This is a genomic window from Caulobacter sp. GW822-FHT01G02, assembly GCF_058802865.1.
The window spans coordinates 1-55,223 of the sequence record NZ_JBXAON010000003.1 but is presented as its reverse complement, the minus strand read 5'-3'; the positions used below and the strand labels follow the sequence as shown (position 1 = coordinate 55,223).

Below are 55,223 nucleotides of genomic sequence, written 5' to 3'. Positions count from 1 at the left end.
GCCACATGCAGGCGTATGGGCTCGCTCACGGCCAGGGGAAAGCGCGCCGCCGCCCATTCGGCCCCCAGGGCTTCGTGCAGATCGTCGACGCCTTCTTCCGCGGGCGCTTCGCCCAGATCGTGGATCATGTGCCCGACATCGTGCAGCAGGCAGGCGATGACGAGGGATGACGACAAGGCCTGCGCTTCGGCGTGGGCGGCCGACTGAAGGGCGTGCTGCAGCTGATTGATGCCGTAAAGGCCGTAAGGGCGCTGGGCGTTGCCCAGATAGATGTCGCGGATCTCGTTAAGCAGGGCGGGGGCGGGGTTTGTCATAAAAATATCAAATCCATCATGCGATGACATTTGATATTGTTATAGTGCGGTTCCCTTTAGTCCAGCAAGGCGAATGAAGGCTGAAACCGCTGGAATTTCCATGTTTTCACGCAAGGTGACGATGTAAACGCCGCCGGTGCGGGGCATGCCGTGGACGGGCAAGGCCTTCAGTCGGACGTCGTGTCCGATTTCGCCATCCAGAATACAGCCGAACCCGATGCCGTGGGCGGTGGCTTCCTTGACCGCTTCACGGCTTTCGACGATGAAGCCCCTTTCCACGCTGGCGGCGCTTCGACCGAGCGCGATTTCCGTCAGGGCGCGCGTCACCGAGCCCTCCTCCCGCAGGACCAGCGGCAGACCGCCCAGCTCACGGGCTTCGATGTGAGCGCGCTGGGCGAAGGGGTGATCGACGGGCACCATCAGGTTGAGCGACTGCTCGAAAACCAGATGGCAGGCCAGGATCGGATCGGGCTCCAGCAGCGAAATGATCGCCACATCGGCCCGACATTCCATCACATCCTGCGTCAGGGAGCGCGTATTGCCCAGCCGGGTGGAAATCTCGATATCCGGATAGGTGCGCCTGAATTGACTGATCAGCTGCATGGTCGCCGGCGGCGTCGAAAAGCCGATCGACATGCGCCCGCGCTTCAATCCACTGAATAGATTGGCGGTCATCTCGAAATCGTCGACGCGGCTGATGACCAGCCGCGCCCGCGTATAGAGCTCGCGCCCGGCGTCGGTCAGATTCTGGTTCTGGGTGCGCCGGTTCAGCAATCGAACGCCGCAGATCTGTTCCAGCGCGTTGATCTGATTGGAGATGTTTGGCTGGGAAACGCCCAGCACGGCGGCCGCGCGCGAGAAGGAGCCTTGATCGACGACGGTGACGAAGGCCTTCAGCGCCCCGATCGACAGGCTGCCGGCTTCACGGCGGCGGCTACGCTCGGCGCCATCGTCAGGCGAAACGGCCATGATTCTCTCTTCGACAGGTGACTGACCCGGACCATACAAATCGGGACCGGAAACTCAAACAGACCTTGGCTCGGGGGCAGTCACTCGCCTGGAGGCCAAAGAAAAGCCCTTCCGGCGCGAGCCGGAAGGGCAAGGAAAAAGATCAAATCTGATCAGTAGGAATAGGCGACGCGCAGGATAAAGTTCCGGCCCGGCTCCATGTAGTCCTTTTGATAGGTCGGGTTCTTACCCTTGGTCGTATAGTAACGGTGACCATCCAGGATATTCTGAACGTCGAAGTCGACCGTCAGACCCTGGCGAATGGTGTAGCGGGTATGCAGGTCGAGCGACTTGTTCGGCTGCACCCACTTGTCGACCGCGTTGTCGCGCGTGTCTTCGATGTAAGCGCCTTGATACTGATAGCTGAGTTTGGCCTCGATACCGTACTTCTGATAGGTCAGAGAGGTGTTGTAGATCAGGTCCGGCGCCTGCAGGAACGTGATCGGATGGCCGCGACGATAGTCCAGGCCCGTTTCGGCCTCGGACGTCTGCGAGGTGACGTTGGCCTCGACGCCGAAGCCGTCGAACGGCGCCGAAAGACCTTCGAACGACTTGATCAGGTTCAGTTCCACGCCGGTCAGGGTCGCGTCCTCGCCGTTCTGCGGCTGAGTGATGGTGATCGTGCCTTCCTTGGTCGGCGCGTTGACCGAGCGGCCGTTGGTGAAGATGAAGTTCTTGATCTTCTTGTGGAAGACGCCGACGGACACCACGCTGGAGCGATCCGGATACCATTCGGCCGACAGGTCGAAATTGACCGACTCACCGGGCTTCAGGTCCGGATTGCCGCGGCTGATGGCGATGATTTCCTTGGTCGCGGGATCGCGGGTCACGCTTTCGCCGCGCGAGATGTTCGAATATTCCGGACGCGAGAAGCTGGTCCAGATCGCGCCGCGATAGACCAGGGTCTCGCCCTGACGGTAGACAGCGGTGATGCTGGGCAGGAAGTTGGTGTAGTCGCGGTTGGTCTTGCCGAACCCCGACGTCGTGGCGTCGGTGATCCACGCGGTGGTTTCCACCTTGGTGTGTTCGACGCGGGCGCCGCCGACGACTTCGAGATTGCCCGACCTGACATGGGCCAGCGCATAGCCGGCATAGATGGTTTCCGAGCCCTTCTTGTCGTCCTTGCTGAGGTCCGCGGTCGAATAGGACACCGGATTGGCGGCGCGCGCCGCGTTCACCGCGGTGATGACCCGTTCGCGGCTCAGGATGGAGCCATAGTAGTAGCGGTTCTTGAAGAAGCCATCGACCTGACGCTCGACCAGGCCGGACGCCGCCAGCGACTTGCCGTTCAGCGGCGTGCCGGACAAGTCCCCTTCCCAGATCGGGGTGGAGTCATATTCGCGCTCTGACTTGAGATACTTGAAGCCGCCCTTCACATAGTCGATCAGGCCGTCCATCTCATAACGAGCATCGAACTTCAGCGCGGTGCGGGCGTCGGACTGCTTGTCCTTGTTCATCGACGCGCCGTCGAACGGCAGCAGATCGTCGCGGTGATCGACATTGGCCGCATAGGCCGGAAGCTGCGCCAGCGGGAAGCGCGGGTCGGCCGACGACCACAGGATGCCGGTCGAGTTGAACATAGGATCGGTCGAGCACTTATCGCAGTTGTAGCCGATGCCGTAGTACAGCGGCGTGCCCTTCTCGCCGTAGGAGTAGCTGAGGTCGTAGTCGAGCGTCAGACGCTCGAAGCGGCTCTGGCCCCCGGCGTTGATCGTGTAGAGCGAGGACTCCTGGTCCTGGGACTCATGGGTGCGGGCGAACTGGAACGCCTTGGGGTTCCACACGCCCGAACGGCCAAACAGCGACCAGTACGAGTTGCCCGACTTGCGGTCGGCGTCGGTGATCAGGCCGTCCTTGTCCGTGTCGACGATCTGGCCGACGGTGTAGCCGTAGATGTTGCCCTTCACCGCATCGCGGCCGGTGATCATCTGTTCCGGCTGCAGAAGGGTCGTGTCTTCCAGGTTGACCTGCGTCAGGCGCTTGGTGGGACGGCTGCGGAAGTCCGTGTAGTCATTGGTGCCCGTGCGGTTCAGCTTGGCGTACTGGCCGCGGACATAGAAGTTGTGCTGGTCGATCTGATAGTCGGCCGAGAAGTTGCCGCCAAAGCGCTCCTGTTCACCGCGACGGAAGTCCAGGTCGATGCCCGGCAGATACATCGAGCGGCTGTCGATCGGTTCGATCGAGTCCTTGCGCCAGCGGTAAGGCTCCCACTCGCCGTCGTTCTCGGACTCTTCATTGGTGTAGTGGCTCTTGCCGTAATAGACCGATCCGAACAAACCAAAGCGGCCATCGCCGAACTTGCGCGCGCCGTCGATCTGGATCTGGCCGCTGCCGGCTGGCTCGTCCCGCTTCTGGGCGCGGTCATTGAGGCCGTAGGAGGCGAAGACGCGCAGGGTGGGCTTGCGGAAGTCGAAGGCGGTCGGGGTGACGAAGTTGACCGAACCGCCGATGGCGTCACCGTCCAGATCGGGCGTCAGCGTCTTGTTGACCGAGATCGCCTTCAGGCCGTTGGGCGGCAGGACCGTCATCGACATCTTGCGCGAGCTGGCGTCCGTCAGCGCCACGCGCACGCCGTTGATCGAATAGGCGTTGTAGGTGCTGGCCAGGCCGCGGATGGAGACGTATTCGCCTTCGCCGGTCTCCTGATTGACGACGACATTGACGCCGGGGATGCGGGCCAGGGCGTCGGCCACGTTCGCGTCAGGCAGCTTGCCCAGATCGTCGGCGGAAATGACATTGACGACGCCGGTGGCCTTTTTCTGATCCTGGATCGAGTTGGCGGTCGACAGGCGCTGACCGGTGATGACCACCTCGCTGACGGCGTCGTCGGCGGAGGGTTTGGCCTTGGCTTTCGGGGCCTGTGTATTGGCCGTCTGGGCGTGGACGGCCGGAGCGAAGGCGAGCGCGAAGACGCTGACGCCGGTCAGGGCCGCGAGCTTGAGACGCGATGGCGGGTCGAACATGGATAACTCCGTTGATTGTGTCCCGACGCCCGCTCAAGGCGCGCGCCGTCCCCCTCCCGTCGGCGATCACCGACGGGTTAACGCCCTGAAAAGCCCGGCAAGGAGGCGGTTCAGGGAAGAGCTGTGCGAGGCTGGATCCCGTTTGCGATGCGACGTTCGTGAAGCCCCCTTGACGAACGAAGATATAAAAAATGCAAATGAGACGCGTGCATCTATACGATTAAAGTATGACGGCTTGTTGACGCCGAGACGTGCCGACGCTGGCTTTCATCTTGGCTGGATAGGCGTCCGCGAAGGCCAGATGCGGCTGGTGTCGCCGAAGGTTCCCGGGCTCGGTCAGATCCGGCGAGCGGGGTGGAGGCTCGACGGCGCGCGCGGGCGTGCTAGCGTCCTCCGCTCAAGTTGGATGGGGACGGATCGAATGCGTGAGGGGATCAAGGCCGCGGTGCTGGCGGCGGGCGTACTGGCGGCGGGCGCGGCGAACGCGGCGCAGGTCGAGGCGGTCAGCGCCGCGCGGCTGCTGGACGTGGCGAGCGGCAAGTATGTCGACAACCCGTTGGTGATCGTCACCGACGGTCGCATCACCAGCATCGGCAAGAAGGGCGATGCGGTTCCCGCCGGGGCCAAGGTCGTCGACCTGCCAGGCGCGACCCTGCTGCCGGGCCTGATCGACATGCACACCCATATCGACGGCCTGGCCGAGATCGGCGGCTATAACAGCCTGGAATACAGCGATCGCTTCTGGAGCGTGGTGCAGGTCGCCAACGCGAAGAAGACGCTGGAGGCGGGTTTCACCACCATCCGCAATGTCGGCTCGGCCGACTTCGACGACGTCGGCCTGCGCGAGGCGATCGACGGCGGCTATGTAATCGGTCCGCGCATCGTCACGGCGACCTGGGCGATCGGCGCGACCGGCGGCCACTGCGATTCGACCTTCTTCCCGCCGTCGATGGACGAGAAGGGGCCCTACAACATCGACAGTCCGGACGAAGCGCGCAAGGCGGTCCGGACGCTGAAGAAATACGGCGCGCAGGTGATCAAGATCTGCGCCACGGGCGGGGTGTTCTCGCGCGGCGACGAGCCGGGCCAGCAGCAGCTGACCTATGACGAGATGCACGCCGTGGCCGACGAGGCCCACATGGCCGGCATCAAGGTTGCCGCCCACGCCCACGGCGCGGCGGGCATCCGCGAGGCGATCAAGGCCGGCATCGACACCATCGAGCACGCCAGCCTGGTCGACGACGAGGGGATCAAGCTGGCGGTCCAGCACGGAACCTACTTCTCGATGGACATCTACAACACCGACTACACCCAGGCCGAGGGTAAGAAGAACGGCGTCCTGGAGGATAACCTGCGCAAGGACCGCGACATCGGCGAGATCCAGCGCCAGAACTTCAAGAAGGCGCTGAAGGCCGGGGTGAAGATGATCTACGGCACCGACGCTGGGGTCTATCCGCACGGCGACAACGCCAAGCAGTTCGCGGTCATGGTCCGCTACGGCGCCACGCCGCTGCAGGCGATCCAGTCCGCGACCCTGACCGCCGCCGAGGCCCTGGGCCAGACCAAGGACGTCGGCCAGGTCGCCGTCGGCCGCTGGGGCGACATCATCGCGGTGGCGGGTGATCCGCTGGCCGACGTGACGGTGCTGGAAAAGCCGGTGTTCGTGATGAAGGGCGGGGCGGTGGTGAAGCAGCCGTAACCCGGAGCCTCGACTATCGGAGCGCGAGCGCCTAAGTGCAGCGCTCCGAAAATCACAGGATCTTCTCGACGTGATCGCCTTCGAGGCTGTTTCCAAGACCTATGCGGCCTCAAGCAAGGAAGGGGGCGCTCACGCGGCCCTTCGCGAGGTCTCGCTATCGGTGAAGGCCGGCGAGGTGTTCGGCGTGATCGGCGCCTCGGGCGCGGGCAAGTCGACGCTGATCCGGCTGATCAACGGGCTGGAGACGCCGACCGGCGGCAAGGTGATCGTCGACGGCGACGACGTCGCGGCCCTGGGCGTCGAGGGCCTGCGCGCCCTGCGTCGCCGGGTCGGGATGATCTTCCAGCACTTCAACCTGCTGTCGGGCAAGACGGTGGCCCAGAACGTCGCCTTCCCGCTGAAGCTGGCCGGGCGTCCGGCCGCCGAGGTCAAGGCGCGCACGGCCGAGCTGCTGGAGCGGGTGAGCCTCACCACCCACGCCGACAAGTATCCGGCCCAGCTGTCGGGCGGCCAGAAGCAACGGGTCGGCATCGCCCGGGCGCTGGCGACCAATCCCAAGGTGCTGCTGTGCGACGAGGCCACCAGCGCCCTCGACCCGGAGACCACCGAACAGATTCTGGACCTGATCTCGGGCCTGAACCGCGAGCTGGGCCTGACCATCGTGCTGATCACCCACGAGATGGACGTGGTCCGCCGCGTCTGCGACCGCGTCGCCGTGCTGGACGCGGGGCGCTTGGTGGAGGAGGGGCCCGTCGAGGACGTCTTCCTGCATCCCAAGAGCGCCACCGCCCGCCGCTTCGTGCGCGAGGCCGATGGCGAACCCGCCGCCGACGCCGCCCTGTCGGGCCGCGTGGTGCGCCTGACCTTCCGGGGCGAGGCGACCTACAAGCCGGTGCTGGGCGAGGTGGCCCGGACCACCGGCGTCGACTATTCGATCCTGGGCGGGCGCATCCACCGTCTGCGCGAGACGCCTTACGGCCAGTTGACCCTGGCCATGACCGGTGGCGACGTCGCCGCGGCCATCGCTCAGTTCCAGGCCTCCGGCGTGCGTGTCGACGAGCTGTCCGGGGAGACCGCCCGATGAGCGTCTCGAATATCGACTGGAGCGAGATCGGCCAGGCGACCATCGATACACTGTCCATGCTGGGCGGTTCGCTGGTGCTGACCATCGCCCTGGGCCTGCCGCTGGGCGTCATCCTGTTCCTGACCGGCAAGGGCCAGATGCTGGAGAACAAGGTCGCCAACGGCCTGCTGTCGCTGCTGGTCAATGTGCTGCGCTCGGTGCCGTTCGTGATCCTGCTGATCGTGATGATCCCGCTGACCGTGGCGCTGGTGGGCACCTCGCTGGGCGTGGCCGGCGCCATCCCGCCGCTGGTGGTGGGCGCGGCGCCGTTCTTCGCGCGCCTGGTGGAGACCGCCTTGCGCGAGGTCGACAAAGGGGTGATCGAGGCCAGCTTCGCCATGGGCGCCAAGCGGCGTCAGGTGGTGCTGGGCGCGTTGTTGCCCGAGGCGCTGCCGGGCCTGGTGGCCGCCGCGACCGTCACCGCCGTGGCCCTGGTCTCCTACACCGCCATGGCTGGCGTGGTCGGGGCGGGCGGCCTGGGGGACCTGGCGATCCGCTTCGGCTATCAGCGCTTCCAGACCGACGTGATGATCGTCACCGTCGTGCTGATGCTGGTGCTGGTCCAGGTGCTGCAGATGATCGGCGATGCGGTGGTGCGTCGCGTTTCGCACAAATAGAGCTGACGATGACCGACGATATCGACCAAGGCGACCAACCCCTCGACGCTCATTGGGACGCCGCCTTCGCCAAGAGTATGCTGGGCAAGACCCTGCTGATGAACCTGACCTTCCTCGACGAGGACGGCGAGGTGGCCGAGCGCCAGCAGTTCTTCGGCGTGGTGATCGACGCCACCGAGGACGAAGGCATCGTGCTGGACCTGCTGGGCGAGCACGATGGCGACACCTACACCCTGCCGCCCCAGACCTCGGCCATCCACATCGCCGAGGCGGGCGTCACCACCCTGGCCGGCGAGACGCCCGACTTCATCGCCAACTGGGTCATCCACGGTGAGCCGGACGTACCCGAGCCGGCGAACGACGAGGACTAGAGGCCTCGGGGGCGTCCTCGCCCTTCGACAAGCTCTGGGTGAGGACGAATGCTGACGTTCGAGTAGAAACCTCATCCTGAGCTTGTCGAAGGACGAGGTTTCGGCCCCTAGGCCTGGTCGAACGGGTGCGGCAGGCGGCCGGCCTTGAACAGGATGTCGGGGTTCTCGTCGTAGTCGCCCAGTTCGACGTCGGCGCTGGCCGAAAAGGCGACGACGCCTTCGCGCAGCGGCGCCAGCCGCTCGGCCTTGCGGCGCGCCTCTTCCGCCGTCTTGCAGCCGATCTGCTGTTCGGCCTTCAGGCCCTTGCCGCGTCCCGCGACATAGGCTTGCACGATGTGGACGGTTTCCTTGGCCATCCCCCTCCAAGCCGCCTGTTCGGAGGCCGGGTCAAGCGATCGCTCGACAGGCCCTCAGGAAATCTGATTTCCTCAAGAGGCGCTGACGAGGCAAAAGCCTACCCGTCAGATCGCCTTATGGAGCCGTTCATGGTCGCCCGCCGCGCTATTCTCATTCTCGGCCTCGCCGTCATGACGCTCGCTGCGTGCGGCCAGAAGGAACCCAAGGCCAGCGCGCCCGACACCCTGACCGTGGCCGCCACCGCCGTGCCGCACGCCGAGGTGCTGGCGTTCATCAAGCCGAAGCTGGCCGCCGAGGGGCTGAACATCGAGATCAAGGTGTTCAACGACTACGTCCAGCCCAACACCCAGGTGGCCGAGAAGCGCATCGACGTCAGCTATTTCGAGACGTTGCCGTATCTGGAGAGCTTCAACCACGACAAGGGCACGAACCTGATCCCGATCCAGGGCGTCCACGTCGAGCCGATCGGCGCCTATTCGTCGAAGTGGAAGTCGATCGCCGCCTTGCCGGACGGCGCCACGGTGGCCATTCCCAACGACGGCAGCACCGAGGGGCGGTCGCTGATCCTGCTGGCCAAGAACGGCGTTATCACCCTGAAGGACCCCACGAACGCCCTGGCCACGCTCCGCGACATCACCGGCAATCCGAAGAACCTGAAGTTCAAGGAGCTGGAAGCGCCGGCCCTGCCGCGCGTGCTGAACCAGGTCGATCTGGCGGTGATCAACACCAACTACGCGCTGGACGCCAAGCTGAACCCGTCCAAGGACGCTCTGATCATCGAGGACAAGACCAGTCCCTACGTGAACTACCTGGTCGGGCGTCCGGACAACAAGGACGACCCGCGCGTCAAGAAGCTGGCCGCGGCCCTGACGACGCTGGAGGTCAAGGCGTTCATGGAGCAGAAGTACGCAGGGGCGGTGATCCCGGCGTTCTAGTCGCCCTAGCCACCCCTGAAATTTCACATTACCTATCAGCGACCGCCGCTCACGGATCGCCCATGGCCTCGCCCTCACTCAACGCCGCTCGCACCCTGGTGCTGGACGTCGCCAACTCCTCGGGGCTCGAGGACTGGTCGCCGGACCTGCAGAAGACCAAGGTCTATGAGCGGATCCTGCTGGACCTGATCCTGGGCGAGCTGCCGGCCGGCGCGCGTCTGGACGAGCAGTCGCTGGCCGCCCACTACGACACCGGCCTGGCCGGGGTGCGTGACGCGCTGGGCCGCCTGGCGCTGGAGGGTCTGGTGATCCGCCGGGCCCGCTCGGGCACCACGGTCGCGCCGCTGGATCTGGTCGAGCTGCGCCAGGGTTACGACGCCCGGGTGCTGATCGAGCCGCACTGCGCCAGCCTGGCGGCCAAGCACGCCTCCAAGGGCGAGGCCCAGACGATGTACGACGTCTTCGCCGAGGGCGAGGCGGCCGCCAAGATCTGCGACCTGCCGGCCCTGGTGGCCATGGACCTGCGCTTCCACGCCCTGGTCGCCCGCGCCTCCGGCAACCTGGCCCTGGCCCGGATCCTGATCCCGCTGCAGCACAAGGCCGCCCGCTTCTGGGTGTTTTCGTTCAACGGCGCCACGGAGCAGGAACTGCTGGACGAGATCGAGGAGCACCGCCAGGTCGCCCGCGTCATCGCCGGCGGCGACGCCGAGGCCTCGCGCAACGCCATGCTACGGATCCTGAACGTCCAGCCGGAGGCCCAGACCCGGCCGCACGTCGGCGCGGCCTAAACGCCTGGATCCTCCCCCCGCGATGCGGGCGAGCAGCTTCATAAGACCTGCGTCTTTCCGGTCACAGCGTCATCGCAATCTCTTCTGAAATGTCAGAAGGCATTTTGACGAAGATCAAGACATACCCAGATATCGGAGCGTGACCGCCAGGCCTTCCCGCCCGTCGGCGTGAAGGCCTGAACTCCGATGCCGTCCAGAAGCGTTCTCCTGTCCGCCAGCATCCTGGCTCTTTCGAGCGCGACCGCGTTCGCGGCGCATGCGGAAGACCAGGTGGCCGATCAGGTCGATGCGGTGATCATCGTGGCGCGCGACAAGGCGGGCCTGCTGGAGAAGCAGCCGAGCACGAGCGTCTTCGGCCTCGCCAAGCCGCTGGTCGAAACGCCGCGTTCGGCCAGCCTGGTCAGCGACGTGACGCTGGAGCGCTACGGGGTGCTGACCCTGGACGGCGTCACCAAGGTCTCGCCCGGGACCCACACCGCCAGCTTCTACGGCGTGCCCGGGGCGCTCAACATCCGCGGCACCCTGGCCGAGAACTACTTCAGGGGCTTCAAGCGCGTGGAGAACCGCGGGACCTATTCGACTCCGATCGGCGGGGCCTCGCGCATCGAGATCCTGCGCGGCCCTCCGACCCCGGTCTATGGCGCCGGCAAGGTCGGCGGCCTGGTCAATTTCATCCCCAAGTCAGCCCGCGACGAGGGCCGCTTCCTGGCCAAGCCGGAGGGTGAGCTCACCGCCACGGTCGGCGGCTACAACAAGAAGCTGGTCACCGGCCAGTTCGGCGCGCCCGTGAACCTCGGCGGGGCCGAGGGCGGCGTCTATGTCTATGGCGAGGCCGAGGACAGCCACAGCTACTACAAGGGTGTCTATCCGCGTCACCAGACGCTGGAGGTCTCGTCTGACTTCGACCTTGGGAACGGCTGGAGCACGGCTTTCGGCGGCATGGCGTTCCACTCGGACGGCGACGTGCAGACGCCGGGCTGGAACCGCCTGACCCAGGACCTGATCGACAACCGGACCTACATCACCGGCCGCGACACGTCGCTGGTCGACGCCGACCACAACGGCAAGCTGACGCCCAATGAAGTGGGGTTCTACCCCTACGCCAGCGTCCTCTACATCGCGTACTACGGCTTCCCGAGCACCGACGCGGCCCACACCTTGGACACCGGCGTCGGCACGACGAAGCTGGACAGGCGCACGGTCTATATCAGTCCCGCCGACTTCTCGAAGACCAACACCCAGACGCTCTATTTCGACCTCGCCAAGGACCTGGGCGGCGACCGCGCGATCAAGCTGCAGCTGTTCCACGACCGGCTGGAGAACCGCCGCTTCGTCTCCTATGGCTATCCGGCCACGACCGACGCCAAAGTCAGCGAGATCCGCCTGACCTACGCCTTCCCGACCGATGTCGGCGCCGTTCACGCCCGCACCCTGGTCGGCGGCGCGCATCGCTGGTTCGAGGGCCGCCGGCGCGAGAGCTTCAACAGCGGCCTGATCGCGCTCGATCGCCGTGACATCAGCTTCGGCCCCACGCCGACCGACACCATCGACAGCCCGTTCGACACGGAAGCCGGCGACATCGGCCTGCAGTGGGAGAACGACAACCGCTCGACCTGGAAGCAGACCGGCGTCTTCATCACCTCCGACATCGAGGCCGGGCGCTTCAACCTGGTGCTGGGCGGCCGCTGGGACCACTACGACGTCGAGAGCGAAGACACCGGCGTCCTCAGCTACGTCATCGCCGGCAAGCAGGCGGACGATCGGAACAAGGCCACCTACGGCGCCAGCCTGACCTACAAGCTGCCGATCGGCCTGATGCCCTATGTCAGCTACGCCAAGGCCGCCGCGCTGGAGATGAGCCAGGCCGGCGACGTCGCGCCAAACCTGGTGGCCGACGGCTCGTGGCTGTCGAGCTCGGACCTGACCGAGGCGGGCGTGAAGTTCCAGCTGCTGCGCGGGACGCTGATCGGCTCGCTGGCGGCCTATCGCCAGAACCGCACTCAGATCGCCGGCGCCATCGCCCCGCCGGTCGTGCAGGGCACGCGCGCCAAGGGCGTCGAGGTCGAGGTCCGCTGGCTGGCGTCGGAGCGCCTGTCGTTCACCTTCGCCGGCAACAGCCAGCGCACGACGATCAAGGGCCCGGACGCCTCGTTCCAGTACATCCCGGCCTATACGGCGGGCGTCCCTGGGGCCCAGGGCTATGGCGGTTCGTACGTGGTGTGGAGCTTCGCCAGCCTGCCGGGACGGAGTGGCGACTACGCCTACACCCTGATCCCGAAGTCGGTGGTCAGCCTGTACGGGACCTACACCAGCAAGGGCTACGACTGGGGCCAGGCCGGCGCGACGGTCGGCGTCAGCCATGTCAGCCGCACGGCGGGTACGGTGCAGAACGCCGTGCGCTATCCGTCCTATTCCTTGGTCAACGCTTCAGCTTTCGTGAACCACGGGCCGTACACCCTGTCGGTCAATATCGATAACCTGTTCAACAAGTTCTATTTCACCCCCGACGCCGACACCTACGCCAACCTCGGCGCCTTGCCGGGCAAGGGGAGGGAGTGGCGGGCCACCCTGAAGCGGACGTTCTGATCGTGACCAAGCCTGACGACCGCTTCCGCCCGTGGCTGCTGCTGGCGGCGTTCAGCCTGCTGCTGTTCCTGATCACCGCCTCGACCTACGGCTCGCTGGGCGTCGTCCTGCCGGCGATGATCGGCGAGCTGAAGTGGAGCTTCGAGAAGGCGTTCCTGGGCTTTTCGGTGCTGGGAGTCTTTACGGGCGCCTCGTCGTGGCTGCCGGCCATCCTGATCCGCCGGATCGGCGTGCGCGGCACGCTGCTGCTGGGCGCGGCGGTGCTGGCGGCCGGGTTCCTGGGGCTGGCTAATTCCGAGAGCCTGCTCAGCTACTATGTCGGGGCGGCGGCCTGTGGCGTCGGCTTCCAGATGGCGGCCCTGATCCCGGGCACCCACGTCCTGTCGTCGCTGTTCCGTAAGCGCGCCCTGCCGTTCGGCGTCTACTTCACCTTCGGCTCGCTGGGCGGCGCGGCGGGACCCTGGATGACGCTGACCCTGATGGGCATGAGCGGCAACGACTGGCGAGCCTACTGGATCGTCCAGGCCGGGCTGGCCGCCGTCGTCGGCCTGGTCTGCGCCCTGATGGTCGGCGGCTCCAAGTGGCTGAACCAGGCCGCCCATGCGGTCGACCTGGAAGTCGAGCAGGAGGCCCGTCAGGCGCCGGCCAACGCCCGCGTCTACCGCACGGCCTACGAATGGACCGTGCCTCAGGCGCTGCGGACACCGCAGTTCTACATCCTGGTCGCCGCCTATTTCAGCCACCTGCTGGTCGGCGTGACCGTGGCCAGCGTCTCGGTGACTCACCTGACGGAGCTGGGAGTCGCCGCGGGCGTCGCCTCGGTCGCGGCCGCGGCGCTCGCGGCCAAGATGCTGAGCCTGGAATCGCTGATGCAGACCCTGGCCCGACTGGCCGGCGGAGCGCTGGGCGACCGGGTCGATCCGCGCTGGCTGCTGATCTTCGCGCAAGGGATGCTGGTCGTCGGCCTGCTGGCCCTGGCCAGGGCCGCGAGCCCGGCCCTGATGCTGCTCTACGCCATCGGCACGGGTGTGGGCTTTGGCCTGACCGTGCTGGCCGTGACCGTGCTGCTGCTGAACTATTATGGCCGCCAGTCGAATCTGGAGCTGTTCTCCCTGACCTGCCTGGTCGGCGCGGTCTCGGCGGCGGGGCCGTTCATTGCCGGAGCGATGCGCGACCGGCTGGGGAGCTTCTCGCCGACCTTCGAACTGTTCGCGGCGGTGACGGCGGTGGTGTTCGTCGCCGTCCTGGCCATGCGGCCGCCTAAAGCGCCCGCAACCTAGGCCGACAAAGAAAAAGCCGCCCCGGCGAACCGGGGCGGCTTCGTCTTTTGGTCTCTAAACTCAAGTGAGCTTAGAACGCGGCCTTCAGGCTGACGGCCACGCGGCTGTCGTAGATCTTGCCGAGGCTGTGCTCGTCGGTGTCGTGATAGCGAACGTCGACGGTCAGGTTTTCACCGACCAGATAGCCGACGCCGACATTCCAGGTGTTGTAGCTGGTGTAGTTCTCGATTTCCTGGTGACCGACGGCGCCCGAGACGGTGAAGCGCTTGGTCAGCGGCAGGGCGGCGTTACCTTCGACGTAGGTCGCGTCGCCACCCTTGCCCGGCCATTCCGGCGAGTAGTAGACGGCGGCGCCCAGGGTCGCCGGACCGAAGGTGCGCGACACCGCAGCCTTCAATTCGGTGTAGCTGTTGGCGCCCGGCGCGCCGTTCTTGTCCTTGCGGTAGCCGTAGTACAGCACGCCGAAGTCGAACGAGGTGTCGCCCACGGTCGGCTTCACGCCGGCATAGACGTCGACTTCCAGGTCCGGATCCTTGACGCCGAAGTCGACGTTCGAGCCCCACACGCCGGCGTAGAACTTGCCGTAGGTCAGATCCAGGCCGCCTTGGATGGCCGGATCTTCCTGGGTTTGGCTGATGCCGCGGAAGACATAATCACTGGTGAAGGCGATGTTCGGAGCGAGCTTCAATTCTTGGGCCATCGCGGCGCCCGACAGCGCAACGGTGGCGACGGCCGAGGCCAGCGCGATCTTCATGGCTTTCATAGTTCTATCCCCTTTTCTGTGTCGTTCTCCGGGCTGTGGACCCGGAACCCCGACGCGCGCCTGCAAGCGCTTGCGTCCCCCAAGGATTAGTTGAGGGCGTATGCTTTGTTGCAACCGAGGGACTCGAAGCGCCAGCAAGATCGGCGCCCAAAGCTCAAAGTTTGAGCGCAGTGTGACGCTTTTGCTTCAGAATGGACGCAGACAAGTCACAGGTGCTTAAAAAGACGATAGCGCTTGGCCTGTGGCTTTACCGCATTGAAAGACTTGCTCCGCCCAGGTGCAGACCCGCATCGACCAGAAGCGTTTCGCCCGTTACGTGGCGCGATGCTGGTGACGCCAGGAACACTGCGGCTCCCGCGATGTCCTCGGCCGTCGAGGCGACTTTCAGCGGCGTCGCCGCCGCGGCGCCCGCCCGCAGGCGTTCCATCGAGTCGTCGGGCACGTCCTTGAACCATGGCGTGTCGATGAAGCCGGGGCAGACCGCGTTGACGCGGATGCGCGGGCCGAGCGACCGGGCCAGCGACAGGGTCATGGTGGTCATGGCGCCCTTGGAGGCGGCATAGGGCACCGACGAGCCGATCCCCTGGGCCGCCGCGATGGAGCTGGTGTTGACCACGGCGCTCGGCGACGGCGCGGCCTCCAGCAGCGCGCGGGCGGCGCGGACCATCTGGAAGGCGCCGACGACATTGACCGCATAGAGCTTCAGGAAGTCCTCGGCGTTCACCGCGTCGAGGTCGGCGTGGTTGGGCGCGAACTTGGTCACGCCGGCGTTGTTGAACAGGGCGTCGATGCGGCCGGTCGGCGCGGCCGCCGCGACGATCTTCTTGCAGTCCTCGTCATTGGCGACGTCGCCCTGAACCAGGACGGCTTTCGAACCCTCGGCCTCGACCAGGCGCGCGGTTTCCGCGGCCGCGTCGGCGCTGCTGGCGTAGTTGACGACCACCAGCCCCGCGCCGCGCCGGGCGACCTCCACCGCGATCGCGCGGCCCAGGCCCGTGGAGGCCCCCGTGATCACCACCGTGAAGCCGTCGAAGTCCCGTCCCGACATGGTTCTCTCCCAAACAAGTGTTTGCGACGTTGTAGCGGCAGGCGCATGGCTTGTCTCGCGGGGCGCGGGAGCCTAAATCGCGCCGATGACCGATCTCAACGTCACCCAGCTGGGCCGCGTCGTCGACGCGCCCGAGAGCCCCGAAGCCGCCACCCTGGAGCGCGTGCCCAATCCGCAGCACGACGTGTTGTACCTGGCCCGCTTCGTCGCGCCGGAGTTCACCTCGCTGTGTCCCGTCACCGGCCAGCCCGACTTCGCCCACCTGGTGATCGACTATGCGCCGGGCGACTGGCTGATCGAGAGCAAGTCGCTGAAGCTCTATCTGACCAGCTTCCGCAACCACGGCTCGTTTCACGAGGACTGCACCGTCAAGGTCGCCCGCAAGATCGTCGAGGTCGCCCAGCCGCGCTGGCTGCGCATCGGCGGTTACTGGTATCCGCGCGGCGGCATCCCGATCGACGTCTTCTGGCAGACCGGCCCAGCGCCGGAAGGCCTGTGGGTCCCCGACCAGGGCGTTGCCCCGTATCGCGGCCGAGGCTGAAAAGGCGTCGCCGCACCTTTGAGGCGCGGCGACAGGGGGGGGGGGGAGCAACCGCCCCGGACGGGGTTCACCTGTCTGAGGGATTTGGCCAGGGGGCGCCTGGCCGAGGCGGTCGCGCCTTCATCGCCCAGCGGAGAAGCGCTGTCGGGTCTCGTGCGACCGGGCCGCGTGAGCGGGCGGCGGAGCGACGAAAGCGGGCGCCGGTGCGCCGGACGCGGGCTGCGCTTTCTGCGCCTTCGGCTAAACTGGAAGGCATGACCGCTCCGGACGCCGGCTCAAGATCTTCCCCTCTGTCGCGGCAGGCCGCGATCCTGACCCTGGGCGTCTGGGGACTGGACATGCTGTTGTTCGGTTTGCCGTCCCTGGCCGCGGGCAAGCCGCCATTGGCCGGGGTGACGGCTAGCTATGTCCTGTTCGCAGCCCTGGGGCTGCTGCTGTCGATCCTGGTCTATCGGCGCGCGGGACTGACGACGCGCGAGGACGGGGCGATCCGGTTCGCCGCCCTGGTCCCGACCGTGCTCGGCCTCGCCGCGGTCATCGCCGCGTTCGACATGGTCGTCGGCGGTCCCGTGCGCGCCATGCTGGACGGCGCCCATCCGACGGGGCGGGCCATCGCGGCCCGCGCGGCCAGTCAGTTCCTGATGGCCGCCTGGATGTTCGCCTTGCTGGGCGCGCTATACCTGATGATGATCGCCCTGCGCGTCACCCACGAGCGCGAGCGGCAGCTGGCCGACGCCCGCGCCCAGGCCCTGGCCGCCGAGGCCCAGGCTAGCGCCGCGCGGCTGGCGGCCTTGCGCTACCAGCTCAATCCGCATTTCCTGTTCAACACCCTGAACGCCGTCTCGGCCTCGGTGATCACCGGTCGCAACGACGAGGCCGAGTCGATGCTGGCCCGCCTGGCCGAGTTTCTGCGCCTGACCCTGGCGGCCGATCCCCAGGCGATCATCCCGCTCGAGGACGAACTGGCCACCCTGCAGGCCTATCTGGAGATCGAGAGCGTTCGCTTCCGCGACCGGCTGGGCGTCGAGTTTTCGTGCCCCAACGATCTGCGCGGAGCGCTGGTCCCCAGCTTCGTGCTGCAGCCGCTGATCGAGAACGCGGTCAAGCATGGCGTCGCCCCGACCAGCCGGCCCGTGACGATCCGCCTAGAAGCCTCCCGTGACGGCGATGACTTGGTGGTGATCATCGAGGACGACGGGGAGCCGCCAAATCCTGTTGGAGCTCAGGCGGCGGGCGGCATGGGCGTGGGCCTGACCAATGTCCGCCAGCGGCTGGAGGTGCTGTACGGCGCGCGCGGCGTCTTGCAGGCGGCTCCGCGAGAGCGGGGCTTCCTGGTGCTGATCCGCATCCCGCTGACGCTGGAAACCCAGGCGAGGGCGGCCTGATGCGACTGAAGGTCCTGCTGGTCGACGACGAACCCGCCGCCCTGGAACGGCTGACGGCCCTGTTCGACCAGATCCCCGACACAGAGCTTGTCGGCGTGGCCCGCAATGGTCGCGAGGCGGCCCAGGCCATCGCCGACCTGTCGCCCGATCTCATGATGCTCGACATCCAGATGCCCGAACTGAGCGGCCTGGCCCTTGCCTCGGAGCTACCAGCCGAGCACAGGCCCGAGATCGTCTTCGTCACCGCTTTCGAGGTCTATGCCGCCGACGCTTTCGCGGTGGAGGCCGCCGACTATCTGCTCAAGCCCGTGCGGTTCGACCGCCTGCGCCAGGCCGTCGAGCGGGCTCGCCGCCGCCGCACCTTGCAGAAGGTCTTCGAACAGGCCGAGGCGGCGACCGCGCCGGCTCGGGAAAACGACCTCGACGGCATCTGGGTGGCCACCCGCCACGGCCATGTCCGCGTGGCGGTCAGCGAGATCGACTGGATCGAGGCGGCCAAGGACTACGTCCTGCTGCACACCGCCACCCGCAGCCACATCCACCGCATCACCATGAGCGCCCTGGAGCAGGGGCTGGACCCCAACAAGATGATCCGCGTCCACCGCTCGGCCTTCGTAAGCCCCGACCGGGTCGAGGCGGTCAATCGCCTCGGCAAGGGCCTCATCGCGTTGGTGCTGCGGGACGGTGTCGCGGTGCCGGTGGGGCCGACCTATGTGAAGGCGGTCCAGGCGCGGCTGGGGTTGGCGGTGGAAGCCTAACCCTTCGCCAGCCGCCGCCGGTTGGCCCGCACCTTCTTGCGCAGATGGGCCAGAGAACCCGCCGCGATCGCCGGCCCGGAGGCGCCCAGTTGGCCGGTCATGGCCAGCATCGGCAAGGTCATGCCGGTCGCGACCTTCTCGCCGACCATCAGCTGGGCCTCGGCCTGGGCCGCCGCCCCGCCGGCGGCGAGCTTCATCATGCGCAGGCCGATCACGGTCGAGGCTTCCAGCCCCAGAGACCAGGAATCGAAGGCCAGGCTCGTCCAGGGGTCTTTACGCTTGGCCATGGGGTGTCCTCGTTGTGCTGAAGGAACGCGGCGAGCCTAGCTAGGGCTCCATTCCGTGGTGATCGCCGCCACGTCAGGGCGCACGCGCTCCTGCGGCTGCTCCGTCGCCGTGCCCAGGTACAGATAGCCGGCGACCTGCTCGCCCTCGGCCACACCGAGGATCGCCTTGGCGCGCGGGTCGTAGCTGTACCAGTCGGTGATCCAGTTGGCGCCCCAGCCCAGGGCGGATGCAGCCAACAGCAACTGATGACAAACCGCCGAGGCGCTCTGGCGCTGCTCCCACTCGGGAATCTCGCCCGGAATGAAGCGCGAGATCACGGCCACCGCGACGGGCGGGCGGGTCAGCTTGCGCAGAGCCGCGTTGGCCTTGGCCGGATTGGCCTGGCTGTCGGCCAGCTGGGTGATCCGCTCGGCGAAGGCGTCCTTGGCCGCGCCTTTCAGGATCACGAACCGCCAGGGAGCCAGCTTGCCGTGGTCGGGCACGCGGGCGGCGACGCGCAGGAGGTCGGCCAATTGGGCGTCGTCCGGTCCCGGGGCGGCCAGACTCATGGCCGAGGCCGAGCGCCGCTTGGCCAGGAACGCGACGACTTCGGGCGACGCCTCGATCGGCAGCGTCTCGGCGAATTCAGGGGCAGGGGGAACGGAAGCGGCCAAGACGATCTCTCCGAAGCGATATAAGCCGATCAACTATGGCCGCGGCGCGGCCGCCACAAGTCGCGTGAGCCGCCATGTCCGAAAAGCCCGCCTGGCTGAAGCCGCACGGAAAGCCCTGGGGCGTCTCGTCCCGTCAAGTCGTGTACGACAACCCGTGGATCACCCTGACCGAATACCGGGCCATCGCCCCGACGGGCCGGCCGGCGCTGTACGGCAAGGTGGGTTTCAAGAACCGGGCGATCGGCGTCGTGCCGCTGCACGCGGACGGCACGGTGACCCTGGTCGGGCAGAACCGCTTCTCGCTGGCCAATTACAGCTGGGAGCTGCCCGAAGGCGGCGCGCCGCTGGACGAGGATCCGCTGGACGGCGCCAAGCGCGAACTGGCCGAGGAGGTGGGCCTCCAGGCCGCCGACTGGCGCCAGATCCTGCGGATGGAGCTCTCCAACTCGGTCACCGACGAGATCTGCCACGGCTTTCTAGCCATGGACCTGTCGCCCACCGAGACCGCGCCGGACGAGACCGAGGATCTGGCCGTCGCCCGCGTGCCGTTCCGAGAAGCGCTGGACGCGGCGACCGTCGGCCACATGCCCGACGCAATTACGGTGGCGTTACTGCTGCGGACGCACCATATGGCCGTGCGAGGGGAACTGCCGGCCGAGTTGGCGGCTCTCGTCTTGGAATAGCCGGCTTTCACCGGCTGGTTCGAGCATTTTTCAAAAAAATGCTCTATGAGTACTGCCTCTGGGAAGGGAGAGCCCGATGGCCAAGCCTCTGGAAGTCGTGACGCCGGAGACGGAAACCCCCGTCTGGATCGCCCTGCGCAACCAGGCCGAACATGCCGCCAAGGCCGAGCCGGCCCTGGCCTCGCTGCTGAACGCGGTGATCCTCAGCCACGACAATCTGGCCGACGCCCTGACCTTTCAGCTGGCGCGGAAGCTGGGCGACCAGGAGATGCGGGCGATGACGGCGCGCGAGTTCGCCGCCGAGGCGTTCAAGAGCGATCCCTCGATCGTCGAGGCGGCGGAGGCCGACCTGAAGGCGGTGTTCGAGCGCGATCCCGCCTGCAAGGGCTATGTCCAGCCGTTCCTGTTCTTCAAGGGCTTCCTGGCCCTGCAGACTCACCGCGTGTCGCACTGGCTGTGGACCGAGGGCCGCGAGACCCTGGCCTTCTATCTGCAGAGCCGGTCCAGCGAAGTCTTCCAGGTCGACATCAATCCCGCCGCCAGGATCGGCAAGGGCGTGTTCATCGACCACGGCACCGGCATCGTCATCGGCGAGACCGCGGTGGTCGGCGATGATGTCTCGATGCTGCACGGCGTGACCCTGGGCGGCACCGGCGCCGATCGCGGGGATCGTCACCCCAAGATCGGCAACGGCGTCCTGCTGGGCGCGGGGGCCAAGGTGCTGGGCAACATCACCGTCGGCGACTACGCCAAGATCGCCTCGGGCTCGGTGGTGCTGCGGGCCGTGCCCGCTCACTGCACGGCGGCGGGCGTACCCGCGCGCCTGGTCAACTGCCCGACCTGCGAGGAGCCGGCCCGGACCATGGACCACACCCTGGCCGAGACCGTCTACAACGGCTCCGACATCTGATCGCGCGGATGCCCATGGGCGCCTTCCTTCGCGGCCTGAGTGGGCTGATCCTGTCGTCCGTGCTCGTGACCAGCGCCCTGGCCGCGACCGCGCCGGTCGGCGGCTATACCGTCGTGAAGGCCTATCCGCATGACACCGCCGCCTTCACCGAAGGCCTGTTCTATCGCGACGGCTTCATCTTCGAGAGCACGGGCCTGAAGGGCCGATCGTTCATCCGCAAGTGGAACCTGGAGACCGGCGTTTCCGAGCAGGAGCGCATCGTCGACAGCCGCTATTTCGGCGAGGGCGTCGTCGACTGGAAGAACCGGCTCTATGCGCTGACCTGGACCGACGAGATCGGGATCATCTACGACATCGACAGCTTCGAACGGATCGGCGAGTTCAGCTATCCGGGCGAGGGCTGGGCCCTGACCCGCGACGACAAGCGTATCATGATGAGCGACGGCACTTCGTTCATCCGCTTCTTGGATCCCGACACCCTGAAGGAGACCGGCCGTATCGAGATCACCGACCACGGCGTGCCGGTGCGCAATCTCAACGAGCTGGAATGGGTCAAGGGCGAGCTGCTCGCCAATGTCTGGCAGACCACCCGCATCGCCCGCATCGACATCAAGACGGGCAACGTCGTCGGCTGGATCGAGCTGGCGGGCCTGCTGAAGGAAGCCGGCGTCACCGGGACCCAGGACGACGTGCTGAACGGCATCGCCTATGACGCCGTCGGCGACCGCCTGTTCGTCACCGGCAAGTTGTGGCCCAAGCTCTACGAAATAAAACTCGCACCGACGAAGTAGCTGGCGGAACCACGTTCAGGGGCTGGCGTTTATCTCACGTCCGCCCCTCTACGCCCCCCCGACCTAGTGGGCGGACCTGGGCCCCGGCAGCGTAACGCGCCGGGGCCCAACCCTTATCTGGACCCTGATTTCGCGGATCAGCCCTGCCTGGCGCAGGCGATGGGGGCGGGCTTCTTCAGTGAGATTTGCTCTGTGTGCGGCTGCCGCTTGGCTGTGACGCCGTAGATCACGGCGGTCCAGATCGCCATCAGGGCCAGGACCTGAGGCAGGGTGATGTGTTGCGGAGCGGCGGCGGGCATGCGCGCGACTATCCATCGGTTGCGCGGCTTCGAATAACGACTTATCGGTCGGTCTTCTGTGAGGTTTAATCACATGGCTCGCCGACAGCTGCCCTCCCTGAACGCCCTGCGCGCCTTCGAGGCGTTCGGCCGACATGGGCGCATGACCCTGGCCGCCGCCGAGCTATGCGTGACCCATGGCGCGGTCAGTCGCCAGATCCGCCAACTGGAAGAGCATCTGGGCGTCGCCCTGACCGAAGGCCCGCGCACCCGCCTCCGTATGACCGAGGCCGGGCTGAAGCTGGCCCAGGCCCTGTCGCCGGCCTTCGACCAGATCGAGGCGGCCGTGCCGCGCCCGATCCCTGCGGGCCCCAGGCCGCTGGTCGTCTCCTGCCTGCCGACCTTCGCCATGAAGTGGCTCATCCCGCGCCTGCCGGGCTTCCAGGCGGCGCATCCGGACATCCCGGTGCGGGTGGCGGAGTCCAACGGGCCGTTCGACTTCAAGGCCGACGGGATCGACCTGGCCATCCGCATGCGCTCGCCCGACACGGTGGTGACCTACGACTCGGTGGCGACGCCGTTCATGGAGCACTTCCATGGGCCGGTGATGGCCCCTGAACTGGCCAAAACGCCGATGACCCTGGGGCAGGTCTGCGCCCTGCCGCGCCTGTTGACCCGCACCTTCCCGGAAAGCTGGTCGGACTGGGCGCGCAATTTCGAGGTCGTCGACCTGCCGCCGCCCGTTAGCGAGCAGGAGTTCGATCACTATTTCTACATGCTGGAAGCCGCCGCCGCCGGCATGGGCGTGGCCATCGGGCCGTGGGCCTTCGTGCAGCGCGACCTGGCCAGCGGACGCCTCGTGGCGCCGCTCGGTTTCGCGCCCGGCCGGGCCAAGATCGTGGCCGTCACGCCGCCCGACGGAGCCACCGAAGAGGCCGTCCTTTTTCGCGACTGGCTGCTGGCCGAAGGAGCGTCCACACCTCATCCGCCGGAAGCGCTTGCGCGCCACGCCCCGGACGCTAGTTTCGCCCCGACAACGCGCTCCCGGGCGCATAGCTAGAACAAGAGGCCCCCCGTGGACGCCAACGACATCGCCAAGCTCGAAAAGCACCTGAAGCGCACCTTCGGCAACCCGCACATCGCCGTGAAGCCGCGTCCCAAGCAGAAGGACTCGGCCGAGGTCGAAGTCGCTGGCGAATTCATCGGCGTGCTCTTCCAGGACGAGGACGAGGACGGCTCGTTCATGTTCGAAATGGCCATCCTGGCCGAAGACCTGGACTAACCCTCTCTGATCGCTGCGCGCCTCAGGCCAGAGCTGGCTTGGGGACCGCGCGGCGGATCATCAGCGAGGCCACGCCGGCGACGAGGCCCGCCGCGCCGGCGATGATGAAGGCCTCGACATACTGGCCCTGGCTGGCGCGGATCATGCCCGCGCCGATGGCCGCCGTGGCCGCGCCCAACTGGTGGCCCGCCGCGATCCAGCCAAACACGATCGGGCCGTCGCGCTCGCCAAAGGCCTGGGTGGCCAGGCGTACGGTCGGCGGCACGGTGGCGATCCAGTCGAGGCCGTAGAACACCGCGAACGCCGACAGGCTGATCACCGAGAAGTCCGAGAACGGCAGGTAGATCAGCGAGAGGCCGCGCAGCACGTAGTAGACGAACAGCAGCTTGCGGCTGTCATAGCGGTCGGTCAGCCAGCCCGACGCCGTCGTGCCGAAGAGGTCGAACAAGCCCATCAGCGCCAGCAGGCCAGCGGCCTTGACCTCGGGCATGCCCCGGTCGCCGCAGAAGGCGATCATGTGCACGCCGACCAGGCCGTTGGTGGTCAGGCCGCAGATGAAGAAGCCCAGGAACAGCAGCCAGAAAGTCCGGGTCCTGGCCGCGCGGCCGAGGGCCTGGAAGGCGTAGGCCAGGGCGTTGGCGCCGTTCAGCGGGGCGGGGGCCTCGTAGTCGTCCGGCGCGCCATAGGGTTTAAGGCCGACATCGGCGGGGCGCTCGGGGATCAGCAGCCAGACCAGCGGGGCCAGGACCAGGCAGACGATGGCGACGGTGACCACGACCGGCTTCCAGCCCCCGTGGTCGGCGATCAGCGCCATGCCTGGTAGAAAGATCAACGAGCCGGTGGCGGTCGAGGCGGTCAGCAGGCCCAGCATCAGGCCGCGCCGGGCGACGAACCAGCGGTTCACCACCGTCGCCCCCAACACCATGGCCACCGCGCCGCTGCCGAACCCCGCCAGCACGCCCCAGGTCGCCACGTACTGCCATGAGGCGGTCATGAAGGCCGAGAGCCCAGTCGAGGCCGCCATCAGCAGCAAGGCCAGGGTCACGGTCTTGCGCAGGCCGAACGACTGCATCAGCGCCGCCGCGAAGGGGCCCGTGAGGCCGTAGAGGAAGATGCCGACGCCGGCGGCCAGGGAGATGGAGCCGCGATCCCAGCCGAAGGCCTTCTCCAGCGGCAGGATCAGCACGCCCGGCGCGGCGCGCAGGCCGGCGGCGGCCAAAAGGGCCAGGAAGATCGCCCCGGCGACCACGAAGGCGTAGTTCTGGCCGAACGGGCGTTGGCGCGTCAGGCGGCTGGCGGTCGTCATGCGTCGTCTCTATGTAACCGATCGGTACGGGGTTGTTCGGTTACATACGTACCGGTAAGTAACATCGTCAAGCATCATGTCAGATCGAGCACCCGAAGAAATTCTCAAAGGGCCCTATGGTCCTGCGCCGCGCGCCGCCGAACGCATCTTCGACACGGCGCGTGAGCTGTTCTATCGCGAGGGCATCCGCGCGGTCGGGGTCGACGAGATCGTCACCAAGGCGGGCGTGACCAAACCCAGCCTCTATCGCAGCTACAAGTCCAAGGATGAGCTGGTCGCCGCCGTGCTGCGCGAGGTCGAGGCCGGCTTCTGGGCGCGGTTCGAGGCGGCCGAGGCGCTGCATCCGAACGCCCCCAAGGCCCAGATGATCGCCTACTTCCAGGTGCTGGCCGACCGCTCGGGCGGCGACGACTATCGCGGCTGCAACCTGTCCAACGCCGTGGTCGAATACCCCCACCGTGAGCACGCGGGCCGCCAGGTGTCGCAGGTCCACAAGCAGGACCTACGTGATCGTCTCCGGGCCAAGGCGGCCGAGATGGGCGCGTCCGATCCCAAGGCTCTGGGCGACGCCATGATGCTGTTGATCGAGGGCGTCTTCACCTCCAGCCAGATGTTCGATGGGGACGACAAGCCGGCCAAGGCCGTGGTGGGCGCCGTCAAGGCGTTGATCGCCGCCTATTGTCCCGCTTGAATGGACGCATGACCGCTCACGTTCTCGACCGCCCCGCTATCTCCACCCTGACGGGGCGCCAGAGCCATCTGGTGGTCCGGCGTGGCGGCGCCGTACGAATGCATCCGGATTTCGGCCTGTTCGCCGGGACGCTGGACGACAGCCCGCAGAGCGCGGCCGATCTGGGCGCGCTGGTCCGGGAGATGGGGACCGTCGGCCTGATCGAACCGACCACGCCGCCGGCCCCGCCCGGGACACAGATCGTCTCCAGTTCGCCGTGCCTGCAGATGGTCGCCGAGACCGTCGCGCCGGCCTGGGACGTGGCCTTCGACATGCTGCCGCTGGGCGACGCCGACGCCGCCGAGATGCTGGCCCTGGCCACCCTGACCAAGCCCGGCCCGTTCTTCTCGCGCACCCACCAGCTGGGCGACTTCATCGGCGTGCGGGTCGCGGGGCAGCTGGTCGCCATGGCCGGCCAGCGGATGCGGCCTGACGGCTATACCGAGGCCAGCGGCGTCTGCGTCCATCCCGACCATCGCGGCAAGGGCTATGCCGCCCGCCTGCTGCGCGAGGTGACGGCCACGATCCTGGCGACGGGCGAGAAGGCCTTCCTGCACAGCTACGCCGACAACGCCACGGCCATCGGGCTGTATGAGTCGCTGGGCTATCGCGGGCGGGCCGAGGTGATGTTCACGATCCTGGCGGCGGATTAGGCCGCGCTTAGTAGGCCAGCCGGCCCTTCATCTCGCCGAATGGGATCATGACGGCCTCGCGATAGGCGGGGCGATCGCGCAGCCGCGCGTACCAGGCCTCGACGTTCGGCGTCTTCGGCCGTTCGATCTCGAGTTCGCAGTAGCGGTAGAGGTGCGTGCCGGCCGGGATGTCGGCCAGTCCCGGCGCATCGCCGCTCAGAAACGGTCGATCGGCCAGCACCTTGTCCAGCAGTTGGAAGTGGCGGGCGCAGGCGGCGAGAGCGGCTTCGACGGCGCGGTTGTCCCGTTGAGCTTCCGGCGTCCGGTACCAACCCCAGAACACGCCGGTCAGGAAGTCGCGCTGCAGGGCGGTCTGGGTCCAGTCCATCCAGCCGTCGGCCTCGGCGCGGTCGGCGGGGGCCTCGGGCCACCAGGCGGGGCCGCCATGCTGGGCGGCGAGATAGCGGAGGATGGCGTGGGACTCCCAGACGACCACGCCGCCGTCGTCGAGGACCGGGACCCGCCCATGCGGGTTCATCGCCAGAAAGTCGGGGTCGTCGAGTCCTCCGTGGTCGCCGCCGGCGGGAACGTGCTCGTGGGGAAGATCAAGCTCCCCCACGAGCCACAGCACTTTCTGGACGTTGAAGGAGGAACGGCGGCCCCAGACCTTCAACATCTCCGGCCTCAGGCCTCGGCCGTCTTCTTGGCCGCGCCGCGCGCCCAGTTGTAGAGGCCGAACACCACGATCGCCGCGGCGATCAGGGACAGGATCATGCCGACGTGCTCGGACGGCGCGAACGGCACGGCGAGAGGCTCGCCCTTGCCAGTCCCGACGATCAGACCGGCCAGGGCGACGTTGAACAGGCTCTCGCCGACGATGAAGCCCGAGGCGACCAGCACGCCGAGGCGCTTGGCGGCCTCGCCGGTGGCGTCCTTGTCGACCAGCTTGTCGTAGACCCAGCCGACGAGGGCGCCGACCACCACGGGGGCGGTGACCGAGCTCGGCAGGTAGATGGCCAGGCCCACGCCCAGGGCCGGCAGGCTGTAGCGGCCGGCCGAGGTCTTGCGCAGGGTCTCGTCGATAGCGACCAGGGCCAGGCCGATCAGGGCGCCAATGCCCAGCAGGCTCCAGTTCAGATCGCCGCCCAGCACGCCCTTGGCCAGGGTCGAGATCAGGGTGGCCTGGGGCGCGGCCAGAGGGTCGTTGGCGATGGCGTTCAGGTTCGGGGCGCCGGCGAAGCCGTTCGACAGGTTCAGCAGCTCCAGCACGAACGGGATCACTATGGCGCCGGAGATGACGCCGATGATCAGGCCGACCTGCTGCTTCCACGGGGTGGCGTCGACCAGTTGGCCGGTCTTCAGGTCTTGCAGGTTGTCATTGGCGACCACGGCCACGGCCAGGACGACGGTGGTGACATAGAGGGCGAAGGCGACCAGGGCCTTGGTGACGTCCGGGCCGATGAGGCCACGGCCGACCGCGCCGACCATCAGCGAGGCGCCCAGCACCGTCAGGATGGCGATGCCCGAGACGGGGCTGTTGGACGAGCCGATCAGGCCGGCCATGTAGCCGCAGACGGCGGCGGCCAGCAGGCCGGCGATCAGCACGTAGCCGACGCCGATGGCGACCAGCGGGACCGTCAGGTGGGCGATCGGGCCGCCGACCAGGAAGTGGGCCAGGAACCAGCCGGCCGGGGCCAGCAACAGCAACGAGATCAGGCCGACGATGGTGATCGGGATGTCCTGCTCGATCCGGGGAATGACGCCGCCGGCCTTGCGGGCCTTGCCGGCGTCCAACGACGAGACCAGACCGCTCCAGATCGGGGCGGCCAGTTTGCCGAGGGTCCAGATGGCGGCCGCGCCGATCACGCCGGCGCCCATGAAGCGGACCTCGGTCTTCCAGACGGTCAGGGCGTGGGTGGCCGCGTCGGCGCCGGGGATCTGGTGGAGCGTGGTCATGATCGGGACGAGCACGCCCCAGGCGATGGCCAGGCCCGCGAACATGGCGATGCCGACGGTGATGCCCATCAGGTGGCCCGCGCCCATCAGGGCCAGCGAGCTGGAGGCGCCGATGCCCGTCGCGCCGGCCCCGGCCTTGAAGTAGCCGGCCACTTCGGCGGCGAAGATCTTGGCGGCGGCCAGGGCGCCGAAGGCGGCCGAGGCCAGGGTGCCCAGGGCGACGGCGACCAGGCCGGCCTTGCCCTCGGCCGCGCCCTCGCGCGAGCCGGTGCCGACCTTCAGCACCTCGGCGGCGGCGACGCCTTCGGGGTAGGGCAGGTTGGAGTTGGTGACCAGGGCCCGGCGCAGGGGGATCGTGTACATCACGCCCAGGATGCCGCCGACGGCGCAGGCGCCGAAGGTGGGAAGGAACGGAACGTGCGCCCACCAGCCGATCATCAGCAGGCCCGGCAGCACGAAGATCACCGACGACAGCGTGCCCGCCGCCGAAGCGATCGTCTGGACGATGTTGTTTTCCTGGATGGTCGCCGTCTTGAACGCCCGCAGCAGGGCCATCGAAATGACGGCGGCGGGGATCGAGGTGGCGAAGGTCAGGCCGACCTTGAGGCCCAGATAGACCTGGGCGGCGGTAAAGACGAGGGTGATCAGGACGCCGAGGAGGACCCCTCTCAGGGTCAGTTCTGTGCGCGGCGCTACGGGGTCGGCCATGAACGAGTCCGGGAAAAGTTAAGACGGCGGACCTTGCACGTCCGACCGCCCGCAACTCAAGCTCGGATTTGGGGCCATGAAGGCCCAAAGGCCCCCGTTTCGGATCGAAACGAGGGCCCCAGGGGATGGTTGTTCTAACGGAGCGCTAGAGGACGCCCAGCATTTCGGCGACCAGCGGGTGACGGACGATGTCACGGTCGGCCAGATGGACGACGGCGATGTTGGCGACCGCCTCGAACCGCGCCGCGACATCGGCCAGGCCCGAGATCCCGGGCAGCAGGTCCGACTGGTTCGGGTCGCCGGTGACGACCATGGTCGAACTCCAGCCCAGGCGCGTCAGCAGCATCTTCAGCTGCATGTAGGTGCAGTTCTGGGCCTCGTCGATGACCACGAAGGCGTTGTTCAGGGTGCGGCCGCGCATGAAGCCGACCGGGGCGATCTCGATCGCGCCCTCGGCCATCAGCGCCCGCATGCGCTTGACCGACAGGCGATCGGTCAGGGCGTCGTAGAGCGGGCGCAGATAGGGGGCCAGCTTGTCCTCCATGTCGCCCGGCAGGTAGCCGATCGACTCGCCGGCCTCGACGGCGGGGCGCGACAGCACGATGCGGCCGACGCGGCCGGCCTCCAGAGCCTCCACGGCCTTGGAGATGGCGATGTAGGTCTTGCCGGTGCCGGCCGGACCCAGCGCCATGACCAGGTTCTTCTCGTCGATGGCTTCCATCAACTGCGCCTGGCCTGGCGACTTTGGTTTTATGGTTTTCAGGTAGCTCTGATCGCGCTCCGGATTGTTGGGCGCGCCATCATGCCCCAAGGGATTCCAGCTGTTCCCCCGTTCGCGAACATCCACCGGCAGGCGACGCACCTTGGCGTCATCACCGTATTGGCCGGTCTCATACGCGCCTTCGCGCGCCATCCGCTTCAGGGCTCGCTTGGTCATCAAAGCCTCCATGAGGGCAATAAAAAAGGACGAGGCCAAAAGGCGTCGTCCTTGGATGTGAGCTGGAAGATAGAGACGAAGTCGCGTGCGCGGCGAGGCGGCCCGGAGGGGCTTCCGCCAAGAACGGTATTGGGAGGCGGTGCTGTACGCCGGAACGCCAAATGCGACACCTTCTTCGTCAGCGGGTGGGCCGATGGCGGTAGTCGCCCCCGACCCGTACGAGATAAGAATCATCCCCGCGTGAGGAAGGTTCCCTCTCGAATCGCCTGACTACAATGGCGCATTATGGTTTCCGGGGTGTTAACCGGAAGATGGCGCGCAAGAAAACGAGGCATACGGATGACTGTCTATTCCCTGGGCGCCACGACGCCGACGCTTCCCCCGCAAGACGAATACTGGATTGCCCCCACGGCCAGCGTGATGGGCAATGTGATTCTCAAGAAGAACGCCAGTATCTGGTGGGGTTCCGTGGTGCGTGGAGACAACGATCCGATCACGATCGGCGAGAACAGCAATGTCCAGGACGGTTCTGTTCTTCACACGGATGCTGGCGTTCCCCTGACCATCGGCGCCAACGTGACCATCGGTCACATGGTGATGCTTCACGGCTGCACGATCGGCGACGGCTCGTTGATCGGCATCGGGGCGGTGGTGCTGAACGGGGCCAGGATCGGTAAGAACTGCCTGATCGGCGCCGGCGCCCTGATCACCGAGGGCAAGGAGATTCCGGATAACTCGATGGTCATGGGCGCGCCGGGCAAGGTGGTGCGCGAGGTCAGCGAGCACCACACCATGATCCTGCAGGGCTCGGCCCTGCACTATGTCGAGAACTGGAAGCGCTACGTCCGCCACCTGAAGGTGGTGGCGGAGTAAGCTGGAGAGATTCAGGGAGCGCCGCACGCTGCTTGGGGGATGCAATGCGACGCTCCCGCTCCTCGCGCGGGTGAGCGCGAGAAGGGCTCACCACGCAAAGGTCTCTCCGCGTGGGGAGACGGCGCGGGCGAGCCCGCTTCCGTTTCGTCTCAAGGTAGTATTGGCATGGTTCGAGTTGAGTGTGAACGCACAACAGGCGTTTTCCTTCAACGACGTCGTGAGGGAACCTTGCGCGGCGATCGATCCCGGATCACTCTCTGCCTTAACAATGATAACCTTCCAGGGAGGGCGTCGGGGCATGGCCAGCGAACGCTATGATTACGTCATCATCGGCGCCGGCTCGGCCGGCTGCGTGCTCGCGGCGCGTCTGACCGAGGACCCCGGCGTCAAGGTCCTGCTGCTGGAGGCCGGCGGCAAGAACACCTCCGTCCTGGTCAAGATGCCGGCCGGCGTGGGCGAACTGATCAAGGCCAAGGGCGAGCAGAACTGGGGCTTCTGGACCGAGGCCGAGCCCCATCTGGACAACCGCAAGCTTTGGTGGCCGCGCGGCAAGGGCCTGGGCGGCAGCTCGGCCATCAATGGCATGATCTATATCCGCGGCCATGCGCGCGACTACGACCAGTGGCGGCAGATGGGCCTGTCGGGCTGGTCCTATGAAGAGGTGCTGCCCTATTTCAAGCGCTCGGAGACCCACCACGGCGGCGGCGACGCCTATCACGGCGACAAGGGGCCGCTGCACGTGTCGAAGGGCGAGAGCGACAGCCCCTTCTATTCGACCCTGATCGAGGCCGGCCGACAGGCGGGCCACAAGACCACCAAGGACTTCAACGGGTATCAGCAGGAGGGCTTCGGGCCCTACGACCTGACCATCCGCGACGGCAAGCGCTGGAGCGCGGCCATGGCCTATCTGAACCAGGCTCTGGCGCGTCCGAACCTGACCGTCGTGACCGAGGCCCGCACCACCCGGATCATCGTCGAGAAGGGCCGCGCGGTCGGCGTCGACTACGTTGTCGGTAAGGCCGCCGAGAAGAAGACCGCCTATGCCGACGCCGAAGTGCTGCTGAGCGCCGGCGCCGTGCAGTCACCGCACATCCTGCAACTGTCGGGGATCGGCGCGCCGGACGACCTGAAGGCCCACGGCGTCGCGGTGGTCCACGAGTCCAAGGGTGTCGGCGCCAACCTGCAGGACCACCTGGACGTCTGCGTCTCGTGGACGGCCAAGAATCTCAAGACCGCCTATTCGGCCAACAAGGGCCTGAACAAGCTGGGCGTCGGCCTGAACTATATGCTCTTCGGCAAGGGCCTCGGGCGGCAGCAGTTCCTCGAGAGCGGCGCGTTCCTGAAGTCGCGGCCCGACCTCGACCGCCCCGACCTGCAGATCCACGGCGTGCTGGCGATCATGCAGGATCACGGCAAGGTCGTGGTCGAGAAGGACGGCTTCACCCTGCACGTCTGCCAGCTGCGTCCGGAAAGCCGCGGCAAGGTCGGACTGCGCTCGGCCGATCCGTTCGACGATCCCACCATCCTGGCCAACTATCTGGCCACGGACGAGGATCGCCGCGCCATCCGCGAAGGCGTGCGCATCGCCCGCGAGACGGTGGCCCAGGCCGCCTTCGATCCCTATCGCGACGCCGAGTACGCCCCGGGCGCGGATGTGCGCAGCGACGCCGACCTCGACGCCTGGATCCGCGCCAAGGCCGAGACGATCTACCATCCGGTCGGCACCTGCCGCATGGGCGTGGCCGGCGATCCGCTGGCGGTGGTCGACGATCAACTGCGGGTGCAAGGGCTGGCCGGCCTGCGGGTCATCGACGCCTCCGTCATGCCGAACCTGGTGGGCGGCAACACCAACGCCCCGACCATCATGATCGCCGAGCGTGCTTCGGACCTAATCCTGGGCAAGGCGCCTTTGGCCGCGCTGGACGTTCCGGTGTTCGAGGACGGGCGGGCGGTCGCGGCCGAATAGAGGAAATCCGTATGCACCATCGCCCTCTCGGCCGCTCCGGCCTTTCGACCGCGCCGCTCATCTTCGGCGGCAACGTGTTCGGCTGGACGGCGGATGAGGCGACCTCGCACCAGCTGCTGGACGCCTTCGTCGACGGCGGCTTCAACGCCGTCGACACGGCCGACGTCTATTCGGCCTGGATTCCGGGTCACGAGGGCGGCGAGTCCGAGAGCGTGATCGGCCGCTGGCTGCGGGCGAGCGGCAAGCGCGACAAGGTGCTGATCCTGACCAAGGTGGCCATGTGGCCCAAGCAGCCGGGCCTGTCGGCCGCCAATATCGCGGCGGCGGTCGAAGGCTCGCTCAAGCGGCTGCGAACCGACTACATCGACCTCTACCAGTCACACCAGGACGACGCGGCCGCGCCGTTGGACGAGACGCTCGAGGCCTTCGATCGTCTGGTGAAGGCGGGCAAGGTTCGGGCGGTCGGCGCCTCCAACTTCTCGGTCGAGCGCCTGCGGGGCAGTCTCGAGATCTGCAAGGCCAAGGGCCTGGCGCGCTACGAGACCCTCCAGCCGAAATTCAACCTGGTCGACCGCGAACAGGTCGAGGGCGCGATGGCCGAGCTGACCCAGGCGGAGGGCGTGGGCGTCATCCCATACTACGGCCTCGGCGCCGGCTTTCTCAGTGGCAAGTACCGCGCCGAGGCCGACTTCGAAGGCAAGGCGCGGGGGCGGACGATCCTCCGCGACTACTGGAACGACAAGGGGCGGGCGGTGCTGGCGGCGCTGGATGACGCGGCGGCCGAGGTTGGCGCCGCCCAGGCCCAGGTCGCCCTGGCCTGGATCATGGCCCATCCGCTGATCACCGCGCCGATCGCCAGCGCGACCTCGATCGCGCAGCTGGACGAGCTGATGGCCGCCGCCCGGCTGGAATTGCCGGGTGAGGTTTGGAAACGGCTGGATGAGGCAGGGCGTTAGTTACGCCTTCATCCGTTCTTCCCGGCGAAAGCCGGGACCCAGATCTCGGAGCGCCGGGGAAATCGGTTTGGGGGCTTAAGCGATCCGGCGGCCGTCCAAGGTCGCCAGGCGCAGCCGCGGCATGTCCGCGTTGCCGTCGCCCAGCGGCTTGATCTCGCGAAGGCCCAGCTCGTAGGTGGGGCGGCCCATCAAGCGGGCCATCATGGCGATCGGCTGGTAGAGGCCCAGGAACCGGTCGGTCTCGCCCGACGCGCCCTGCAGCGGGGCGAACAGCACTTCCATGCCGACGCTTGGCACGCCGTGGGCGCGGATGTCGGCGGTGACCACCACGGGCGTGCGGCGTTTGCGCGCGACGTCCAGGGCGCTCTTCAGCTCCAGCCTGTGGGCAAGAGCCCACAGCGACAGGGCGTCCTGGCCGCGCAGGTCGCGGGCGTGCAGCTCGGTGACGAAGCCGCCAGCCAGGCGGAACGGCAGCTTGCCGCCGTCGCGACCCAGCACGAACACCTGGGGCAGAAGCTCCAGGAATTCGCCCGGATTGATGTCGGCGCGGCGGGGCAGGGCGGCCTCGCCCTTCTTGTCGCGCCAATAGTCTATCAACCGTTCCGTGCTTGGATGGAACATCGTCGTCCCCTGGCGGGTCACTCACGGCTGTTTTCGGCCGCACGAGGCTTGCTGGGAGAACCGGGCCAAGGGCTCGACCGTCCCATTCTGGCGCAATCCAGGCGGAGCGGCGGGTCCGGCCCGATTCTTGCTTAACCAAGAGCGGAACGACCCGATGTGAAGGGAACCGCCGGATGAAGGCGCCGAAACTGAACCTGCGCGGACTGCTGATCGGCCTGAGCGTGCTGCTCGGCGGCCTGACGATCGGCGGCATCGCGATGGCCTGCACCACGGGTTGCCCGGCCCCGCCGACCTGCTGCTCGCCGCCTCCGGCTCCGCCGAAGCCGCCCGCTCCGCCGACCGGTTGCTGCGGCGGTGGCGGTCACCACGTCAACATTCCCGGCGTCAACGTGAACATCGGCGCGACGGTGATCGTGAACGCCAATTCCAGCGCCTCGGCGGTGGCCAATTCGGGCGCCAGCTCGGGGGCGGGCTCGCTGGCCGGTTCGGCCGCGGGCGTGACCAACTATTACGGCGGCGGCGGTCACGGTGGCTACTATTCCGGCCCGATGGCCAGCGGCTACATCCAGGGCCTGAACGTCGAGGGCGGCGAAGCCCGTCGTCGTCAGTCCTATGAAGCCACCCGCACGCGGACGCGCCGCGTGATCATCCGCGCCGTCTGCCTGGATGACCGCGACATCCCGCACCCGGCCTCGCAGGTCACCCCCGACCGCGACATCGACGACAGCTATAACGGCGAGCTCTATCGCTGCATCGCCGGCTCGCGCATGCAGTACGTGATCGCCGACTATTCGGGGCAGATCGACATCTCGACCGGCGGCGCCGGCCAGACCTTCATCTGCCAGAAGAACGAGGCGCTGTATCACGTCCCGGGCGCGGCCCAGGGGCAGGCCAGCATCTCGTGCCGCCCGCAGGCGCCGGCCCGCGACTGCAACGAACGCTCGCTGCTGCGCCGCTTCGGCGCCGGGGTGAAGATCCTGACGATCATCACCACCGAGACCTACACCGCCTACCGCGAGGAAACGGTGCAGGAGCGCCAGACCCTGACGACCAGTTTCAGCCTGGATGGCGGGGTTGGCGGCGTGGTGTACTAGAAGTCCAACGCCCCACTCCGATCTTCCCGGCGAAAGCCGGGATCCAGATCTCGGACCGCTGGGGATGATGGGAAGAGCGCGGCGCTCATAGAGCCCATCTCAACGCTCTTCCATCTGGGCCCCGGCCTTCGCCGGGGAGACGGATAAGGAAAAGGCCCCGGCTTCCACCGGGGCCTTTTTGCTACTTCGCCGCCGTCGCACCGACTTCCGGCTTCACCAGAAGCAGCCACGACTGGTCGTCGCCGAGATAGGTCCTGGCGGCCTTCTGGACGTCGGCCGGGGTGACGCGCGAGAGGCCCGCCAGCACCGAGCGGGTGGCGTCCAGCAGGCGCGGGTCTTCTTGAGCGCCCGAGAGCGCGCCGACCCAGTATTCGTTGGTCACGCGGGCCTTCTCGATCTGGTCGATGCGCGGCTTCTTGGCCCGCTCCAGCTCGTCGGCGCTGACCGGTTTGTCGCGCAGGTCGGCCGCGATCTTGCGGATCGAGGCCACCACGCTGTCCAGCTTCTCGGGCGGAACCTCCAGGCTGACGGCCAGATAGCCCCAGTTCTTGAAGGTGACATTGGCCGTGGCCGAGGCGTTGGGCGAGTAGGTCGCGCCCTGTTTCTCGCGCAGTTCGTCGATCAGCCGCAGCTGCATGACCTGGCTGAGGATCGAGACGTCGCGCGAGCGCTGCAGGTTCGAAAACAGGTCGTCCGTGCGCCAGACCATGAACAGGGCCGCCTGGTCGGGACGGCCCTTGTGGGTGCGGATCACCGGCTGTGCCGATGGCGTCGGGAAGGGCGCCTTCTCGGCGCCGGCCAGCGGCGGCTCGCCCGGACGCTTGGGCAGGGCGCCGAAGGTGTCGGCGACGGCGGTGATGGCCTTGTCGACCGTGGTGTCGCCGACGATGACGATCTCCAGGTCGCCCTGGGCCAGCGGGTTGGCGACGGTGGTCTTCAACTGCTCCAGCGACGCGCCGGCGATCTGCTCGCGCGAGGGGAAGGTCCAGCGCTGGTCGCCGCCGTGCATCAGCCCGCCCAGGTCGCGGCTGAGGACGCCGCCCGTGGTGCTCTCCAGCTGATCGTGGATCGTGCCGTAGGCGGTCTTGACGCGGTTGAAGGCTTCCGGGCGCCAGCCGGGCTCGGCGGCGTAGGCGGCCAGCACCTGCAGCTCGGTGGCCAGATCCTCGGGCCGCGTGCGGCCGCTCAGCGAGAAGGCGTCGTCCTCGACGCCCAGCGAGGCGTTCCAGATCTTGCCGGTCAGCACGCGCTCCATGTCCGAGGCGCTGATCTGCTTGAGGCCGCCCTCGATGAAGGCGCTGGCCGACCACAGCGGGCTCTGGACGTCGGACGGCATGTCCAGCAGGCCATGGCCGGTGCGGACCTTCACCACGATCTGGTCATCGCGGAACTTGGTCGGCTTCACCGTCAGGCGCACGCCGTTCTCGAAGCGCACGAAGACGGCGTCCAGATCTGTGACGTCCTTCTGCTCGGCGACCTTGCCGCTGGGGCCGAAGCTGGAATAGGGCCAGAGGCTGACGCCCGGCGCGGCCGGCGGCGTGACGGGCTGGTTCTTCAGCTCGTCATAGGCTTTCAGGATCGCCGGCTCGCCGCCGTCGATATTGCCGGGCGCGGCGATGACGATCAGCGGCCCCGAGCCGGCGAAGGCGCTCTTCAAGACCGCATTGACCCGCTCGGCGGTCAGGCCCTTCACCAGGTCGTCGAAGAAGGCCAGGTTCTGGCTGGGCGAGGTGATGACCTCGGCGTCGCCCAGGGTGTTGAGCAACTGGTTGGCCAGGGCGGGCGTGCGCTGGGTGGCCTCGCCGGCCGCGGCGGCGGCCAGGCTGGCGCGCAAGGTGGCGATCTCGCGGTCCAGTTCGTCCTGGCGTACGCCGTACTGCACGGCGCGGCGCTGCTCGGCGTCGAGGGCGCTCATCGCCTCGCGCCAGCGATTGGGTTGGGCGGTGGCGCCGAGGGTCGTCACCCGCACCGCGCCGTACTGGTCGCCCTTGAAGGCGCCGCCGGCGATGAACGGCGGCTCGGCCGAGCGCCCGACGGCCTGCAGGCGTCGATTGATCACCGCGAAGGCCAGGTTCTCGATCATGTCGCGCTCGTCGAGAGCCTTGGTCTCGATCAGGCCGTCGGGCTTGCGCATCCAGGTCATCTGCACCGACCAGGGCGCGCCGGTCTCGACGATCAGCTTGGCGGTCGGGCCGCGCTTGGCCACCGCGCCGATGTCGGGGTTCTTGCCGGGCTGCCCCTTGCCGACCCAGTCGCCGAACTTGGCCTTGATCTTGGCCTCCATGGCGTCGACGTCGAAGTCGCCGACCGCCACCAGCACCGCCCGTTCGGGCCGGTAGTAGGCCTCGTAGAAATCGCGGATGCGCTGGGCGGGCGCGGTCTTCAGGATCTCGGTCTTGCCGATCGGGATCCGCTTGGGCGGCAACTGGCCTTCCATCTGCGCCGACAGGGTGGCGATGGCGACGCGATAGCCGGGCGTATTGCGATTGCGCTGCTCCGACAGCACCACGCCGCGCTCGCGGTCGACGGCGTCGGGGGCGATGGTCAGCTCGCCGGCGGCCTCGCGCAGCAGCATCAGCGAGGTGTCGACCGTTTCGTCGTCGGCCTTGGGCAGGTCCAGCTGGTAGGCGGTCTCGTCGAAGCTGGTCTGGGCGTTGGTGTCGGCGCCGAAGGCCAGGCCGTGGCGCTCCAGGATCTTGACCATGTCGCCTTCGGGCACGTTCTTCGAACCGTTGAACGCCATGTGCTCCAGGAAGTGGGCCAGGCCCTGCTGGTCGTCGGCCTCCATCATCGAGCCGGCGTCGAACCACAGGCGCATGGAAGCCTGCCCGGGCGGGGTGGCGTTCTTGCGGATCGCGTAGCGCATGCCGTTGGACAGCGTCCCGAAGCGCCAGGACGGGTCGGGCGCGACGTCGGACAGGGCCTGGGCCCACTGGCCCGGCTTCAGATCGGTGGTTTTGGGACCGGCCAGCGGCGGGGCCTCGGGGATCTTCGGCGCGGACGCGGCCGGCTTGTCGGCTCCGTCCTTCTTCATGAACGGGATGGAAGGCTTGGGAAGGTGCGAGCAGGCGGCGAGGGAGAGGCCGGCGGCGGCGACGAGCGCCAAGCGCGAAGCGCTGATCATCGAGAATCCAGGGCAGGAGAATAAGAGGGCGGCACCTTGGCCGTCGGACATGGCGCACGCAAGGCGCGCGAGCGGCCGGTTTTCGCCTTAATGCTCTAGGTAGGGGCCTTGGGCGGCAGCCCTAAGCGGCGGCGACGTCGCCCGTGGTGCGGCGCAGGCGCCAGAAGCGGATCGTGCGCAGGGCCGACTCGCGGGGCAGGGCGGCGTAGAGCTCGCCGTACGACTTGGCTTTCAGCATCACGCCGTCGGTCGGCTCGAGGATCAGCAGGGCGAAGGTCAGGAACAGCGAGCGGTCGAAGTCGGCCGCCTTGCAGATCACCGACAGGGCGTCCATCTCGCGCCGCTCCAGGATCTTGCGGGCGGTGTGGAAGTCGACGTCGGCCATGTCCGCCAGGGCCACCAGGAACAGGGTCGTGCGCTTGGCCCGCAGCATGTTGGCCAGGATCTGCGGCGAGATCTGCGCCTTGGCCCGCAGGATGCGGAATTCCTTCTCGGCCTCGGCGAAGTCGGCAGGCAGGGCGCCGTCCTCGACCGCGACGCGCTTGCGGCCGGCGGTCAGAGCGGCCTCCAGCATGGCGGGATCGACGCCGGCGTTCTTTTCCATGATCCGGTCGCGCAGGCGCGCCTCGACCATGAAGTACATCTCGTTCAGCAGGTCGACCGGCAGGCTGTTGCGGTCGATGACCGCCTCGTGCAGCGACGGATTGGCGGCGGCGCGGTCGACGACGGTCTCGTGCGCCTCGCGCGACAGCACCGCGCCCTCGTTGCGCAGCAGGACGCCCAGGGTGGCGTCGTCGCCGCGCGCGACGATGGCGTCCGAGACGACGCTGGACACGCTGGGACGCTGCGAGATGGCCCGCAGGTGGTCCTGGCCCTGGGTGCGGGCCACGTGCAGCAGGTCTTCGTCGGTCAGGGCGCTGGAGTTGCGCAGGATCGGGGCGGCGACGGCGATCGAGTCCGAGGCCAGGGCGCGCGACAGGCCGCGCGGTGGGGCCGGGGCTTCGCCGAGGCGCTGGGCTAGCTCGACCTTGACCGCTTCCTCCATCTCGCCGGCCAACTGGCTCATGACGTCGTCGAACAGGCTCATCTCGACGGCGTTGTGGCCCTCGCCGGCGAAGAACATGTCGGTGACGCCGCGCAGCAGCTCCCGGCGCTTGACGCTCGAGGGCTCGTTGGCGAGCGAGATCAGGTCGTGGAGGCGCGATTGCATCACTGGCCGCTGTCCTTCTCGGGCTTGGCCGACCACTCGCCGGCGCCCTCTTCGCGCGGCTTGTCCTCGTCCAGCGCCGGCGGGGCGGTGATCAGGACCATGCGCGGCGGACCGGCGGCGGGGATGGGGTCCGGGACCATGCCGAACTGGCGGCCGACGGAATAGGTGCGGGCGCCGATCTGGCCGTCGCGGAATTGCGGCGCGGGTTGAGTCTGGCCAGGCGCGGTGGGGGCGGCGTAGGCGACCGGAACCGGCGCGGCGCGCGGCGCTGGGGCGTCGTAGATGTTCTGGGGCAGGGCGGCGCTGGGCGCTTGCGGGGCTTGGGGCGCGTAAGGCGGAACTGGCGGCTGATAGGTGGCGCGCGTCATCGGCGCGGGCTGAGGCTGCGGCGCTTGTGTCGCCTGGCGAGCCCACCAGGGCTGGACCTGGGCGGCGGCCTGGGCTTGCGGCGCGACGATCTCGCGCTTGCCGCTCCAGGCCAGGGCGCGGCCGCCGTAGGTCGAGCCGGTATAGCCAGGCCCACGGCCGTTCACCGGCGTGGGCGCGCGCTCGGGGGCGGGGCCATAGCGGCTTTCCTTGCCGGTCTCCGCATACGCGCCCGCGCCCGCCATGGAGGCGCAGGCGAGGGCGGTGATGAAGAGGGCGGCGCGCATGGACCGGTCCGAGAGACGTCTATCGAACACCTGTCGTAAGTCGCGTCGCTTAATCTTGGGCTAACGTCCTCGCCAAGCGTTCAGAAGTCGACGTTCGATCGCCTCCATAGCCGCGTTCAGGACGACGCCCAGTACAGCCAGAGACGCCAGCGCGGCGAAGACCTTGGCCGTCTGCAGACGATTATAGGCCTCCAGGATCCGCCAGGCGAGGCCCTGAGCGCCGCCGGAACCGGCCACGAACTCGGCCACCACGGCGCCGATGATGGCCAGGCCGGCCGCGACCTTGTGTCCCTCCAGCAGGGCCGGGATGGCCGATGGCAGGCGCAGCCGGATCAGGCGCTGCCAGGGATCGGCGCCATAGAGGTCGAACAGGCGGGCCAGATCCGGATCGACCGCTTTCAGCCCGGTCAAGGCGCCGGAGAAGATCGGGAAGAAAGCCACCACGGCGGCCAGGCCGATCACCGCGCGCTCGGGATGGTCAATGCCGGCCCAGATGGTCACCAGGGGGGCGATGGCCACGAGCGGCGTCACCTGCAGGGTGACCGCGATCGGCCGGACGGCGTCTTCAAGCAGGCTGTTCAGGCTGACCGCCAGCGCCAGGGCGCAGGCGACCAGGCTGGCGATGACCAGGGCCAGCAGGGCGGTCGACAGCGTCGCCCAGGCTGAACCCAGCAGCAGCGGCCAGGACTCGGCGAAGGCGCGGGCGATGGCGCTGGGCGCGGGCAGCAGGTAGGGCGGCACGGCCAGGGCGCGGCAGGCGATCTCCCAGCCGCCCAGCAGGACGGCGATCAGGATCGTGGGGGCGAGGACGCGCTTCACGCCGCGCGCTCCGTCGCTTGCGCCAGCAGGGTCGAGACGGCTTCGGCCGCGGCGCGGAACGCCTCGGTGGTGCGGAAACCGGGCGGACGGACGACAGGGCCGTCGATGGCGATCTCGCCGGCGATGCGGCCGGGGCCGGGGGTCATGACCACGACGCGGCGGGCCATGTAGACGGCCTCCTCGACATTGTGGGTCACGAAGACGACGGCGGGCTTCATTTCGGCCGCCAGGGTCAGGACGTCGTCGGCCAGGGCGCGGCGGGTGATCTCGTCGAGGGCCGCGAAGGGTTCGTCCAGCAGCAGCAGGCGCGGACGGGTCACCAGGGCGCGCGCCAGCGAGGCGCGCATGGCCATGCCGCCGGACAGCTGGGCGGGACGGGCGGCGAGCGCGGCGCCCAGGCCGACCTGATCCAGCGCGCCCTCGGCGGCGGCGCGGGCGGCGGCCTTGTTCATCCCGGCCAATTCCAGCGGCAGGGCGACATTGTCCCGCGCTGACAGCCACGGCGCCAGGGTATGCGACTGGAAGACGACCGAGGTTTCACCCTTGCCGGCGGCGCGGGTCACGGTTCCGCGCGTCGGCGCCTCGAGACCCGCCAGCAGCCGCAGGGCGGTGGATTTTCCGCAGCCGGACGGTCCGACCAGGGCGACGATCTCGCCGGCCGCGAGCGTCAGGTCGAGCGGTCCCAGCGCGCGGCCCCGCGCATAGTCGACCTCGATGGCGGCGAGGCGGGCGACCGGATCGCTCATTGGCCCTTGGGCAGGAACTGCAGGGTGTAGGCCTTCTTGAAGTCCCCATCCTTTGGATAGACGCCCTGCGCGATGGCGTCCTTGAAGAACGTGCTCCACCGTTCGTCGGTCATCAGGCCGATGTCGCCGTCACCATTCTTGGCGCTGATCACGCCGTAGGACCGCATCTTGTCGCGCGCCTGGTCGAGGACGTCCTGGGTCATTTCCGGATTGTCCTTCAGGATGGCCGCGTCGCCCGGCTTGGGATCGCCGTAGAGGTAGGACTTCCAGCCCGCCGCGGTGGCCTCGACGAAGGCCTGCACGGCCGCCGGGTTCCTGGCGATCAGGCTGTCATTGACCAGGGCCATCGAGCCGTAGGCCGGATAGCCGCTGTCGGCCAGCAGGAAGACCTTGGGTTTGACCTTGCCTTCCTTCTCGATGAGGTAGGGTTCGCTGGTCACATAGCCCTGCTGGACCACGCGCTTGTCGGCCAGGAACGGGGCGGTGGAATAGTTGTACTTGCGGACCTGGTCGTCGGTGAAACCGTACCTGGCCTTCAGCCAGGCCCAGTAGCCGGTGATCGAGGCGTCGGACAGCAGGACTGGATGGCCCTTGATGTCGGCGATCGTCTCGACGCCCTGGTCGGGGTGGGCGATCAGCGACCACGGGTCCTTCTGCATGAAGGCCGCCACGGCCTTCACCGGCGCGTTCTCCTTGATCAGGTTCATGACCACGTAGCTGTTGGAGCCCACGCCGACATCGACCGCGCCGGTGGCCAGCAGCTGGGGCACGTTCACCGCCGGGCCGCCCTGGATCAGGGTCACGTCCAGGCCGCGCTTCTTGTATTCGCCGGTCGCCAGGGCCTGGTAGTAGCCGCCCAGCTCCGCCTCGGCCCGCCAGTCGGTAGCCAGCTTCAGCTTGGTCTCGCCGGCCGGAGCGGCCGTCTCCTTGCTGGCTGGCGAACAGGCGGCGAGCAGGGCCATCAGGCCCAGGGCGGCGAAAGCGCGACGCTGCATGGAGTGGGGTCCCCTCGGATTTGAGGAGAAGTTAGAGGCGGTGCGGCTCAGTTCCAAGTCAGAACCCGAACTCCCGTCTCCCCGGCGACAGCCGGGAAGATCGGATTGGCGTTAGGTGTCCAAACCCTGGCGATGGTTCAGCCAGCGCTCGACCTTGGCGTAAAGCACCTCGCGCTGGATCGGCTTGGCGATGTGGTCGACCATGCCGGCGGCGTAGCAGCGCTCGACCTGGCGGGGCAGGGCGTCGGCGCTCATGGCGATGATCGGGGCCTTGCCCGGACGCCCCGGCAGCGCCTTGATCGCCCGCGTCGCCTGCAGTCCGTCCATCTGCGGCATGTGGATGTCCATCAGGATGATGTCGTAGTCGCCGGCCTGGGCGCGCTCGACGGCCTGCTTGCCGTTCTCGGCGACGTCGACCTCGAAGCCGACCATGGTCAGCAGGGCGGCGCCGATCTCCAGATTGATCGGGTGGTCGTCGACGATCAGGATCTTGGCCGCGCCGGGCGTCGAGGTCTTGGGCCGCTCGGGCGCGGCGATCGGCTCGGCGGTTGGGGCCAGGAGCTCGATCCAGAAGCACGAGCCGCGGCCCGGTACGCTGTCGACGCCGATCTTGCCGCCCATCACATCCACGAGCGCCCGGCAGATGGCCAGGCCCAGGCCCGCCCCGCCGTGCAGCCGGCTCATCGAGCTGTCGGCCTGGGAGAAGCGTTGGAACAGCAGCGCCTGCTTGTCCAGGTCGATGCCGACGCCGGTGTCGATGATCTCGAAGCGCAGGCGGTCCTCGAGATCGCCGGGCTCGACGATCAGACGCGCGTCGATGCGGCCTTCGTCGGTGAACTTCACGGCGTTGTTCAGGAGGTTGATCAGCACCTGGCGCAGGCGGTCGGCGTCCAGATCGTGCAGGGCCTTGACCGGATCGATGATCTCCAGGTCCAGGGTCAGGCCCTTGGCGCGGGCCTCGGGGGCCATGATCGCCACGGTGTCGCGCAGCAGGCCGGCGGCCGAGGTCGGCTGGGGCAGGAGCTCGATCTGGCCCGCCTCGACCCGCGAGAAGTCGAGGATGTCATTGACCACGGTGAGCAGGGCCGCGCCGGCGCTGTCGATCAGATTGACTTGCCGGCGGGCGTCGGGCGGCAGGTCGTCGCGCGCGGCCAGCAACTGGGCGAACCCGAGCACGCTGTTCAGCGGCGTGCGGATCTCGTGGCTCATGGTGGCCAGGAACTCGGTCTTGGCCTCGGTGGCGGCCAGCGCGCGGGCTCGGGCGGCGCGGGTTAGCTGCTCGCGGCGCAGCAGCAGCCGCTTGAGCCGGTCCTGCTGGGCCAGGGCCAGACCCGCCGCCAGGCAGGTGTAGAACAGCACCAGGATGAACACCTGGATGGTCCGCGCCTGGGCGATGGGGCCAAGGACGGCGTTGAAGCGCGGGGAGGCGCCGGCCATCGCGATCGGCAGGACAATCACCGCCACGACCAGCGAGGCCATGGCCGCGCCGCGCGCGCCCAGGCGGTAGGCGGCGACGAGGGCGACCGGGAAGATCAGGAACGGCGGCAGGCCCGAAGCCGGATGGGCGCACAGCAGGGTGATCGCGGCGACGCCGAACATCAGGGCCAGATGCTCGCGCCAGGTCCGATGGAACGAGCGACGGTGTTCGGCGTCGATCAGGACCAGGGTCGCCGGCAGGGCGATCGCCAGGCCCAGGGCGCCGCGCAGGAACCCGTCGACCAGGACGCTCCAGAAGGGCTCGCCGAAGGCCAGCGCCAGCAACCCGGCGCACAGAATGGCGAACCCGGCGGCGATCGGGGTGGTGACGGCCGGCAGCATGATCAGCGAGCGCAGGGTGCGGATGCGTGGCGTGCCGCCCCATATCCGCAGGAAGACCGCCTGGACGGCCAGGGCCTCCAGCGTATCGACTCCGGTGTCGAGCGCGGCGCGCGCGAGGCTGTCGCCGACCAGCAGGTCGAAGACAAGGTGGAAGATGACGAAGACCGTGGTCAGGGCCACGCGCCGCGATCCGGCCAGGGTGAGCAAGCCGGCGGCCAGCAGGGCGTTGGCGGGCCAGAAGGCGGCGACGCCCAGGGCGGAGCGGCTCAGATAGTCGCTGAACGCTAGGCTGGCGACGATGGCGACGGAGAGCCCCAGCAACAGCGCCGTCTGCCGTCGTGGTTCCTGCTGGGCCAGCCTGTGCGGCATGCCGTTTCCGTCTCCCCCAATGGACCCCGCGATCGGGCGTCGACGGCCGAACGGGTTCGGAGACAACGCCTGGACGACCGCGCTCCCCGGAAGTGACCGCTAGGCGATCCTGGGGACAACGCCACCATTCAATACGCCCGCCCAGGGGCCGGTTGCCGGCTTATCGCTGGATGTGTCGTTTGGCCGCAGGACGCCTTCGCGACGTCGACACCGTAAGCGATTGTATTCCCAAGATTGAGAGCGAGCGTCGCTGACAATGCATGGGCGCTCCTACAATTCAAGAGGTCGGCGGCGCTCTCGGGGTGGCGCCGCCGTCAGTCCGCGGCGCGACGCGGAACCTGGATCAGCCGGCCAGGTTTTCCTTTTTCTCTTCCAGTTCCAGCCATTCCAGCTCGGCCTGCTCCAGGTCGGCGCGGGCCTTGTCGAGCGCCTTCGTGGCCTTGTCGAAGGCGGCCGGATCACGGCTGTAGAGGTTCGGATCAGCCAGGATCTTCTCGAAGCCGGCGATGATCGCCGGGCTCTTGGCGATCAGGGCTTCGCATTCTTCGAGGCGGCGCTGGTCCTTGAAGGTCAGCTTGCCGGCCTTCTTCGGCGGAGGCGCGGCGGCGACCGCGGCGGCCTTGGTGGTCCGGGCCACCGGCGTGAACGACGAGCCGATGCTGGCCCCACGGGCTCCTTTGAAGAAGTCGGGGCTCTGGTCGATCAGGTCGGTCCAGCCGCCAGGAGTCTCCAGCACCTTGCCGTGACCGTTCATGGCGATGGTCGAGGTGGCCAGGCGATCGATGAAGTCACGGTCGTGGCTGACCAGGATCAACGTTCCGTCGAAGTCGGCCAGCAGGTCCTCCAGCAGGTCCAGCGTGTCCATGTCCAGGTCGTTGGTCGGTTCGTCCAGCACCATCAGGTTGGTGGGATTGGCCAGAGCCCGGGCCAGCAGCAGGCGGTTGCGTTCGCCGCCCGACAGGCTGGTCACCGGCTGGCGCAGCTGGGCCTCGGTGAACAGGAAGTCCTTGGCGTAGCCGGCCACGTGCTTGGGCTGGCCGCGCACCAGGATGGAGTCGCCGCCGCCGGGGGTCAGGAAGTCCCAAAGGGTGATCTTGTCCGACAACGCCATGCGGCCCTGGTCGATGTAGGAAACCTCCAGGTTGGTGCCCAGCTGCACCGTGCCGGCGTCGAGTTCGAGTTCGCCCAGCAGCAGGCGCACCAGGGTGGTCTTGCCGGCGCCGTTGGGACCCACCAGGGCCACGCGGTCACCGCGCATGATACGGGTCGAGAAGTCCTCGACGATCACCCGGTCGCCGAACTTCTTGGTCAGGTGCTTGGCCTCGATCACCCTCTTGCCCGACGTCGCGGCGCTCTCGACGGCCATGTACATCGAGCCGCGCTTATCGCCCTGCAGGTCCTTCTTCTGGGCGCGCAAGTCCATCAGGGCGCGGCGGCGACCTTCGTTGCGGGCCCGGCGCCCCTGGACGCCCCGCGCCAGCCAGGCGTTCTCGCGCTCCAAAACCTTGTTGAGGCGGCGCTCTTCCTCGGCCTCGGCCGCCAGCACCTGCTCGCTCCAGATCTCGAACTCGCCGAAGCCCTTGTCCAGGCGGCGGACCTTGCGGTGCTCCAGCCAGTAGGTGCGCTGGGTGACGCGGTTCAGGAAGGCGCGATCGTGGCTGACGATCAGGGCCGCGCACTTGGAGCTGGCCAGCTCTTCTTCCAGGGTCTGGATCGCGAAGATGTCCAGGTGGTTGGTCGGCTCGTCCAGCAGCAGCACGTCGGGCTGCTCGGCGAACGCCCTGGCCAGCGCGGCGCGGCGCTTCTCGCCGCCCGACAGGCCTTGCGAGCTCTTCTCCGGATCCAGGCCGAAGTCGGCCAGGGCCGCCTGAGCCTCATAGTCCTCGGCGCCGCCGGCGGTGCAGTAGTCCAGCAGGGTGTCGCCGGTGATCTCCGGCTCCTGGCTGACGAAGATGATCTTGGCGCCCGGCTGGACGGAGCGCTCACCGCTGTCGGGTTCGACGCCTTGAGCGGCCAGGATCTTCAGCAGGGTGGACTTGCCCGCGCCGTTACGACCCACCAGGCAGGCGCGCACGCGCGGCTCCAGGGCCAGGTCGACACCGTCGAACAGGGGCTTGGCGCCGTCGGCGAGACGAACGTCCTTGAGGGCGAGAACAGGCGCGCGGGTCGGGGAGGCCATGATCGTTCAATACTAAAGCGGCGGTATGTCGCGGAGGTCTGGGCCCTATAGCAGGCCGCGCGCCGAGGAAACGTCAAAATCGCGGCTCGGTTCGCGTTGATCCAGGCCACGGAACGCGGATCGGCGGGTGCGACAGATTCGCCCGTTAACCGCTCGCCAAGCGGGAGCTTGCTAAGACCTTGGTCCTGAGGAGCGCAAGTACTCGCCTTGACGTGGAACGCGGACAACATTGCTGCTTCTGATGCTCCCGAGCGTCTTGCCCTGGGCGTCGACGGTCTGCGCCGGCCTGTCTGGGTGTTCGACGACGTCCGCAAGCGCAAGGTCTACGCCAACCGCGCCGCGGTCGCGCTGTGGGGCGCGGCCTCGCTGGACGAGCTTCTGGCGCGCGACTTCTCCGACCAGTCCCCCGCCGTGCGCGTGCGCATGGAGAACATCGCCAAGCGCATCGAAGGCGGCGGCGCCGTCGAGGAGCGCTGGACGTTCTATCCGAACGGCCTGCCGGTCACCGTCCAGACCACGATCTCGCGCATCCTCCTGCCGGACGGCTGTAGTGGGCTCCTGTTCGAGGGTTCCAGGGTCGCGCCAGAGGTCGACGAGCATCGCGCCATAGAGGCCCTGCGCCACACCAGCGCTCTGGTCTCGCTGTACGACGCTGACGGCTTTCGTATCTTCGGTAACCCGGCCGCCCAGGCCAGCTATCCACGCGAGAATACCCGTTTCGCCGAGATCTTCGCCAATGGCGACGCCGGCGGCGCGTTGTGGGCCTCGGCCCTGGCCGGCGAGGCGATCGAGGGCGCCTATCGGGTGATCACCGCCCACGGCGAACGTTGGCATGGTCTGGCCGCCCGCCGCACGCCCGATCCGGTCACGGGCGATCCCTGCATCCTGGTCAACGAAACCGATATCACCGAGGAGGTCGAGGCCCAGTCCGCCCTGGCCGAGGCCCGCGAACGGGCCGAGGCCGCCATGGCCGCGCGGCAGGACTTCCTGGCCAATATGAGCCACGAACTGCGCACGCCGCTGACCAGCATCCTGGGCTTTACCGATCTGCTGGACGCCTCAAAGCTGGACGCCGAGCAGCGCCGCCGCCTGGCGCGCATCCGCGACGCGGGGATCGTTCTGCTGGACACCCTGAACGACGTCCTCGACTTCTCGAAGCTGGAGGCCGGCGGGGTCAGTCTGGAACCCCGGCCGTTCGAACTGCGCGCCCTGCTGGGCGCCACGGCGGGCATCTTCGAAGCCCAGGCCGGGACCAAGGGGCTGGACCTCAAGCTCGATGTCGATCCGTCCTGCCCCGCGTGGCTGGAGGGCGACGGTGATCGCCTGCGCCACGTGCTGGTCAACTTCCTGGGCAACGCCGTGAAGTTCACCCGGGTTGGCTCGGTGGTGCTCAGCGCCGCGCGGCGCGAGGGCGCGGCGCCGGGCTTCGCCCGCCTGGAGCTGGCGGTTTCCGACACCGGCGTCGGCGTGCCCGAGGCCATGCTGGACTTCGTTTTCGATCGCTTCGCCCAAGCGGGGCCCGAGGTGTCGCGCAAGTTCGGCGGCACGGGCCTGGGTCTGGCGATCAGCAAGGAGATCGTCGAGCTGATGGGCGGCCAGATTGGCGTCGATAGCGTCGCCGGCCAGGGCGCGCGCTTCTGGTGCGTGCTGGACCTGCCGATCGCCGTCGCACCCGAAAGCCGCGAGCCCGAGGTCCCGGAAGCGCCGTCGCGACCGCTGAACCTATTGGTCGCCGACGACAACGAGGCCAATCGCGAGTTGATCGGCGCGTTGGTCCGCGCCATGGGTCACGCGGTCGACGTCGTCGCCGACGGCTGCGCGGCGGTCGAGGCCGTGGCCTCCGGCGGCTATGACCTCGTGCTGATGGACGTGCAGATGCCGCGCATGGACGGCCTGGCCGCCACCCGGGCGATCCGCGCCATGCCGGGCGAGACGGGCCTGACCCCGATCATCGCCCTGACCGCCAATGTCCTGCCCGAGCAGATCGCCTTCTATCGCGCCAGCGGCATGGACGACCACGTCGGCAAGCCGATCAGCCCCCGCGAGCTGCTGCTGAAGATCGCCCTTTGGGCCGATGGCCGCGGAGAGAAGCCGGCGGATGGGCCGACGCTGGACGGCGCTCGGACCTGACATTGGCCCTCGGACGCGCCGCGATGCGCGCCGGAACCCTCGGCTCGGCGGCGTCGTTCATCGAGCAAGGCGCGGCTAAGGACGTGAAGCGCCCTACCATTCCGAGCAAGGGACTTTGCGCGATGCGATCGATCCTTCTGATGCTGCTGGGGGTTCCGCTCCCCATCATTCTCCTCCTGGCCTTCTGCACCCATCACTTCTGAGCCGGAGGATTGCCGCCATGGCTTACGGAGCCGAACTTTCGACAGCCGATATCGCCGACGAGCACCAGTCGGCCGTCAGCTGGGATGCGATCTTGGCCGGCGCCGCGGCGACGATCGCGCTGCTCTTCGTTCTGGTCTCGTTGGGCGCGGGCCTCGGGCTGAAGATGTCGCCGCGCTGGCCCGCGGGCCTGGAGGCGCGCGATTTCACCCCGGCGATCGGCGCGGTGTTTGTCGCCTGCCAGGTCGCGGCGAGCATGATGGGCGGCTATCTGACCGGGCGTCTGCGCACCAAGTGGCTGCACGTCCATGATCACGAGACCTATTTCCGCGACACGGCCCACGGTCTGCTGGCCTGGGCGGCCAGTATCGTCGGGCTCCTCTTATTGGGCGCGTTGACGGCTCAGGCCCCGGTCGCGCCGGTCGGCGAACTTTCGCCGGTTGAAGTGATCCGGGCCGGGCAGATCGGCGCGCAGATCTCGCTGTTCCTGGGGATCGGCGCCCTGACCAGCGCCTTCGCCGCCAGCGTCGCCGCGACGATCGGCGGCATGCGGCGCGACGACATGCGTAGGCTGCATCGCGCCGCGAAGCCGTAGGGCCTCTGTCGCTGGGCGGGGCGTATGCGCCCTGCTCAAGACGCTCGACCTAGTATCCTGGCGAGGTGACGTTGAAGCTGGCGTTGTTGCCGATGGCGGTCGAGACGCCCGTCACCTGGCGGCCGGAATTGATCGTGGTGCTGGAGCTGGCGCCGATGTCGGCGCTGTTGGTCTGGTTGTTGGTCACCGTCATGCGACCGTTGCACTTCGAGCAGGCGTAGCCGGTCACCGCATTGCCCATCGCCGTGGCGCTGGTCACCGTATCGTAGCCGTCCTGGCCCTCGAAGCTGGCGATCGCCTCGACGCCGCCGCCGGTGTTGGTCTGCAGGTTGTCCAGGATCAGGTCCGCGCCGACATTGTTCACCTGCGAGGAATTGCCGGCGGCGTAGGCGCTCGTCTGGGCCGCGCCGAACAGATACGAGGTCCCCTGCGCCTGGCCGCGCACGTACGAGGTGTTCCATTGATTGGACGTGACGTCCGCCAGAGGGCCCTCGTTCTGGACCGCCAGGTTGTTGCCGGTGGCCGTGGCCGCCGTCGCCGACAGGTAGCTGTTGCCGTAGGCGGTGAACTTGCTGGCCTGGGTGACGTCGGCCGTATTGGCCTGGTCGGTGATGGCGCGGACGGCCGACTGATTGCCGCCGCTGACATTGATGTTGTTGCCGGCGGTGGTCGCGGTGACCGCGCTGGTCCCCGAGACGTAGCCGACCATCGCGCCGCCGTCGGCCAGCACATTGGCCGTTGTCGACTGGCTAATCCGCACCCCGGCCGAGCCGTTGTCCAGATTGACGCCCTGGCTGTTGCCCATGGCCAGGGTCGAGACGGTCAGGTCCTTGGCCGAGGCGTCGGCCGCCTCGACCTGGCCGCGCGCGGTGACCGCGTTGGAATTGACCTGGACGACGCGGGCCGAGACCGTGCCGTTGGACGCGGAGAGGGCGCCGGAATTGCCGACCGCCGTGGTGCGCACCGCCGAGACCGCGCCGGCGTTGGCGCCGACATCCACCACGCCATGGGCGTAGACCTTGCCCTGGTTTTCCTGGGTCGAGTCGGCCGAGGCGTCGGCGTTGGTCACGCCGATCGAGACGCCGTTGGCCTGGGCCGTCGTGCTGGCGGTGACGCCGTCGGACACCGTCTGGACGTTCAGCGTCTGCTCCGAGAACAGCTCGCCGAGATTGATCTGGTTGTTGAGAACCGGGCTCGGCGAGGTCGCCTGGGCGTGGGCGGGTTGGCTAGTAACGACCGCGCTTAGAATCGCGAATATCGGGATCACGCTTAGCGTTCCAGCGAGACGGGTCATCGCGGGTTTGCGCATTGTTCGTTCCCAGGTTGTCATAGGCCGGAGTGAAGGCGCCGGTCTGCCCGACCGTGGCGTCGCCGAACGGGTCGTAGCGCAGGCAGCTTTGCGGGCCGGGCATGCCGTAGAGATTGGCGCTCATCTCGACGGTGGCGCGCTCGATCAGGGCGCGCACCGCCAGCTGCATGGGCTCCAGCGCCCCGCGACCGGCCGAGATGTCGAAGATGTTGCCGTTCAGGAAGTCGAAGATGCCGGCGCTGATCTCGCGGCCGACCACCTGCTTCTGGTACGAGATGACGTCCACCACCTCCAGCGTGCGGGTGTTCACCATCCGCAGGTCCAGCGCGATGTTCATGACGAAGACGCGACGGCGGAAGTTGCCCTTCAGCCCGTCTGTGTCCTTGTCGCCGACATAGGCGTCCACGCCGGCTGAGCGGATATTGTAGTTCAGCTCGGTGATGCCGCCGACCACGTAGAAGTCCGAGCCGGGCACCTGGCCGGCGATGATCTTGCGATAGTCCGCCGGCGCGTCGGGCGCGGGGTTGGGACGGTCCGAGATCAGCTTGTTGTTGGCGTATTTCAGCTCGAACTCCGACACCGAGGTGTCGAAGCGTTCGACCATGGGCATGCCGGCCTTGGCGAAGGCCGAGAAGGCCATCAGCGAAGCGCCCTGCGTCACCTTGCGGCCCGAGCCGTCGGACTCTTCCTTGCCGGTGTAGTCGGCGATGCGGCCGATCGCGATGCGCGGAGCGGCTACGTGATTGGCGCGGGCGTACTGGTTCAGGCAGACCAGGGCGGCCGAATAGTCGGTCGGGTTGGCCGTGACCGGCGCGCTGCCGATCGGCTTGGCGTAGTTGCCGGCCGTCGAGGCCACGGGCACGCCGCCGCAGCCGGCCAGGGCCGTCGCGCCCATCAGGGCCAGGACGAGACCCGTGCGTTTGAAGCTCATTGCGGAGTTCCCGCCTTCACCACATTCGAGCCCGCGGTGACGTTGCCGTTGTTCACCTGGCTGGAATTGACGATGACCGTGTTGTTGTTGCCCTGGGTGATGACCGTCAGGTTGTTGCCGATCGCGGTCGAGCCGGCATAACCGCCCACGCCGCCGACGCCCGAATAGGCGTCCAGCGAGCCGGACGAGCGGCTTGACGAGAACACGCTCTGGTCCGAGCCGGTCAGCATGACGCCGTCGACGATCACCCGGTTGCCGTTGGCGTCGCGGGTCGAATACTCGACCATGCGGTTCTCCTGGCCGGAGCTGCGGCCATAGCCGGCGTTGAACGAGGCCGAGTTGGTCGACATCGACTGCGCCGCGGCGACGCCGCCGAAACCTAGCGTGGGGATGCACAGCGTGAAGACGACGGCGGTGGCCGTCGCGACGCTCATGTTCTTTTTCCGATGCCAGGCCATGAAAGGCTCCGCGAACTGTCGACACGGCGCGGCAAGCAACACCCGTGCCAAAAAGGTACAGATCGACGTGTAGGCCCTAGGTCGAGAAAAAATGGTTAAGCGCGCGCCGGGGCGATGGGCGGTGGTTCGAATCGTCGCGAGACGCCCTAGATAGATGTCATGAGCGAGCAGCGTTCCGAGCCGATCTTCAACGCGCCCTGGCCCGCCCTGCTGGCGGCGGCTTCGATCCTGGTCCCGCACATCCTGTTGTCGCGCGCCAGCGACGCGACCGTCGAGTCCTTGGCCCTGGTCCCGCGGGACTTCTGGAACGGCGTCTGGACGGGGCCCGTGACCATGATGTTCGTGCACGGCGGCTGGGTTCACGCCCTGATGAATAGCGCCTTCGCCCTGGCCTTTGGCGCTCCCGTGGCCCGGCTGCTGGGACTAAACGGCCGGGGAGGGGGAATCTTCTGCCTCTTCTATCTGGTCAGCGGCGCGCTCTCGGGCGTCGGTTACGCGGCCATTCATCCGGACAGCGCCAATGCGGTGATCGGCGCGTCCGGGGCCGTCTCTGCCCTGATGGGCGCGGCCGCCCGGACCATGGACTATGAGGGACGCGTCGGACCGATCCTGGGTCCCCGCGTCATCTCGCTGGGTCTGGGCTGGCTGATCGTCAACCTGGTGATGGCCGTGGCGGGCGGCCTGCTGACCATGGGGAGCGGCGCGGTGGCCTGGGAGGCGCACCTCGTGGGCTTCGTCGTCGGGGTGCTGTTGATCGGTCCGTTCGCACGCTGGGCCGGCGTTAAGCCACGAACGCCCGAAACTGATTGATTGCACGGTCTCTTTGCGAGACCCTTGTTCCTTAAGAACCATAAGGGAGAAGCGCGGTGCTGGTTTCTCAGATCCTGAAAGACAAGGGTGATCTCGTGTTCACGGCCTCCCCACAGGAGACCATCGGCGCGGCGGCCGCCTTGCTTCATACAAGACGTGTCGGGGCCATGGTGGTGGTCGACGGCGAGGAAGCGGTGATCGGAATCCTCTCCGAACGCGACATCGTACGGGCCATCGCCAAGGAAGGCGCCAGCGCGCTGACCAAGCCGATCAGCGCCTGCATGAGCACCAGCGTGGTGTTCGCCCAGCCGGACGAGACGATTGACGCCTTGCTCGAGCGCATGACCGACCGCCGCATCCGCCACCTGCCGGTGGTCAAGGGCGGGCGTCTGGCCGGGATCATCTCGATCGGCGACCTGGTGAAGTACAAGATCAACGAGGCCCAGGCCGAGGCCGAGGGTCTGAAGGCCTATATCGCCGCGGGTTGATACGGCGCGCGACTCTATCGGGCCCTAGCTCGCTACAGGGCGCGTATCCGGCCGCCGGCGCGCGGCCGGATACGCGGCTCCGAGCCTCTGTATGTCGAGCCTCTATATAGAGAGGGGGATCAGCCCTCGATCAGTTCGGCCCCCGCGCCCTGGGCGGCGTCGGCGACGCTGTAGCCTTCCAGCACCGCGGCCGTGGCGTCGCGGGCCCGCAGCAAGGCTTCGCGCAGCGCGCAGGTCGCGAGATCCCGGCAGTCCTCGCAACGGCGGAAGGCGGTGCGGCTGACGCAAGGGGTCAGGGCCAGGGGGCCATCGACCAGGCGGATGATCTCCGCGAAGCTGATTTCCTCGGCCGGACGACCCAGCACATAGCCGCCGAACTTGCCGCGTCGGCTGATCACCAGGCCCTCGCGCGAGAGCGACAGAAGAATGGCTTCCAGGAACTTACGCGGGGCGTCGGCGCGATCGGCCAGTTCGCCGGCGGTCACCTGGGTGTTCGCGCGGGCCAGTTCGATCATCGCGCGCAGGGCGTAGCGGGCCTTCTGGGACAACATGGACGCCGGGGACCTTTTACATGGGAAGCATGGCGGGCGTGTCCGTGCGGGCGCGCTCTATAAGAGTGCTCAGCCTTCTGAGCGAGGCTTGGCCGACGCGCAAGTCTGGATGACGTCGTTCATGCACAGGGAATGGGCGCGTCTGGGGATGAATCCGCGATTCCGTGCTTGCGGGGTCGGGAAGGGGGCTCTAGAAGCCGCCCCTCGCTTCGGGGCCGCGGCCCGCCGGACGAAACCTTGGCCTTTCGGGCTTGCGTTTCTGAAAGCGGATCGTTAAGTTCCGCAGCCTCAATCGAATCTCTTCTGACTTACGGCGCTCCTAAGCGGCGCGCCTCGGTCATCTTTTGCGCTCTGAAGCGGCCCTGGCCTCCAAGAAAACAAAAGTAAAAAGGGCGGTTGACCTGGGAGTTCTGCTTCGCTAGAAGCCGCCCTCCGAGAAATGCTAAGGAGTTCTTCGGGGCTTTTGAGTATTTCGGCCAGTAAGGCTTCGAAGTTTTCTTCGAGAAATAGCTTGACTGGATTTGGTGGTTTCTTTAGAAGCTGCCGGCTCTGCCGAGGATCTCCGGGTTGGTTGGCGGGTTTGTCGGAAAGTTTTGAAAAAAACGATTTGACACGGAATTCGAGGTTCGCTAGATAG

General features: G+C 67.6%; 52 protein-coding genes and 3 pseudogenes (1 of these 55 running past the window's edge). 27 read left to right on the top strand and 28 right to left on the bottom strand.

Annotated features, from left to right (window positions below; genetic code table 11):
• The 3 genes from AC1RNC_RS09295 to AC1RNC_RS09285 form a co-directional block, all read right to left on the bottom strand.
• A protein-coding gene (locus AC1RNC_RS09295) for an HD domain-containing protein (protein ID WP_492885616.1) crosses the window boundary here: on the bottom strand, positions 1-314 show its 5' portion. The gene continues 250 nt to the left of window position 1, outside the view; only the first 314 of its 564 coding nucleotides appear in the window; it begins with the start codon at positions 312-314; the stop codon falls past the left edge of the window.
• Between the two features lie 39 nt (positions 315-353).
• Complete coding sequence (locus AC1RNC_RS09290) at positions 354-1,283, bottom strand: LysR substrate-binding domain-containing protein (RefSeq protein ID WP_492885614.1); 930 nt, start codon at positions 1,281-1,283, stop codon at positions 354-356.
• 152 nt (positions 1,284-1,435) lie between these two features.
• A complete protein-coding gene (locus tag AC1RNC_RS09285) occupies positions 1,436-4,285 on the bottom strand; it encodes a TonB-dependent receptor (RefSeq protein ID WP_492885612.1) in 2,850 nt (949 codons plus the stop codon).
• Between the two features lie 406 nt (positions 4,286-4,691).
• Here AC1RNC_RS09285 and AC1RNC_RS09280 point away from each other — a divergent pair, with 406 nt between their 5' ends.
• The 4 genes from AC1RNC_RS09280 to AC1RNC_RS09265 all read left to right on the top strand — a co-directional run bounded on the left by AC1RNC_RS09280 (position 4,692) and on the right by AC1RNC_RS09265 (position 8,095).
• Complete coding sequence (locus AC1RNC_RS09280) at positions 4,692-5,984, top strand: Xaa-Pro dipeptidase (RefSeq protein ID WP_492885610.1); 1,293 nt, start codon at positions 4,692-4,694, stop codon at positions 5,982-5,984.
• Between the two features lie 70 nt (positions 5,985-6,054).
• Positions 6,055-7,068 (top strand): methionine ABC transporter ATP-binding protein, encoded by a 1,014-nt coding sequence (locus AC1RNC_RS09275; protein WP_492885608.1) that lies wholly within the window; start codon positions 6,055-6,057, stop codon positions 7,066-7,068.
• On the top strand, positions 7,065-7,724 hold the full coding sequence (locus AC1RNC_RS09270; protein ID WP_125155762.1) for a methionine ABC transporter permease: 660 nt from the start codon (positions 7,065-7,067) through the stop codon (positions 7,722-7,724). The genes AC1RNC_RS09275 and AC1RNC_RS09270 overlap by 4 nt, the downstream gene beginning before the upstream one ends.
• Positions 7,725-7,732: 8 nt before the next feature.
• On the top strand, positions 7,733-8,095 hold the full coding sequence (locus AC1RNC_RS09265; RefSeq protein WP_492885606.1) for a hypothetical protein: 363 nt from the start codon (positions 7,733-7,735) through the stop codon (positions 8,093-8,095).
• A gap of 11 nt (positions 8,096-8,106) precedes the next feature.
• Here AC1RNC_RS09265 and AC1RNC_RS09260 read toward each other — a convergent pair.
• Together AC1RNC_RS09260 and AC1RNC_RS09255 are read right to left on the bottom strand one after the other, a co-directional pair.
• A pseudogene (locus AC1RNC_RS09260) lies at positions 8,107-8,192 on the bottom strand (hypothetical protein); the annotation flags it as partial.
• 10 nt (positions 8,193-8,202) lie between these two features.
• Complete coding sequence (locus AC1RNC_RS09255; protein ID WP_082009197.1) at positions 8,203-8,451, bottom strand: hypothetical protein; 249 nt, start codon at positions 8,449-8,451, stop codon at positions 8,203-8,205.
• A gap of 117 nt (positions 8,452-8,568) precedes the next feature.
• On the opposite strand from AC1RNC_RS09255, the gene AC1RNC_RS09250 reads away from it, so the two are divergent.
• The 4 genes from AC1RNC_RS09250 to AC1RNC_RS09235 all read left to right on the top strand — a co-directional run bounded on the left by AC1RNC_RS09250 (position 8,569) and on the right by AC1RNC_RS09235 (position 14,041).
• The gene (locus AC1RNC_RS09250; RefSeq protein WP_492885604.1) at positions 8,569-9,387 is read left to right on the top strand and encodes a MetQ/NlpA family ABC transporter substrate-binding protein; all 819 of its coding nucleotides are present in this window, start codon (positions 8,569-8,571) and stop codon (positions 9,385-9,387) included.
• Between the two features lie 62 nt (positions 9,388-9,449).
• Positions 9,450-10,175 (top strand): GntR family transcriptional regulator, encoded by a 726-nt coding sequence (locus AC1RNC_RS09245; RefSeq protein ID WP_492840237.1) that lies wholly within the window; start codon positions 9,450-9,452, stop codon positions 10,173-10,175.
• A gap of 186 nt (positions 10,176-10,361) precedes the next feature.
• Entirely contained in the window at positions 10,362-12,761 is a 2,400-nt protein-coding gene (locus tag AC1RNC_RS09240; RefSeq protein WP_492885602.1) for a TonB-dependent siderophore receptor, read from the top strand.
• A gap of 2 nt (positions 12,762-12,763) precedes the next feature.
• Positions 12,764-14,041 carry an MFS transporter gene (locus AC1RNC_RS09235; RefSeq protein WP_492885600.1) on the top strand — a complete coding sequence of 426 codons (1,278 nt, stop codon included), beginning with the start codon at positions 12,764-12,766 and terminating at the stop codon, positions 14,039-14,041.
• Between the two features lie 70 nt (positions 14,042-14,111).
• On the opposite strand, the gene AC1RNC_RS09230 is transcribed toward AC1RNC_RS09235, so the two are convergent.
• A complete protein-coding gene (locus tag AC1RNC_RS09230; RefSeq protein ID WP_492885599.1) occupies positions 14,112-14,804 on the bottom strand; it encodes a TorF family putative porin in 693 nt (230 codons plus the stop codon).
• A gap of 247 nt (positions 14,805-15,051) precedes the next feature.
• Positions 15,052-15,869, bottom strand: a pseudogene (locus AC1RNC_RS09225) (SDR family NAD(P)-dependent oxidoreductase).
• A 68-nt stretch (positions 15,870-15,937) separates the two neighbouring features.
• Between AC1RNC_RS09225 and queF the strand changes: the two are divergent.
• The 3 genes from queF to AC1RNC_RS09210 all read left to right on the top strand — a co-directional run bounded on the left by queF (position 15,938) and on the right by AC1RNC_RS09210 (position 18,536).
• Positions 15,938-16,393, top strand: coding sequence for a preQ(1) synthase (gene queF, locus AC1RNC_RS09220; protein ID WP_125155770.1), 456 nt, complete (start codon positions 15,938-15,940; stop codon positions 16,391-16,393).
• A 254-nt stretch (positions 16,394-16,647) separates the two neighbouring features.
• Positions 16,648-17,778: a sensor histidine kinase gene (locus AC1RNC_RS09215; RefSeq protein ID WP_492885596.1), complete on the top strand. Its 1,131-nt coding sequence runs from the start codon at positions 16,648-16,650 to the stop codon at positions 17,776-17,778.
• On the top strand, positions 17,778-18,536 hold the full coding sequence (locus AC1RNC_RS09210; RefSeq protein WP_492885594.1) for a LytR/AlgR family response regulator transcription factor: 759 nt from the start codon (positions 17,778-17,780) through the stop codon (positions 18,534-18,536). Before AC1RNC_RS09215 ends, AC1RNC_RS09210 begins: the two co-directional genes overlap by 1 nt.
• Here AC1RNC_RS09210 and AC1RNC_RS09205 read toward each other — a convergent pair.
• Positions 18,533-18,823, bottom strand: coding sequence for a hypothetical protein (locus AC1RNC_RS09205; protein ID WP_492885592.1), 291 nt, complete (start codon positions 18,821-18,823; stop codon positions 18,533-18,535). The two genes, AC1RNC_RS09210 and AC1RNC_RS09205, sit on opposite strands and share 4 nt — an antisense overlap.
• A gap of 36 nt (positions 18,824-18,859) precedes the next feature.
• A complete protein-coding gene (locus tag AC1RNC_RS09200) occupies positions 18,860-19,477 on the bottom strand; it encodes a nitroreductase family protein (RefSeq protein WP_492885590.1) in 618 nt (205 codons plus the stop codon).
• A 4-nt stretch (positions 19,478-19,481) separates the two neighbouring features.
• Here AC1RNC_RS09200 and AC1RNC_RS09195 point away from each other — a divergent pair.
• The 3 genes and pseudogenes from AC1RNC_RS09195 (at position 19,482) to AC1RNC_RS09185 (ending at position 21,861) form a co-directional block, all read left to right on the top strand.
• A pseudogene (locus tag AC1RNC_RS09195) lies at positions 19,482-20,160 on the top strand (NUDIX domain-containing protein).
• 76 nt (positions 20,161-20,236) lie between these two features.
• Positions 20,237-21,070 (top strand): serine O-acetyltransferase, encoded by an 834-nt coding sequence (gene cysE, locus AC1RNC_RS09190; protein WP_492840217.1) that lies wholly within the window; start codon positions 20,237-20,239, stop codon positions 21,068-21,070.
• A gap of 14 nt (positions 21,071-21,084) precedes the next feature.
• Positions 21,085-21,861, top strand: coding sequence for a glutaminyl-peptide cyclotransferase (locus AC1RNC_RS09185; protein WP_492885588.1), 777 nt, complete (start codon positions 21,085-21,087; stop codon positions 21,859-21,861).
• Positions 21,862-21,998: 137 nt separating this feature from the next.
• On the opposite strand, the gene AC1RNC_RS09180 is transcribed toward AC1RNC_RS09185, so the two are convergent.
• A complete protein-coding gene (locus tag AC1RNC_RS09180; protein ID WP_492885586.1) occupies positions 21,999-22,160 on the bottom strand; it encodes a hypothetical protein in 162 nt (53 codons plus the stop codon).
• Between the two features lie 73 nt (positions 22,161-22,233).
• Between AC1RNC_RS09180 and AC1RNC_RS09175 the strand changes: the two genes are divergently transcribed.
• Both AC1RNC_RS09175 and AC1RNC_RS09170 read left to right on the top strand, forming a co-directional pair.
• Positions 22,234-23,199, top strand: a complete 966-nt coding sequence (locus tag AC1RNC_RS09175) for a LysR substrate-binding domain-containing protein (protein WP_492885585.1) — start codon at positions 22,234-22,236, stop codon at positions 23,197-23,199.
• 15 nt (positions 23,200-23,214) lie between these two features.
• Entirely contained in the window at positions 23,215-23,421 is a 207-nt protein-coding gene (locus AC1RNC_RS09170) for a DUF3126 family protein (RefSeq protein ID WP_099576144.1), read from the top strand.
• Between the two features lie 22 nt (positions 23,422-23,443).
• On the opposite strand, the gene AC1RNC_RS09165 is transcribed toward AC1RNC_RS09170, so the two are convergent.
• Positions 23,444-24,727, bottom strand: coding sequence for an MFS transporter (locus AC1RNC_RS09165; RefSeq protein WP_492885583.1), 1,284 nt, complete (start codon positions 24,725-24,727; stop codon positions 23,444-23,446).
• Positions 24,728-24,803: 76 nt separating this feature from the next.
• On the opposite strand from AC1RNC_RS09165, the gene AC1RNC_RS09160 reads away from it, so the two are divergent.
• Positions 24,804-25,418, top strand: coding sequence for a TetR/AcrR family transcriptional regulator (locus tag AC1RNC_RS09160; RefSeq protein ID WP_492885582.1), 615 nt, complete (start codon positions 24,804-24,806; stop codon positions 25,416-25,418).
• Between the two features lie 8 nt (positions 25,419-25,426).
• Positions 25,427-26,110 (top strand): GNAT family N-acetyltransferase, encoded by a 684-nt coding sequence (locus AC1RNC_RS09155; protein ID WP_492885580.1) that lies wholly within the window; start codon positions 25,427-25,429, stop codon positions 26,108-26,110.
• Between the two features lie 7 nt (positions 26,111-26,117).
• Here AC1RNC_RS09155 and AC1RNC_RS09150 read toward each other — a convergent pair whose 3' ends face one another.
• The 3 genes from AC1RNC_RS09150 to AC1RNC_RS09140 all read right to left on the bottom strand — a co-directional run bounded on the left by AC1RNC_RS09150 (position 26,118) and on the right by AC1RNC_RS09140 (position 29,702).
• Positions 26,118-26,765, bottom strand: coding sequence for a glutathione S-transferase family protein (locus tag AC1RNC_RS09150; protein ID WP_492885578.1), 648 nt, complete (start codon positions 26,763-26,765; stop codon positions 26,118-26,120).
• A gap of 8 nt (positions 26,766-26,773) precedes the next feature.
• The gene (locus tag AC1RNC_RS09145; protein ID WP_492885576.1) at positions 26,774-28,753 is read right to left on the bottom strand and encodes an OPT family oligopeptide transporter; all 1,980 of its coding nucleotides are present in this window, start codon (positions 28,751-28,753) and stop codon (positions 26,774-26,776) included.
• 145 nt (positions 28,754-28,898) lie between these two features.
• Positions 28,899-29,702 carry a PhoH family protein gene (locus AC1RNC_RS09140; RefSeq protein WP_492885574.1) on the bottom strand — a complete coding sequence of 268 codons (804 nt, stop codon included), beginning with the start codon at positions 29,700-29,702 and terminating at the stop codon, positions 28,899-28,901.
• A gap of 327 nt (positions 29,703-30,029) precedes the next feature.
• Here AC1RNC_RS09140 and AC1RNC_RS09135 point away from each other — a divergent pair, with 327 nt between their 5' ends.
• From AC1RNC_RS09135 to AC1RNC_RS09125, 3 genes are all read left to right on the top strand, one after another.
• On the top strand, positions 30,030-30,563 hold the full coding sequence (locus AC1RNC_RS09135; protein ID WP_492885573.1) for a gamma carbonic anhydrase family protein: 534 nt from the start codon (positions 30,030-30,032) through the stop codon (positions 30,561-30,563).
• Positions 30,564-30,861: 298 nt separating this feature from the next.
• A complete protein-coding gene (locus tag AC1RNC_RS09130) occupies positions 30,862-32,529 on the top strand; it encodes a choline dehydrogenase (protein WP_492885571.1) in 1,668 nt (555 codons plus the stop codon).
• Between the two features lie 11 nt (positions 32,530-32,540).
• Positions 32,541-33,485 (top strand): aldo/keto reductase, encoded by a 945-nt coding sequence (locus tag AC1RNC_RS09125; RefSeq protein WP_492885569.1) that lies wholly within the window; start codon positions 32,541-32,543, stop codon positions 33,483-33,485.
• A gap of 75 nt (positions 33,486-33,560) precedes the next feature.
• On the opposite strand, the gene AC1RNC_RS09120 is transcribed toward AC1RNC_RS09125, so the two are convergent.
• Positions 33,561-34,106 (bottom strand): PAS domain-containing protein, encoded by a 546-nt coding sequence (locus AC1RNC_RS09120; RefSeq protein WP_492885568.1) that lies wholly within the window; start codon positions 34,104-34,106, stop codon positions 33,561-33,563.
• A 173-nt stretch (positions 34,107-34,279) separates the two neighbouring features.
• Between AC1RNC_RS09120 and AC1RNC_RS09115 the strand changes: the two genes are divergently transcribed.
• Positions 34,280-35,200 carry a hypothetical protein gene (locus AC1RNC_RS09115; RefSeq protein WP_492885566.1) on the top strand — a complete coding sequence of 307 codons (921 nt, stop codon included), beginning with the start codon at positions 34,280-34,282 and terminating at the stop codon, positions 35,198-35,200.
• A gap of 181 nt (positions 35,201-35,381) precedes the next feature.
• Here the strand turns inward: AC1RNC_RS09115 and AC1RNC_RS09110 are convergent, their stop codons facing one another.
• The 8 genes from AC1RNC_RS09110 to AC1RNC_RS09075 form a co-directional block, all read right to left on the bottom strand.
• Positions 35,382-38,324, bottom strand: a complete 2,943-nt coding sequence (locus AC1RNC_RS09110) for a M16 family metallopeptidase (RefSeq protein ID WP_492885564.1) — start codon at positions 38,322-38,324, stop codon at positions 35,382-35,384.
• Positions 38,325-38,445: 121 nt separating this feature from the next.
• Positions 38,446-39,534, bottom strand: coding sequence for a DUF2336 domain-containing protein (locus AC1RNC_RS09105; RefSeq protein WP_492885563.1), 1,089 nt, complete (start codon positions 39,532-39,534; stop codon positions 38,446-38,448).
• The gene (locus tag AC1RNC_RS09100; protein WP_492885561.1) at positions 39,534-40,187 is read right to left on the bottom strand and encodes a hypothetical protein; all 654 of its coding nucleotides are present in this window, start codon (positions 40,185-40,187) and stop codon (positions 39,534-39,536) included. The genes AC1RNC_RS09105 and AC1RNC_RS09100 overlap by 1 nt, the downstream gene beginning before the upstream one ends.
• Before the next feature lie 60 nt (positions 40,188-40,247).
• A complete protein-coding gene (locus tag AC1RNC_RS09095; RefSeq protein WP_492885559.1) occupies positions 40,248-41,006 on the bottom strand; it encodes an ABC transporter permease in 759 nt (252 codons plus the stop codon).
• Complete coding sequence (locus tag AC1RNC_RS09090; protein ID WP_492885558.1) at positions 41,003-41,752, bottom strand: ABC transporter ATP-binding protein; 750 nt, start codon at positions 41,750-41,752, stop codon at positions 41,003-41,005. The genes AC1RNC_RS09095 and AC1RNC_RS09090 overlap by 4 nt, the downstream gene beginning before the upstream one ends.
• Positions 41,749-42,747 (bottom strand): ABC transporter substrate-binding protein, encoded by a 999-nt coding sequence (locus AC1RNC_RS09085; protein ID WP_492885557.1) that lies wholly within the window; start codon positions 42,745-42,747, stop codon positions 41,749-41,751. Before AC1RNC_RS09085 ends, AC1RNC_RS09090 begins: the two co-directional genes overlap by 4 nt.
• Positions 42,748-42,858: 111 nt before the next feature.
• Complete coding sequence (locus AC1RNC_RS09080) at positions 42,859-44,934, bottom strand: MASE1 domain-containing protein (RefSeq protein WP_492885555.1); 2,076 nt, start codon at positions 44,932-44,934, stop codon at positions 42,859-42,861.
• Between the two features lie 343 nt (positions 44,935-45,277).
• Positions 45,278-47,113: an ABC-F family ATP-binding cassette domain-containing protein gene (locus AC1RNC_RS09075; RefSeq protein WP_492885553.1), complete on the bottom strand. Its 1,836-nt coding sequence runs from the start codon at positions 47,111-47,113 to the stop codon at positions 45,278-45,280.
• 207 nt (positions 47,114-47,320) lie between these two features.
• Between AC1RNC_RS09075 and AC1RNC_RS09070 the strand changes: the two genes are divergently transcribed.
• From AC1RNC_RS09070 to AC1RNC_RS09060, 3 genes are read left to right on the top strand one after another with little or no spacing between them, the layout of a single operon-like run.
• On the top strand, positions 47,321-49,243 hold the full coding sequence (locus AC1RNC_RS09070; RefSeq protein ID WP_492885551.1) for a hybrid sensor histidine kinase/response regulator: 1,923 nt from the start codon (positions 47,321-47,323) through the stop codon (positions 49,241-49,243).
• A 23-nt stretch (positions 49,244-49,266) separates the two neighbouring features.
• Positions 49,267-49,446 carry a hypothetical protein gene (locus AC1RNC_RS09065; protein ID WP_492885549.1) on the top strand — a complete coding sequence of 60 codons (180 nt, stop codon included), beginning with the start codon at positions 49,267-49,269 and terminating at the stop codon, positions 49,444-49,446.
• A gap of 17 nt (positions 49,447-49,463) precedes the next feature.
• A complete protein-coding gene (locus tag AC1RNC_RS09060; protein WP_492885547.1) occupies positions 49,464-50,039 on the top strand; it encodes a hypothetical protein in 576 nt (191 codons plus the stop codon).
• A 49-nt stretch (positions 50,040-50,088) separates the two neighbouring features.
• On the opposite strand, the gene hfaD is transcribed toward AC1RNC_RS09060, so the two are convergent.
• The 3 genes from hfaD to hfaA are packed head-to-tail and all read right to left on the bottom strand — an operon-like array spanning position 50,089 to position 52,737.
• On the bottom strand, positions 50,089-51,348 hold the full coding sequence (hfaD, locus tag AC1RNC_RS09055) for a holdfast anchor protein HfaD (RefSeq protein ID WP_492885546.1): 1,260 nt from the start codon (positions 51,346-51,348) through the stop codon (positions 50,089-50,091).
• Entirely contained in the window at positions 51,266-52,279 is a 1,014-nt protein-coding gene (hfaB, locus tag AC1RNC_RS09050; RefSeq protein ID WP_492840169.1) for a holdfast anchoring protein HfaB, read from the bottom strand. Before hfaB ends, hfaD begins: the two co-directional genes overlap by 83 nt.
• Entirely contained in the window at positions 52,276-52,737 is a 462-nt protein-coding gene (gene hfaA / locus AC1RNC_RS09045) for a holdfast anchoring protein HfaA (protein WP_492840167.1), read from the bottom strand. The genes hfaB and hfaA overlap by 4 nt, the downstream gene beginning before the upstream one ends.
• Positions 52,738-52,896: 159 nt before the next feature.
• Here hfaA and AC1RNC_RS09040 point away from each other — a divergent pair, with 159 nt between their 5' ends.
• Together AC1RNC_RS09040 and AC1RNC_RS09035 are read left to right on the top strand one after the other, a co-directional pair.
• A complete protein-coding gene (locus AC1RNC_RS09040) occupies positions 52,897-53,547 on the top strand; it encodes a rhomboid family intramembrane serine protease (RefSeq protein WP_492885544.1) in 651 nt (216 codons plus the stop codon).
• A gap of 56 nt (positions 53,548-53,603) precedes the next feature.
• Positions 53,604-54,035 carry a CBS domain-containing protein gene (locus tag AC1RNC_RS09035; protein WP_492885542.1) on the top strand — a complete coding sequence of 144 codons (432 nt, stop codon included), beginning with the start codon at positions 53,604-53,606 and terminating at the stop codon, positions 54,033-54,035.
• Between the two features lie 119 nt (positions 54,036-54,154).
• Here the strand turns inward: AC1RNC_RS09035 and AC1RNC_RS09030 are convergent, their stop codons facing one another.
• Both AC1RNC_RS09030 and AC1RNC_RS09025 read right to left on the bottom strand, forming a co-directional pair.
• Positions 54,155-54,586, bottom strand: a complete 432-nt coding sequence (locus AC1RNC_RS09030; protein ID WP_492840161.1) for an RrF2 family transcriptional regulator — start codon at positions 54,584-54,586, stop codon at positions 54,155-54,157.
• A 288-nt stretch (positions 54,587-54,874) separates the two neighbouring features.
• A partial coding sequence (locus tag AC1RNC_RS09025; protein WP_492885540.1) for a hypothetical protein occupies positions 54,875-55,223 on the bottom strand: 349 nt, incomplete at its 5' end.

Excerpts from the sequence above, each read along its gene's own strand:
- AC1RNC_RS09180 (WP_492885586.1), bottom strand. The coding sequence starts at position 22,160 with ATGCCCGCCGCCGCTCCGCAACACATCACCCTGCCTCAGGTCCTGGCC.
- AC1RNC_RS09115 (WP_492885566.1), top strand. The coding sequence starts at position 34,280 with ATGAAGGCGCCGAAACTGAACCTGCGCGGACTGCTGATCGGCCTGAGC.
- AC1RNC_RS09165 (WP_492885583.1), bottom strand. The coding sequence starts at position 24,727 with ATGACGACCGCCAGCCGCCTGACGCGCCAACGCCCGTTCGGCCAGAAC.
- AC1RNC_RS09105 (WP_492885563.1), bottom strand. The coding sequence starts at position 39,534 with ATGCAATCGCGCCTCCACGACCTGATCTCGCTCGCCAACGAGCCCTCG.
- AC1RNC_RS09205 (WP_492885592.1), bottom strand. The coding sequence starts at position 18,823 with ATGGCCAAGCGTAAAGACCCCTGGACGAGCCTGGCCTTCGATTCCTGG.
- AC1RNC_RS09270 (WP_125155762.1), top strand. The coding sequence starts at position 7,065 with ATGAGCGTCTCGAATATCGACTGGAGCGAGATCGGCCAGGCGACCATC.
- AC1RNC_RS09240 (WP_492885602.1), top strand. The coding sequence starts at position 10,362 with ATGCCGTCCAGAAGCGTTCTCCTGTCCGCCAGCATCCTGGCTCTTTCG.
- AC1RNC_RS09185 (WP_492885588.1), top strand. The coding sequence starts at position 21,085 with ATGGGCGCCTTCCTTCGCGGCCTGAGTGGGCTGATCCTGTCGTCCGTG.
- AC1RNC_RS09160 (WP_492885582.1), top strand. The coding sequence starts at position 24,804 with ATGTCAGATCGAGCACCCGAAGAAATTCTCAAAGGGCCCTATGGTCCT.
- AC1RNC_RS09250 (WP_492885604.1), top strand. The coding sequence starts at position 8,569 with ATGGAGCCGTTCATGGTCGCCCGCCGCGCTATTCTCATTCTCGGCCTC.
- AC1RNC_RS09060 (WP_492885547.1), top strand. The coding sequence starts at position 49,464 with ATGGCTTACGGAGCCGAACTTTCGACAGCCGATATCGCCGACGAGCAC.
- AC1RNC_RS09245 (WP_492840237.1), top strand. The coding sequence starts at position 9,450 with ATGGCCTCGCCCTCACTCAACGCCGCTCGCACCCTGGTGCTGGACGTC.
- AC1RNC_RS09065 (WP_492885549.1), top strand. The coding sequence starts at position 49,267 with ATGCGCGCCGGAACCCTCGGCTCGGCGGCGTCGTTCATCGAGCAAGGC.
- AC1RNC_RS09120 (WP_492885568.1), bottom strand. The coding sequence starts at position 34,106 with ATGTTCCATCCAAGCACGGAACGGTTGATAGACTATTGGCGCGACAAG.
- AC1RNC_RS09280 (WP_492885610.1), top strand. The coding sequence starts at position 4,692 with ATGGGGACGGATCGAATGCGTGAGGGGATCAAGGCCGCGGTGCTGGCG.
- AC1RNC_RS09090 (WP_492885558.1), bottom strand. The coding sequence starts at position 41,752 with ATGAGCGATCCGGTCGCCCGCCTCGCCGCCATCGAGGTCGACTATGCG.
- AC1RNC_RS09080 (WP_492885555.1), bottom strand. The coding sequence starts at position 44,934 with ATGCCGCACAGGCTGGCCCAGCAGGAACCACGACGGCAGACGGCGCTG.
- AC1RNC_RS09290 (WP_492885614.1), bottom strand. The coding sequence starts at position 1,283 with ATGGCCGTTTCGCCTGACGATGGCGCCGAGCGTAGCCGCCGCCGTGAA.
- AC1RNC_RS09135 (WP_492885573.1), top strand. The coding sequence starts at position 30,030 with ATGACTGTCTATTCCCTGGGCGCCACGACGCCGACGCTTCCCCCGCAA.
- hfaB (WP_492840169.1), bottom strand. The coding sequence starts at position 52,279 with ATGAGCTTCAAACGCACGGGTCTCGTCCTGGCCCTGATGGGCGCGACG.
- AC1RNC_RS09110 (WP_492885564.1), bottom strand. The coding sequence starts at position 38,324 with ATGATCAGCGCTTCGCGCTTGGCGCTCGTCGCCGCCGCCGGCCTCTCC.
- AC1RNC_RS09085 (WP_492885557.1), bottom strand. The coding sequence starts at position 42,747 with ATGCAGCGTCGCGCTTTCGCCGCCCTGGGCCTGATGGCCCTGCTCGCC.
- AC1RNC_RS09255 (WP_082009197.1), bottom strand. The coding sequence starts at position 8,451 with ATGGCCAAGGAAACCGTCCACATCGTGCAAGCCTATGTCGCGGGACGC.
- AC1RNC_RS09150 (WP_492885578.1), bottom strand. The coding sequence starts at position 26,765 with ATGTTGAAGGTCTGGGGCCGCCGTTCCTCCTTCAACGTCCAGAAAGTG.
- AC1RNC_RS09100 (WP_492885561.1), bottom strand. The coding sequence starts at position 40,187 with ATGCGCGCCGCCCTCTTCATCACCGCCCTCGCCTGCGCCTCCATGGCG.
- hfaA (WP_492840167.1), bottom strand. The coding sequence starts at position 52,737 with ATGGCCTGGCATCGGAAAAAGAACATGAGCGTCGCGACGGCCACCGCC.
- AC1RNC_RS09265 (WP_492885606.1), top strand. The coding sequence starts at position 7,733 with ATGACCGACGATATCGACCAAGGCGACCAACCCCTCGACGCTCATTGG.
- AC1RNC_RS09230 (WP_492885599.1), bottom strand. The coding sequence starts at position 14,804 with ATGAAAGCCATGAAGATCGCGCTGGCCTCGGCCGTCGCCACCGTTGCG.
- AC1RNC_RS09130 (WP_492885571.1), top strand. The coding sequence starts at position 30,862 with ATGGCCAGCGAACGCTATGATTACGTCATCATCGGCGCCGGCTCGGCC.
- AC1RNC_RS09075 (WP_492885553.1), bottom strand. The coding sequence starts at position 47,113 with ATGGCCTCCCCGACCCGCGCGCCTGTTCTCGCCCTCAAGGACGTTCGT.
- AC1RNC_RS09215 (WP_492885596.1), top strand. The coding sequence starts at position 16,648 with ATGACCGCTCCGGACGCCGGCTCAAGATCTTCCCCTCTGTCGCGGCAG.
- AC1RNC_RS09155 (WP_492885580.1), top strand. The coding sequence starts at position 25,427 with ATGACCGCTCACGTTCTCGACCGCCCCGCTATCTCCACCCTGACGGGG.
- hfaD (WP_492885546.1), bottom strand. The coding sequence starts at position 51,348 with ATGCGCAAACCCGCGATGACCCGTCTCGCTGGAACGCTAAGCGTGATC.
- queF (WP_125155770.1), top strand. The coding sequence starts at position 15,938 with ATGACCGATCTCAACGTCACCCAGCTGGGCCGCGTCGTCGACGCGCCC.
- AC1RNC_RS09030 (WP_492840161.1), bottom strand. The coding sequence starts at position 54,586 with ATGTTGTCCCAGAAGGCCCGCTACGCCCTGCGCGCGATGATCGAACTG.
- AC1RNC_RS09210 (WP_492885594.1), top strand. The coding sequence starts at position 17,778 with ATGCGACTGAAGGTCCTGCTGGTCGACGACGAACCCGCCGCCCTGGAA.
- AC1RNC_RS09285 (WP_492885612.1), bottom strand. The coding sequence starts at position 4,285 with ATGTTCGACCCGCCATCGCGTCTCAAGCTCGCGGCCCTGACCGGCGTC.
- AC1RNC_RS09145 (WP_492885576.1), bottom strand. The coding sequence starts at position 28,753 with ATGGCCGACCCCGTAGCGCCGCGCACAGAACTGACCCTGAGAGGGGTC.
- cysE (WP_492840217.1), top strand. The coding sequence starts at position 20,237 with ATGGCCAAGCCTCTGGAAGTCGTGACGCCGGAGACGGAAACCCCCGTC.
- AC1RNC_RS09125 (WP_492885569.1), top strand. The coding sequence starts at position 32,541 with ATGCACCATCGCCCTCTCGGCCGCTCCGGCCTTTCGACCGCGCCGCTC.
- AC1RNC_RS09175 (WP_492885585.1), top strand. The coding sequence starts at position 22,234 with ATGGCTCGCCGACAGCTGCCCTCCCTGAACGCCCTGCGCGCCTTCGAG.
- AC1RNC_RS09140 (WP_492885574.1), bottom strand. The coding sequence starts at position 29,702 with ATGGAGGCTTTGATGACCAAGCGAGCCCTGAAGCGGATGGCGCGCGAA.
- AC1RNC_RS09040 (WP_492885544.1), top strand. The coding sequence starts at position 52,897 with ATGAGCGAGCAGCGTTCCGAGCCGATCTTCAACGCGCCCTGGCCCGCC.